We start from the raw sequence: 57671 nt of genomic DNA, 5'->3' as shown, positions 1-57671 counted from the left end.
AAGTATTGGAGCAGACAGAGCTTGCCGATCGCTTGGGCTACGACTCCGTCTGGTACGCTGAGCACCATTTCAGCGAGTACGGCATCTTGACCTCGCCGCATATGCTGATCACCGCAGCCGCGCAGCGCACAAATCGGATACGTCTCGGCGTATCCATCGTCTCACTGCCTTTTCACAATCCCTTGCGCGTCGCAGAGGACTATGCGTTGGCGGACGTGTTCAGCAATGGCCGGCTGAATCTCGGTCTCGGTAGCGGATATTTGCCGCATGAGTTCGCCGGGTTCAACCTAGATGGAAAAGACAAAGCGTTTCGTTTTAATGACGCATTGGCTGTAATCGAAAAAGCGTGGAAGGGAGAGGGGTTTAGCCATCAAGGCGAGTTTTATCAGTTTTCGGATGTTCAGTTGAAGCTTTTGCCCAAGCAAAAAGAAGTGCCGCTCTGGATTGGCGCGCTTCGTCCTCAGGGGGTCAAATATGTAGGGGCGATGGGGTACAACATCATGGGTGTTCCGTATGTGGCAGCCAACTCGATTCAGGAACTTGCAGGGATCATTCAGGATTTCAAGGTTGCGTATCGGGGTGCCGGCCATGATGAGAGCAGGATCAATATCCCGCTGGCTTTGCATACGTACGTCGCGGAAACGCGTGAAGAAGCGATCGAGACAGCGAGGGAGCATTTGAATCTCTATCTGGCAACCCGGCAATATGGGAAAGGAGCGGCCTTCGAGGATCTGCAAGCGAGAGAACAGCTCCTGATCGGTTCTCCCGAGGATGTGATCCAAATGATTCGCAGATACCAGGAGATCGGGATGGATCATGTGATGATGCTGATGAACTTTGGCGCTCTGCCGCATGAGAAAGTGATGAAATCGATGGAGCTCGTCGCCCGGGAGGTCATGCCTGCCTTTCAGCAGCAAGCGAAGGACCCCGGTTATGTCAGATAGGATATAGAGTTCTTTGATTCGAGGATAAAGTGTTCATTTCAGAGCATTTTATCCTCTCTTTTTGTTCAATTTGAACTCGTGTGTCCAATCATACATTGAAGATTTGATTAAATAGGCTAAAATGAAGCTGACACGACGCAATACATGCGAAATGGCTCTGTGCTGGAGAATACTCAGCCAAGACGATTGAATTTGCGCAATATTGATTTTCATAACCAAATGCGTTTGAAAAGAGTGGGGGAATCAAAATGAACAAAGCAGCCAAAATCCTGATCTATACACCGTCAGATGCCAGTACATACGCAGACATGCTAAAAGAGAAAGGATTTACGAACGTCCATGCTGCAACGACGTCGGAAGAGGCAGAGGCGAACCTTCCCGAAACAGAGATCCTAATGCAATGGAAGTTTCCGCTGCATCTGCTCGAACGTCCTGAGGCAAGCTCCGTCAAGTGGGTTCAGTCCCTGGGAGCAGGTGTGGATGACCTGATGCGCTCTACCTCCATTCGCGAGGATATCGTGATCACGCGTGTCGTGGATCAATTCGGCGGCCCGATGTCTGAATATGTATTTGCCCAGCTGCTCTATGTCTATCAAGATATTGCGAGAAGCCAGGCAGCTCAAAAAGAGAGAAGCTGGCAGCCGTTCTTAACACAGCTTTTGCAAGGGCAGACCATCGGCATCGCCGGTCTCGGTTCCATAGGGAAAGAAGTGATCCGAAAAGCGCGTGCTTTTGATATGCAGGTATACGGCCTAAGCTACAGCGGGAAGGAAGCGCATTTGGTAGATCGCCACTTCGGTCCGAATGAATGGCATGATTTTGTCAAAGACTTGGATGTTCTGGTCCTGATCTTGCCGTTGACGGAACAAACCAGGCATGCAGTCAACCGCGATGTTTTGCTGGCAATGAAGCCCTCCGCCTGTTTGGTCAATATCGGGCGAGGCTCGCTGATTGCCGAAGAAGAGCTAATCGATGTATTGCGATCGGGGCATCTGAGGGCGGCCATTCTGGATGTATTTGAGCAAGAGCCGCTTCCGGCGGACAATCCGCTTTGGACATTGCCGCAAGCGTACATAACCCCGCATATGTCAGGGCCCAGCACCCAAGAGCGGCTGGGACAGTACTTGCTTGCCAACCTCAGACGGTATGGAAAAGGCGAGCCGTTGACAGGCGTCGTGGACCGAAAAGCAGGATATTAGGAAATGACAGGCTTTGCTTATAACTCATGGTATGCCCCCATTGAATAGAAAGGGCCGGTATCCTCTCATCGAAGGATACCGGCCGCTTATTACTTATCTGACCTCATCAGCCGTGACTTATGATTACTTCTGTGGTGTTTCATTTTTGTGATCAAGGATTGGCAATAGTTTTGGTTCAATATCTTTTAACAATTGTTCTTTTGAGCGATTGCTTTTAGGAACCACTCCATTTTGTTCAGCTTTCAGCTGTATTTCAACCTGTGTATTTGCAATCACCTCGAGCACTTGTTGTTTGGTGATATTTTTAGACGCTGCAATATCCGCAACAGAGAGGCCTTTTGCCAGTTCTTCTTTTAATTCTGTCGGGCTGATTTGTAGCAAAGCAAACAGTTTATCATCGTTTAAAATGGAATCATACGTATAATCAGGCTTGCCATCCCTTGTGAACAAACCTTCTACTTTGATGTGCGAAGGTGCAGGCTCGCCTCCTACCCGAGTAAGATTAATGGCGTTGTCGTGAACAAATACTTGGTAGAACGGGGTATCTGCTCCTTTTATGATGTAATTCAACATCAATACTTTTTGATTCGGGTTCTCCATTTGTTCCATAGCAAACTCGTATGCATTTACGTTACCATACATGTTATCAATGAGAGTATCTACCTTCGCCTTGATTTCCTGATCGGTTAACGTAATGAGCGGCTTCTCCTTAGGCTCCCAATTCTCTTGATCCACGTGTTCAATCTCACCTGTACCACCATTTATATGAAGGGTAATCTTTTTACCGGTTCCGCCTTTTTCCTGCAGGATGATGCTTGTTTGGTTCACATTTACTTTGGATAACTCAGTGGAGTCTTTCGGGTTGATTGCATCACCTTGAACGTTGCTTGCCTCGATGATCTCAAACGATTTTGTTTCGGGAAATGCGCTATACAGCTTCTCAAGTGTTGCTTTGCTAACCTCATCTACCTTGACTTGTTCAGCAGTCAATGGTGTTCTAGTAAGCATTTCAAGCAGGGGAGGGGCAGCAAATGCAGCGGTTGGAATCAAAATCGCAGCAGCAACAATTCCACCAATTACTCTTTTTTTCATCGTCATTTCTCTCCTTTTTGGTTGAAAATAGCGAGTATAGGATTGTTCGATTCGTTTCGAAATTTCCGGAGGACACTCCATCGATTCTGCCTCGTTGAGTAGATGTTCACGGATTTTGCGTTCGATAGTCATTGATCGTTTCCATCCTTTCTGGGAGGAGAGTCCCTAAGTCTTTTCGAAGCGCCTGGAGGCCAGCATGATATCTGGACTTGACTGTACCCAGCGGAATCTCGAGCATAGTCGCAATTTCCTCAAGCGTATAGTCGTGAAAAAAGCGGAGGATAATCACTGCCCGCTGTTTGTCGGTCAGCTTTCGTATGGACTGCGATATCATTTGATGCGTTCCATCCATCAACGCAGTAGGTTGATCCCAATAAGATTCTTCCCGAGAGAAGGCAAGGATGCGTTCAAAAATTCGGAATCTCCTCCAGTTCTTGACCCGAAATCTCTGCACTTGACGGATTACCAAGCCGTGCAGCCAGAAGTGGAAAGGACGGTTCGTATCGTAGTTGTCAAGTGAGATCCACATTTGCATATAGATCTCGTTCATGACATCTTCCCGATCCTGTTGGTGATCCACCAGAAAGGAGACTGTGCGGTAGACGTCCTGAAAGGTGGCATCATACATCTCATGAAACGCTTGTTGATCACCTTCCTTCATTTTTTTGAGTAGCTGGTACATATGTTCACCTTGCATGAAGAGGGCCCTCCTGAGTAAGCTGCTTACACCCTATATTGTCTCTCTATCAGAAAAAGGTTCGGTTCTCTTCTTCGATTTTTTACAAACGGTTGAGCGCAAGAAGCTCTCGGTCCGAAAAAACAATCAGAGATGCCACGACCCATCATAGGTAAATTAGGACCGTATTCAAGCCAAAAAGCAGCGACTGAGAGATGGGACGAATGGAAGCCTTGCTTCGTTGCATCATGTGTTCTCTAAATAGAGGAGAAGCAATGAATTCCATTGCCAGAGCATTCAATTAGTGTCTGGAATACGAAAAATGATGAATGAAGGGGGATTTGATCTTGAATACCGTTGCGGACAAAAGATTCGACACAATAGCGGCGGGTTATCGACATACCGTCGGGCTTACATCGGACGGCACGGTGGTTGCTGTGGGCGATCATACATATGGACAATGCGATGTGTACGGCTGGCGTGGCATCCAAAATAGCAGGTAATCAGGCTCTCGGATCAGATATCTCATTATGAAAGCCATGCGTCGATCTCCCACGTATGGCTTATAATGTGTGTTGTGCTGGGCGAAAAAAACTCTACTTCGCTCCTTTCTGATTTGGTATGATACAGAATGAACGTTCAGTATAAAATGCATGCGAGTCATCCGTTATATCGAAACGGGAGGTGGAGTCACCTTGAATAAAAAGCAAATGCAAAGCGAACAAACAAAGAAGCGGGTTGCCGAAGCCGCTCGCTCCCTTTTTGCCTTAAAGGGCTACAAAGCAACCTCGATTGAGGATATCGTAGCGGCTACGGGAAGCAGCAAAGGGAATATTTATTATCATTTCAAAAGTAAAGAAGGGCTATTTCTCTATCTGTTTGATGAATGGGATCGTGAGTGGGAAGAGAATTGGGAGAAAAAACAATGGCAGTATCAAACAATGAAAGAAAAGCTTTTCGGGATGGCTGAACAATTAGCTCTTGAGGATCTGAACCATCCTCTTAACCGGGCAGCAGAAGAGTTTTTTCACATGGAAGAGAAATCAAATGACGTGGAAGAGCGGATCAAAGCTATCTATCAAAACCACTTCCAGTTCTTCGAGACATTTATTCAGCGCGGAATCGATCAGGGAGAATTCAAGCATGTGAATGCCAAACACTTGGCTATTGGATTGGAAAGCATGTTTGTCGGTCTGAGTCAGATGTCGCGAGCAGCCTCATCCGAGGATGTAGGGAAGCTTTATCAGTCAGCTGTGCAGGCCTTTCTTTTTGGAATTGCTATAGATTCTGACTAAGTCTAGTTAATTCGCAAGATGTTAGCTCTCCCGTATAAGGGAATGGAGGTTATGTATGTCGTTATTATTGAAAAATCGAGGAGCGATGTTGCTCCTCATGCTCAATATTTTTCTGATTTTCACAGGAGTGGGTCTGGTCATCCCCATCATGCCCACCTATATGAACATCCTTCATATCAATGGGAGCATTTTGGGACTGCTGGTAGCGGCGTTTTCCCTGACACAGCTTCTTTTTTCACCATTGGCAGGAAAATTGTCCGACTCGTGGGGAAGAAAAAAGATCATTATCGCCGGGATGCTCGTCTTTGCATTTTCGGAATGGTTGTTTGGCTTCGCCAGCAGTCCCTTTTTGTTATTTGCTTCCCGAATGATCGGCGGGATTGGTGCAGCACTGACCATGCCAGCTGTCATGGCTTATACCGCAGATGTCACCACCGATGAAGAACGTGCCGGAGGGATGGGATTCATTAACGCCGCGATAACCACCGGTTTTATCATTGGCCCGGGGATCGGGGGATTTTTAGCGGAGTACGGGGTTCGCGTTCCTTTTTACGCGGCGGCGGCGGCTGCAGCTGTAGCAGCGCTAATCACCTTGCTGATCCTGCCAGAATCCGCTCGGCCGAAAACCAGAACATCTGCTGAATCCGTGCCAAAGAACAAACAAAACCTGCTCACGCAGCTGATGTCTTCGTATCGCGAGCCGTATTTTTTGAGTTTGATCATCGTATTTGTCATGTCATTCGGTCTGGCGAACTATGAGACGATTTTTGGCTTGTTCGTGGACCACAAGTTTGGTTTTACACCGAAAGACATCGCTTTTATCATTACGTTTGGATCGATTTCAGGGGCAGTCGTGCAGGTCACGATCTTTGGCTGGATTCTGAACCGTTTTGGGGAAGAACGAGTCATCACGACCTGTTTGATTATAGCCAGCTTATTCATCGTGCTGACCCTTTTCGTACAGCAATTCTGGGCTATCACCCTGGTTACTTTCATCCTGTTTTTGTCGATCGATATTCTGCGACCAGCGATTGGCACGCAGATGTCCAAAATGGCGCATGACCAGCAAGGGTATGTCGCGGGCCTGAATTCCGCCTTTACGAGTTTGGGAAACATCGCTGGTCCTGTCATAGCTGGTCTGCTCTTCGATATTCATATTGATTACCCGTATTTAGCAGCAGCACTGGTGCTGTTTGCTTGTTTTCTTCTGTCCTTGCGTGCGGCCAGAAAGAGCAGAATGGTGGCATAACATATTCAATATCTTGCTGTTTTATTGCACAATCTCTTCGTCATTCCTCTTACTTGCGATATAGTGGAAACAGCAAAGACATGAAGAGATCAGGAGGCTTGTGAAAGTGGGACCTGTTCGGACCAAGTTTTTTGAGTTCACCCAAGATGAGGTGGATTACCTCACAAAAGCCGATCCCCAGCTTGGGTCCGCCATGGCACGCTTGGGAAAAATCGAGCGTGTGATCATCCCTGATTTGTTCGCTGCACTCATCCATGCCATCGTCGGTCAACTCATTTCAGCAAAAGCAGCTGCGACAGTATGGGAACGAATGCAGAATCGTCTTGGCGAAATCTCGGCGCACAACCTGGCGAGGCAGACAATAGATGAAATACAAGCATGCGGGTTGACGATGAAAAAGGCGAACTGCATTCATGCGATTTCTTCGAGCATTGCGGAAGGAGCTTTTCTGCTGGAAGAAGTCAGGGATTTATCCGATCGGGAAGTGATTCAAAAACTGACTCAATTGCACGGCGTGGGAACATGGACGGCAGAAATGCTGCTGATCAATTGCCTGGAGCGCAGAGACGTTGTCAGCTGGGGAGATATCGCGATTCGACGCGGGATGATGAAGCTGTACGGTCTCGATTCGATTACGAAGGAGCAATTTGAAAAGTACCGTCACCGCTATTCACCACTTGGCTCAATTGCTTCCATCTACCTGTGGGAAATCTCATTTGCGTGAGGATGTCAAACCGAGAGAGGAATGATGAAGTGGACAAGACGGTAAAAGAGCAGCTCTTGGAATTGGCGGAGGAAAACTACCAGCGATTTGCCTCCTCGTTGCTCCCGACAATCGATAATGTGCTGGGCGTGCGATTGCCCTTGCTGCGCAAAATGGCAAAAACCATCGCAAAAGGGGACTGGCGTACATACCTGAAGCAAGCGGAAAACGACTATTTTGAAGAAATCATGCTGCAGGGGATGGTCATTGGCTGTGTCCGTTGTGACCTGGAGGAAAAGCTTCTCTACGTATCTGACTTTGTGCCCAAGATCGACAACTGGTCTGTATGCGACAGCTTTTGCGTCGGACTGACCTTCACAAAATCCAATCAGGAACGCGTGTGGGACTTTCTACAGCCATATCTCCAATCAAACAAAGAATACGAGCTTCGTTTTGGCGTTGTCATGCTCCTTAACTTCTATGTCGACCCTGTTTATATCCAGCGCGTATTCGAGAAGCTGGATATGATCAAGCATGAAGGTTACTATGTCAAAATGGCCGTTGCGTGGGCATTGTCGGTCTGCTATGTCAAGGACGCGCATGCCACACTGGCATACCTGCAGCAATGCTCCCTCGATGATTTTACCTACAACAAAACCCTGCAAAAAATCACGGAGTCTCATCGGGTGGATGCGGATACGAAAAAAAGGATACGTGCAATGAAACGAAAATGAACTATATTTTTGCCACCCATTTGAATTGGTTTTTGAGAATCGAAGGGGAGGCGGTTTAGTGGGAAAGTCAATAAATTCTTGGTAGAATAGGAAGACAGAATGTAGACTCTAGAGATTGGAGCCACTTGATCATGTACAGCAATTTGGAAGAGTGCATTATTGATTTGGAAAAAAATGGGCATTTAGTTCGCATAAAAGAAGAAGTAGACCCGTATCTTGAAATGGCGGCTATTCATTTGAAAGTATATGAAGCGCAGGGGCCTGCGCTGTTGTTTGAAAATGTAAAAGGCTCGAAATTCCGCGCAGTATCGAATCTTTTCGGCACGATCGAGCGCAGCCGTTTCATCTTTCGCGATACGTGGCAAGCCGCGGAGAACATCATCGCTCTTCGCAACGATCCCATGAAAGCCTTAAAAAATCCATTCAAGCATGTGGGCAGTGGCCTAGCAGCATGGAAAGCCCTGCCAATGCAAAAAACATCGAGCGAGCCCGTCACTGCTCAAGAGATCAAGATCACAGATCTGCCGCTGATCCAAAGCTGGCCGATGGACGGCGGTGCTTTTGTCACCTTGCCGCAAATCTACAGTGAGGATCCAGAGAAGCCAGGGATCATGAATTCCAATCTGGGGATGTATCGCGTCCAATTGACCGGAAACGAGTACGAGGTGAATCGAGAGGTCGGATTGCATTACCAGATTCACCGTGGCATTGGCATCCACCAGGCCAAGGCAAACAAACTGGGCAAGCCGCTCAAGGTTAGCTGCTTTGTGGGGGGGCCGCCTTCCCACACCATATCGGCTGTTATGCCTCTGCCAGAGGGCATGAGCGAGCTGACCTTTGCCGGCTTGCTTGCGGGACGACGTTTTCAATACAGCTATATCGACGGCTATTGCATCAGCAATGACGCTGATTTCGTAATTACGGGAGAAATTTATCCGAACGAGACCAAACCGGAAGGGCCTTTCGGCGACCATCTGGGGTACTACAGCCTGACGCATCCATTTCCCGTTATGCGGGTCCATAAGGTGTATGCGAAGCCAAATGCCATCTGGCCGTTTACCGTCGTAGGCCGTCCGCCTCAGGAGGACACTTCCTTCGGTCAATTGATTCATGAATTGACAGGCGATGCGGTGAAGCAGGAGATCCCAGGCGTGAAGGAAGTGCATGCAGTCGACGCGGCTGGCGTTCATCCGCTGCTGTTTGCCATCGGCAGCGAACGGTATACGCCATACCAACCGGTCAAACAGCCTTCCGAAATTCTCACGATTGCCAATCGCATTCTGGGAACCGGACAGCTTAGTCTGGCAAAATACCTGTTTATTGCGGCGGAGGAGGATCGTCCGCTGGATACGCATGATGAAGTAGGATTTCTGAGCTATATTCTGGAGCGAATCGATCTGCACCGGGACATTCACTTCCAGACCAATACGACGATTGATACCTTGGATTATTCGGGTACAGGGCTGAATACTGGAAGCAAAGTGGTATTTGCAGCATGCGGTGACAAGAAGCGGGATCTGAGTACAGAGGTTCCTGAGGCATTGAAGGAAATCCGGGGTTATGGCAATGCACAGCTGGTGATGCCTGGAGTAGTCGCCTTGCAAGGGCCATCCTTTACCGACTACAAAATCGAGCAGACGGAAATGGAACAGCTCAGTAGCGCGCTTGGGGAAAAGGGGGGCATCGATACGTGTCCGTTGATCATTTTGTGCGATGACAGCTCGTTTTTGAGTGCAGATCTTAAAAACTTCCTCTGGGCCACCTTTACGAGAAGCAATCCATCACACGATATATACGGGGTCAACAGCTATTATTCCTACAAGCACTGGGGCTGCGACAACGTGATCATCGATGCACGGATCAAGCCGCATCACGCGCCTCCTCTTATTCCCGATCCCGCTGTGGAGAAGAGAATCGAGCGATTTTTTGTGAAGGGCGCTGTTCTTGGCGGATTGTTGTAAATACGATGCAAGCTAGCTGGACTGGCAGCTAGCTTGTTTTTTTTAAAGTCATTCTGATTGCTCCGGTCTGTGCATTGATATTCCGTAGCGCATTAGAGCCTTTTGGGCAGATTCGTACATCCGCAGCTGCAATTTCTTTCCCTTTATGACACGAATGCGAGTACCGAGGAAGCGAATTTTGGAAAGGATGTATTCCCGATCATCCTCCAGGTAAAAAAGCTTGATTCGATACGTATCTGCCTGATCCAGATACTCCACCTCTTTTTCAAAGCAAGAAAAGGCGTATAGGATTCGTGTCAGTTCCTGGTTGTAGGCGGGGAGTACCTCGATGACTGCCTGTTCTTTTCTCATTTCGAGAGATGCCTCAATGATTGCGATCGTTTCTTCCGCTACTTGGCTCGATACAGGGTGTTCCCTCACAGAAAAAACATGCTGCAATCGCGTCGACATGAAGGATTTGATGCGAAAATGGTACCATAGCAAATACCACTCGCGTTTTACCATGGAGTATTCGAGTTTGTAGGGAAATCCGCGTTGCTCAAGATGTGTTTTGCCATTTCTGTTTTGATAAGTAATGTGCATTCCCTGTTTTCGTACAAGTATTCCTCGAAATTTGCGGAGGAGCGGGTGATAGATTTGTTTCTCTTGCGATTTGGCCTTCTCCACGAAGCTGCCCGTCAGGTCGTAGGGCTCCACCTGCTCGAGTATGCCGTTTAATTTCGTGAGCGTCTCATCTGAAAAGGCATGCTTGGCTTCGGGATGGGCCAGCACGGTTTTTAACCAGGTCCGTTCATGAGATGTGATGGCAATCGTACCCGATTCTTCCAATCTGCTGATAATTTGATAGTTAAAGATTTTCTCGAACGGATTCATAATAGGACAAAATCTCCTTCCATTCCTTGATCATGTCCCTGCGCAGAAAAGCGGGCTCTAGAACTTCGCAGCTCGAACCAAAACTGCGAAGCCAGGGCTTGATCTCCGTTATGCCGTTGACCATGATTTCATAAATAAAGGAATCATCAGACTCTTCCGTGATGACTCCCCACTGTCCTTGAAGAGATACTCTTTCTTTGACAAAGTTGGGCTGGTAGCCGTCAGGATTGAAAAAACGTACTTTGACTTTTAGAGGACGCCCCGTATCTATCAACCAGCTATAACGGATGCTTTCTGCCAACTGCTGCTGTTGCTGCATAAATACATCAACCGAAACGACATCTTCCTCTGTAATTTGGGTGATTCCCTCCAGCCGATATTTCACCATTCCTTTGCCATGTTTGTGAGCAAGTAAATACCATCTGCCATATTGATGGTCGTAAATCACTTTCAGCGGTAGGACAAGCTCTTTTCTTCCTGCAGATTTTTTTTCGAATAAAGGGTTGGTGTTTTGTGCTGCGTATTTTGTCCCTGATCTTGGTGTGAAGTAGTCAAAGCTGATTTTCCGCTTCTGGTGGATGGCTTGGAACAATGTGTAAAGATGCGCCTCATCCAAGATGCGTGAATGAAAATGGTATTTATAGAGAAATCTCTCCGTAAAAACAGGCGCAGGGTGGGTCTGCTTGACCACTTTTTTTAAATTATCCCGAAGCATGTATCCCTGTACGGAAGGCACCTGAGTGTTTGCCATGACATCAACAAAATCATACAAGTCCAGTAATTCTTCTTCCGTCAACTGCGTAACCATTTCGTTATGTAGTCGATAGCGAGTAGGGCGTCCACCTGGCTCCCGAGTTATGACGGCTACTTCCTCCAGATACTTCAGATCAGAACGGATGGTTTTTTCGTCAGGCAAGACGATTTCAGCGGGAAAAAGTCTGTTGCATACCTCCAGCAGTTCTGTGGCTGAGAGGGCTTGTTCCTGCATTGCAGCGAGCAACACGGATAGACGATAGCTTTCCGATTCTTTCAGTGATTTGGCTCGGAATAAAAATAAGAGAAGCGGCTCTGATGTTTCATAATAATTGAACCTGGTGAACTGATTCAGCTCCAAGTTGTCTTGCTGGGCTTGTTCTTTCTTAATCGAAAGGAGTATGTCTTTCAAACGTCTTGCTGTTTTGTCGAACGTATGTACGGAAATCCCCAAGCGCTCTGCAAACTGTTTTCTGCTGAAAGCTCCGCTGGTGAGCAGCAGCATGCGCAAGAACTGGATTTCTTTGTCAAAGCTTTCTTTTGCCATTCAATTACTCCGCTCCCATATCGATGGTCTTTTTCTCATTATACTCCAATGTCGTAATACTTTTGCCATGTTCGATAAACCTGTGATGCGTGATGATAGGGTTACAAACCACGGCTGCACAATATGTAGTGGAGGAGATGGGTAACATGGCAATTCTTCAATTGCAATCTGCCAATCCTCAGTTCTCATTTCTGATCAAGAAGAATCCCGACTCAGGAATGATTCTGCGAACGATCAGGAAAGGAACTGCTTTTGGCTGGTATTCTGACAATCATACGTTCAACATCTATTTCAAGGATGCGGAGAATGAAGTTTCTTATAAACAGTCAGAAGATGATAACTTTGAATATTTAAATGTATCAAGGTATAACACACCTTTGTTTCCCTTGAATGCCTTAAATGAATTTTTTTCAGCGACTCTTCGTGCGCAAGATGAGCGAGACGAGGAAGGGTACGAACATTCTTTGTTTATCAACATGATCCATATCGAGCGGAGTCATTATATCCAGTTCTTTTCGAATCACTTGCATGACTTTTCGTTTGAAATCCAACAACTAGCGCATAAAAGCTACTCTCTGACAGTAAAGACACAAAAGAGTTTGTATCAACTGCTTCATGTCACTAGTGTGCTCTGTGTATTTTTGGCCATCATCGGAAATGAACGTTTTCACATATCCGACAGTCTTTTGGAGAAATACATCAAGAGCCTGCAAGTGATGGAAGCGCCTTTCTATATCCGAAGCCTTTTCTCCAGGAACTTCTTACTGACGAGGGAGCTCTATCACAGATACAAAAGAAGCTTGGAACAATCGACACGCGAAGTCATTCGCTTCGAATTTGGAAGTACAGCGCAGCAAAGAAGGGCCTTTATCGAGAATATTCTTCCGTTTGATAAATCAATTCTGGACGTTGGCTGCGGGGAAGGCTTCTATGCGATCCCGTTTGCTGGAAAGCTGGAAGCCAGTTATTACGCAATTGATATTAATGAGGAAGTAGTGCAAGCGGTGAAGAGGAAAGCAGAGAAAAAAGAACTGGAAAACGTAATACCCATGCTCTCGATTGATCAGTTTTTAAAGGAGTATAACGGTGAACTGGTAGATGTCATTCTCACCGAAGTGATCGAACACATGAGTCTGGAGGAAGCGGCAAAGCTGATTAGGCAGATATGCCAAGAGGTTCGATTCGAATATTTTGTCATTACGACACCCAACGCAGACTTTAATCGCTTTTATGCGCTAAACACCTATCGTCATGATGATCACAAATGGGAGATGGGGGAAGCAGCGTTTCGGCAATGGCTGAATGATGTGACTTCGGATATACAAGTGCACTGTGAGTTTATTGGAATTGGGGACTGCGTCAACGACATACAAACTACGCAAGGTGCCATTCTCAAGAAGAGGGGTGAGTAAACATGGAGATACAAACGAATGTTCATACTGTCTTTTTAATGGTAGGGCCGACCGAATGCGGAAAAACAACCTTCGCTAAAAAGGTTCTGATTCCTGCGCTTCAATTTTCTGATGAAAATATTCAAATGAAGGCAAATGTTCAATATCTGTCCTCCGATGCCATCCGACAAGAACTGCTTGGTCATGAACATGACAAATACGACCAAGTCATGCTGGAGACTAGTGAGCAAGCATTTCATCTGCTGTTTGAAAAGCTGAGAATGGTAACAAGCTTTCCTATCAATGCAGAGTTTGTTGTGGTGGACACTACGGGATTGGCAGAAGATTTTCGCACCAAGGTACGTGAGATCGCGAGAGAGAACAACTACAGAGTGGAAGTAATCCTCTTTGATTACCGTAATCGAGAAGATTATTACGCTTCGGAGCGTTCTAAAAAACTGATCACTTCGCATATCAATCGCTTGAAAAAAGAAGTCATCCGTTCACTTGCGGGCGAAAGATATGCAAGAATCCACCGCATTCGCAGCAAGGATTTTTACTCACCGGCAACACTCGAGGTAAATCCTGTGTATTCGGTCGTCATATCCGACAAGGATGAGTATGTATCAACCCTTCTGCCGCCTGACCAAAGCTACTTGATCATCGGTGATATTCATGAATGTGTGAAAGAGTTAAAAGGTCTTTTGGTCCGACATGGTTTTGAATTGAACGAAAACAAGCTGATGGCTCAAGGAAAAGGAAAACAAACGAAGATCATCCTGGCTGGGGACTGGATTGACAAAGGGAAGCAAACCAAGGAGACAATCGAGTTTTTGTATGAAAACCGTGAATGGTTCTATTTTGTTACTGGGAATCACGAGAACTTTGTCTATAAATATCTTCATGGAGAAATCAACGAAGTCGATGAAGAGCTTCTTTACTTTGATTCCATACAGATTCTGTCAGCTGATGAATCGTTAAGAGAGAAGTTTATTGATTTGTACCGCTTGTCCAAACCATTTTACAAACGTCACGGCATTACGGGGCCATCTTTTTATGTCACTCACGCACCTTGCAAGAATAAATACATTGGAAAGCTGGACAGCAATTCGGTACGACACCAACGCAATTTCAGGATCATTCGCACAGAGCCATATGAAGATCAATTAGCTTTTTTGAAAACAGAGGCCGTAAAAAATCATCCGTATCACTTGTTTGGTCATATCGCTGCCAAGCAATCTTTTCGAATCAAAAACAAGATTCATCTCGATACTGGATGCGTACACGGCAACGCATTGACGTCTGCGACAGTCTCTCATAAGCTATTTACCCATACGTATCCCTCAGCACACGGTGTGATTCAGGAAGATTTGCCCATTCTTTTTCAAGATGATGATAAAATAAGATCGATTCAAGAGATGAACGACGAACAAAAGCGAACATTGCTCTCGTACACGCAAAATCAGATCAATTTTATATCAGGGACCATGCCACCAGCAGATAAGGATGAAGCGGCAAATCAACTCGAGTCCTTGGAAAAGGCATTGCAGTACTTTAAAGATCAAGGAGTGCAGCATGTTGTTTTGCAGCCGAAGTATATGGGCTCGCGATGTAATGTATACCTGTTCAAGGATGTCAGCAAATGTTTTGCTGTCAGTCGTAATGGTCATCCAATCAAGAACATCGACCTCTCTAACATCTATCAGAATCTTTTGCAACGTTTTCATGGTTTCATGGAACAGCATCAGGTTCAAATGATGATTCTAGATGGCGAATTAATGCCGTGGAAGGCGCTGGGCGAAGGGCTGATTGAAAAACAATAAAAGCCGATCCAAAAAGCGCTGGAGAGTGAACTGGCATTTTTAAAACAAAATGATTTTGATCAAGCCTATCAAAAGCTGCTTCAGGCCTACAAGGAAAGCGGGTTTGAAAAAGATCAATATCATCATTCCAAGCAGGCATTGATCGAAAAATACGGCGGGAATACTTATCAAAATTTCAAGAATCTCTGCCAATTTGCTGAAACGTATGTGCCTGTAGAGGAACACGTACAAGCCAGTCAGATCTATCAGAAGCAGCTTGAGATATATGCCGCCGACCAAGAACTCGAATTCAAACCATTTGGGCTATTAAAGCTGGTATATGAAAGCGGAGAAGAGCAGATTCCAAACTGGAAAACTTCTGACATGTACAGGTTTGTAACGGATGATGAATATCGATGTCTAGATTTAGATGCGCCCGATTGGTACGATCTAGCTCATGGCTACTATTCTTTGCTGACGATGGAAAAGCAGATGGAAGGCGTGGTCATCAAGCCAGAAATCATAGATGATAAAGCCGTTCCTTACATGAAGGTTCGCAACCCTGAGTATTTATCTATCATCTACGGCTACGATTACCGCTTCCCTCACAAGTATCGAAAGCTGATCAAACAAAAAGAAAATCGGTCAAAAGCTGCGAACCTCCGTGAAGGAATATCAGCTTGGAAGGCAGATGCTGGCCATTCCGTTTTCCGGCATTTCGGAAGACAATACGCAGTATCAGAGTGTGGTATCCCAGTTGTTATGGGAAGTGTCGAATGAAAAAGAAATAGACCCTCGACTGTAAAGAGGGCGATTTTAAAGGAGTGCAAACCCATGTATCAAATCATCGAAAACGTCAGAGTTTGGGGTACACCATTGGATAATGCAGTATCCCAGGCCGTAACCTGCTCCAAGTACGGCAATGTGGTACAGGTCTTGCTTATGGCCGACCATCATAAAGGATATTCGCAGCCGGTAGGCGGAGTTGTGGTTTACGATGGGCAGATTTCCCCATCCGGTGTCGGCTATGACATTGCCTGCGGAAACAAGGCTGTCCGCACCAATTTGAAATACGATGAAATCAAAGACAGATTGCCTGCGATCATGGATGAGATTTCCCGCAGAATATCGTTCGGGATCGGGCGGTCGAACAATGAAAAGGTCGACCATGAGCTGTTTGACGATGCGGACTGGAGCGTCTATCAGAACATTGGTAAGCACGAGCATGATTCACTCAAAGCGTTGGCCCGCAATCAATTGGGTACCGTTGGGAGCGGCAATCATTTTGTGGATCTGTTCGTGGAGCAAGTGTCCGGGGATGTATGGATTGCCAACCATTTTGGAAGCCGAGGATTTGGGCACAAGACGGCAAGCGGCTTCTTAAACCTGGCGCAAGGCAAAAAATTCTCCGACAAGGCAGCGGGAGAGAGTATGGATCAGCCCCCGACGCTGCTGGATTTGCATAGCGAGGTCGGAGACATGTATTTCCGCGCGATGACGTTGGCAGGCAAGTATGCCTACGCGGGTCGTGATTATGTCATCCATCAAGTGCTGGATATCTTGGATGCGCATGCTACCTTTGAAGTGCATAACCACCATAATTTTGCCTGGAAAGAAGTGCATGACGGCAAGGAGTATGTGGTGGTTCGAAAAGGGGCAACGCCTTCTGCACCCGGTCAGCTGGGTTTTATCGGCGGCAGCATGGGGGATATCTCCGTCATTGTAAAAGGGAAGGATTCGCAGGAGAACAAGGATGCCTATTACAGTACTGTTCATGGAGCGGGCCGCATCATGAGCCGTACGGAGGCAGCCGGAAAAATGAACTGGAAGACGAAGAAACGCAGCGGCGGAAAAATATCCGTGGAGCAAATGCAGGAAGCGATTCGTGATTATGGTGTCATTCTGCGCGGAGCAGGCACGGATGAAAGTCCTTTTGTCTACAAAAAACTGGAGCAGGTTCTCGAAGCGCACAAAGAAACACTCGATGTCATGCATGTGTTAAAGCCGATTGGCGTCTGCATGGCCGGGGCAGACGAATTCGATCCTTATAAAGACTAGAGATGATAGGCGTGTGAAAAGAGAATCAGCACAGAGGCAGACCAGGATAGTTGAAACCGAATTGAGGTTTCAGCCACCAGGTTTGCCTCTTTTTATTTGAAAGATCACGGAAAAGAAACAAGCTCTGATCACTAAATTTTATTTATTCAGAATATTTTAACCTATCTTTTCTTATACTTTTCCATAAAGTGAAACGCCCTCGATCACAAGTCATTTTCTCATATAATCCAAGCTTCTTGGTTTATATAAATCATTAATACTCAAGGGGAGGAATCACTTTCGCTATGACTTTACATGTGCAGGGTGAGCGCTGGTTTCCGTCGGAGAAGGTTTTTTCAGAGGACATGCCTGACTGCTGGGGCAACTGGTACTGTGACTCGGAAGTAGGCAAGCTTCGCTCCGTCTTGATGAGAAGACCAGGCAGCGAGATCGAAATCGTGTCGGAGGAGAACGTTTCCCGCTATCGCTGGAAGGCACCGATGAATCCAGATCAGGCGCGCGCGCAGCAGGATGCTCTGGTTCAGATTTACCAGGAGCATGGAATTGAAGTTCATTATGTCGAGAACATGCGGGGGGACAAACCAAACGCCCTCTATTTGCGGGATCTGGTCGCCATGACACCGGAAGGAGCGATTGTTTGCCGCCCAGCGATTGAAGCGCGTCGCGGAGAGGAGCGTTATGTTGCCGAACAATTGGCCAAGCTGGGGGTTCCCATCATCAAGACGATTAACGGAGATGGATTTTTTGATGGCGCCTGCCTGATGTGGGTAGATCGACAGACGGTGATCATCGGGACAGGAGCACGTGCCAATGAAGCAGGTGCGGCACAAGTCGAAGCTGAATTGCGCAATATCGGGGTTACTGACTTTATTCGCTTCCCGATTCCATATGGTCATGCTCATATCGATGGCTTGCTGAATATTGCGGACAAGCGGACAGTCGTTCTGTTTCCCTGGCAAGTGCCCTACGATGTTGTAAACCCATTGCTGGACAAAGACTTTACCGTGATCGAAGCTACCGATCCCTATGAGGTAAAGGAAACCTTCTGCACCAACTTTGTCGCGTTGGAGCCGGGAAAAATCGTCCTGCCTGCCGGCAATCCCCAGACGAAGGAGAAGATGGAGCAGGCAGGCATCACTGTAATCGAGACGCCCGTGGATGAAATCATGAAAGGGTGGGGCGCGCTGCACTGTATGACTGTGTTTCTGCGCAGGGATCCAATTGGGAGCTAATCTGTTTTGTTTACTAAGGGGGGGATCGGAATGAAAAGGTTGTCGTTTTTGTTCCTGACGTTTTTACTCATGCTGATAACAGGCTGTTCCCAAGATGTTGGAGACGGGGGAACTGGCGGTCCGTCTACGATTCAGAAGATTATCGACCGAAATAAGCTGATCATCGGCACCTCGCCGGGTTATTTCCCTTTTGAGATGAAAGATAAGCAGGGCGTGAATGTCGGCTACGACATGGATTTAGGAAAAGCAATCGCCGATGCGCTGAAAGTAGAAGTCGAGTTCAAGGATTTTGAATTTAGCGGACTCATCCCGGCACTGCAAACCGGCGATATTGACATGGTCATCTCTGGTATGACCATCCGTGGTGATCGTGCCTTGGCTGTAAGCTTCTCCGACCCGTATTACTCCTCGGGACAAGTCGTCATGGTCCCCAAGTCTGATACCACCACAAAAAACTGGCAAGACCTGGACCAGACTGGAAAGAAAATTGCTGTATCCCAAGGTACGACAGGTGCTTTGTTGGCCAAGCAATTGTTCAAGAATGCGCAAATCATGGATTTTGACGGCTTTGCCAATGCGGCATTGGCAGTCAAGCAAAACCAGGCGGATGCCGTCGTCTTTGATGAGCCAGGGATTGCCGTATACGAAATCATGAACGGAGATTCGGTCAGGGGGATTTATGATATTTTGTCCAGCGAGAACCTGGGGATCGCCCTGCCGCTCAATGACCACGCCACGATCCAGTGGGTCAACTCATTCCTGGCTTCTTACCGCAATGGCCCTGCCGATCAGGCTTCCATTCAAAAATGGTTCAAGTCGAATGAATGGATCAACAATGTTCAACAGGACAATTACTAAGCGCCAACGCGAAGCACGAGACAGTCTTGAGGAGGTTGGATGGCAATGGGCTCATGGCGTGTAATTCCTGAACATATGCCGATTCTGCTGGACGGTCTGTGGATGACGCTGCAAATATCAGCATGTGCCTTGCTCGTAAGTATTCCAGTCGGGATTATTCTGGGACTGTGTCGGATCTCCCGCAACCGTTTTGTATCTTTCATCGCGGTCTGTTATGTAGAGTTTGTCCGGGGCGTTCCGCTGCTCGTTCTGCTGTTTTGGATCTATTTTGTTCTCGGCAAAATTTTGAAGATGGGGCCATTTTTATCCGGAGTTGTCGGGCTGGGGTTATTTTCCGCCGCATTTATTGCCGAGATCGTCCGTGCTGGCATACAAGCCGTTCCCCGAGGACAGATGGAGGCCGCGCGTTCGTCTGGGATGACCTACTTTCAGGCGATGCGTTTTATCATTCTGCCTCAGGCGTTTCGCAAGGTAGTGCCGCCCATGGCGTCGCAATTTATCACATTGATTAAAGACTCCTCGCTGGTATCTGTGATCTCGGTAGTGGATTTGACCTTGATTGCCAAGAACGTGGTCGCGACTTCGTTTCGAGCCATGGAAGTATGGACCTTCGTCGCGATCATGTACTTCTGCGTCACGTTCTTTCTTTCCCAGCTCATCAATGTAATTGAACGACGCTATCGAGTATCCGAGTGATGAAGCGATCAGATTAGTGGGGGGAGGAGAGTCTGTGATCCAGATCAAACAGGTGAGCAAAAGCTTTGGACATGTGAACGTGCTGAAAGATATTCATCTCGAAGTGCCGGAATCCCATATTTATGCCCTGATCGGTCCAAGCGGCGCCGGGAAAAGCACCCTGATTCGCAGTATCAATGCGCTGGAGTCCATCCAGGCTGGAGAAATCCTGGTAGATGGCATATCCGTGCATGACAGCAAGACGGATATCAACAAGGTTCGCTCGAACATCGGCTTTGTCTTCCAGTCCTTTAACCTATATCCGCATTTGACTGCCGTGGAAAACGTCGCCATCGCTCCGATTCAGGTGAAAAAGGTGGCGAAGGAGGAAGCAGAAGAAAAGGCAAAGAAACTGTTGACTTCACTTGGGTTGGGCGATAAGTTCGCATCCTATCCCGGCCAGCTTTCAGGAGGGCAGCAGCAGCGTGTCGCCATTGCCCGTGCGTTGGCGATGGACCCCAAAGTGATGCTGTTCGATGAGCCGACCTCCGCGCTCGATCCGGAAATGATCAAGGAAGTGCTCGATGCTATTCGCCATCTTGCTTCTACGGGAATGACAATGGTCGTGGTTACGCATGAGATGGGATTTGCGCGGGAGATTTGCAATCAGATCGTCTTCATGGCGGATGGGCGCATTGTAGAGGTCGCGCCGCCAGAACAGTTTTTTACCAATCCGCAGACCGATCGGGCGAAGGATTTCCTCTCGAAGGTGCTGAACCATTAATCTTTTGTCCTATGAGGAACGGGGGAAACGGATGTGAAAGCAGATTGGATCATCAGCCATGCCTTTGTTTTGACGATGGAAGGCAAGGGCGTCGGCATGATCGAAAACGGGGCGATCGCAGTGAAAGGAGATACGATCCTCGCTGTCGGACCGACCGAAGAGATAGGGAAAGCGTATCAGGCTGAGCGAATGATAGATGGGACTGGAAAGCTGGTTATGCCGGGACTCATCGATGCCCATATGCATACGGGCCTGGCGATCTTCAGAGGTATGGCCCAGGACATGTCTCACTGGATGCAAAAAGGGTTGTGGCCACTTATGCAGAATACGAAGAAGCATGAAGCCTTGGCGGGTTCGCTCATGGCGATCATCGAGGGGGTGAAGGCCGGAACCACCACTTTTTGCGATTATGACCATTCGATGAACGAGATTGTGGAGCATTATGTGAAGGTTGGTGTTCGCGCAAGAGTCGCGGAGACGGTAAACGAGCTCCCGGATGACATGGGATTGGTGCCAGTAGGGGAACTGTATCCCTTGGATCCTGCGATTGGACAAAGAAAGCTGTCTGCCAACATGCAGCTGTATGAAAAATGGCATGGTCAGGCAAACGGGCGAATTACCTGCCTCTTTGGACCACAGGGGCCCGACATGATGAGAACCGAGCTGATGCTGGAGGTCAAGGCATTGGCAGAAAAGTACGATACCCGCATTCATATGCATGTCGCCCAAGGGGACCGGGAGATCGATCAAATGCTGAAACGCTACGGCAAGCGCTCGATCCCGTTCCTGGAGGAGATCGGTTATCTGGATTCCCGTCTGATGGCTGTCCATCTCACCGAAGCGACGAAAGAAGAGGCGCAGCTTGTGGCCAAACGGGGAGCCTCCATGATTTTTTGCGCCGGAAGCATCGGCATCATCGACGGCTTGGTGCCGCCCATCCTCGATTTCCTGGAAGCAGGGGGGCAGGCGGCGCTCGGCTCGGATCAGGCGCCAGGCAACAATTGCCACAATATGTTTAACGAAATGAAGTTTGCCGCCATTCTAAACAAAGTGAAACGCTCCGACCCGACTGTGTTTCCTGCGTGGCTTTCCCTTCGGCTGGCTACGATTGAGTCTGCCAAAGCGATTGGCCTGGAGAAGGAGATCGGCAGCCTGCGAGCAGGGAAGAAAGCTGACATGATCATCCTCACGATGCAAGATCCCGGCTTGGCTCCCATCTATACGAATCCAGTCCGCAATATCGTTCCCAATCTCGTATATGCGGCTAGAGGCCACGAAGTGGAGACTGTGATTGTAGACGGACGGTTCATCATGGAAAACCGTCAGTTGATGACTGTGGATGAGAAAGAGGCCTTGAAAAAAGCACAAGAGGCTGCGGAAGAAATCAGCCGTCGCTCCCAACGAGATATCGCAGCAAGCAATAGCGACATCTATCACATGATGAGTGAGGGGTATTTATGACAACGATTTATACCAATGGCAAGTTTTATACATTCGATCCATCCCACCCCGTCGTGGAAGCCGTAGTCGTTCAAGAAGGGAAAATCATTGATTTGGGCAGTCATCAGGAAATGCTCCTGCAATGGGGAAGCCCCGACGCGATTGTACGAGATTTGGAAGGAAAAATGGTGACACCGGGTTTGATTGACAGTCACCTGCATCTGTCTTCTATCGCCACGAATTTGATGAACCTCGATCTGACGGGGATCACCTCCAGGCAGGAGCTTTTGCAAGCGATTCAGTCACGGGCTGAGCAGACGGCTCCAAATGAGTGGCTGCAAGGCAGGGGATGGGATGAAAACCGCTTTGCCGACGGTGGGTTGCCTACGATCGAGGAATTGGATCAAGTGGCACCCCATTGCCCTGTATTTTTATCGCGCGTTTGCGGCCATGTCACATTGGTGAACAGCAAGGCCTTGGAGTTGGCAGGCTATACGGAAGAGATGGAAATTCCATCTGGAGGAACGGTTGTTCTGGATCCGGAAACAAGAAAACCGACAGGCCTTCTGTTAGAAACGGCAGCAGACATTGTAACCAAGCATATCCCGGAACCAACCTACCAACAGTTTAAGGATCTGTTGAGACAAGCGATCCAGCTGGCGATGAAAGGCGGGTTAACCAGTGTCCATACTGAGGATCTGCGGACCTTCGGAGGACTGGATCAGACCTGGCAGTTGTACGACGAGCTGCTGAACGGGGAAAAGCTGGGCTTGCGTTGCAATCTGCTCATTTACTATCCGCATGTCAAACGTTTGGTGGAACGGGGCATGTATGCAGGATTCGGGAATGAAACGCTGCAGATTGGTGCCGTAAAAATCTTTGCAGACGGCAGCTTTGGCGGTCGGACAGCCTATTTATCCGCGCCATACACCGATGATCCGGATAACGTCGGCAGTTACATTCATGATGCGCAAACCCTCTACGAGCTGTTCAAAGAAGCACGGGATGCCCAGATGCCGATTGCGGTGCATACCATTGGCGACGAGGCTTTGGAGATGGTGCTGGACACCTTGGAGCAGTTCCCGCCAGTCGCGTATCGGGATCGCATGATTCACACGTCATTGCTTCGCCCTGATTTGCTGGAGCGCCTGAAGAGTCCATCGATTGTGGCCGATATTCAGCCGCGATTTGTCGTCGGCGATTTCCCCTGGGTAGCCGATCGGATCGGTGCCGAGCGGGCGTCGCAAACCTACGTCTGGAAAAACATGCTGGAGGCTGGCATTATGTGTGCTGGCGGTTCCGATGCTCCCGTGGAACCATTGGCACCTTTGCTGGGGATTCACGCTGCGGTGACGAGAAAGGCGCCGGCAGACGCTCATGAGGGATACAACCCCGCACAAAATCTGACGGTAGAGGAGGCTCTTCGCTTGTTTACCTATGGCGGAGCGCTGGCAACCAACGAAGAAGCGGTCAAAGGAACCATCAGCCGCGGAAAGTATGCGGATATGACCGTGTATTCCAAAAACCTCCTGGAGATCGAGCCGGATGAAATCTTGTCTACCGATATCGAGATGACGATCATCGGGGGAGAGATTCGTTACGAGCGCAATAGCGCGAGCAGTTTCAGTACACAATAAAAAAAGAAGTGTCGTCTGTGCCACGTGTTCTGCGAAAATAACGATTTAGACTAATCCGACCAAATAATAACAGCGGCAGTCAAGGAAAAAAATCCAAGACTGTCGCTGTTTCTGTCAGCTTCTCTATTAATTTATACGCTTACGGTTTCTTCCTGGGGTTTCTCGTTACGAATGACTAATAGTACCCCAATAAATATTAATATTGTACCCATCCAGAAAGACAAACCAATCTGTTCACCTAGCAATAACCATCCTAAAAAAGTACCAACTATCGGCTGGAAAAAGAAAAATAATCCTCCACTAGAAGCATTAAGCTTCTGTAAGCCTCGATTCCACAGCAAAAAGCCACACGCAGTAGAAATGACCCCCAAGTACAGCAGACCTCCCCAGATAGAAGGCTGCATGATCGCTTGAAGATCAAGCTTCGTTAATCTCCCAAGTGAAAAAGGCGATAGAAAGGCAATGGCTACAAGGATGCTGTAACTTGTTAAGACAATTTGCGAATATTGGCCTGGTACACGTTTTACAAGGACAGACATTAGTGACCAAGTTAGTGCTGCGACAATCAGGGATATACCACCAAGCTGATTAGAGGTATCAATTTGAGCAGTTCCGACAATAACACACACACCAGTTGTTGCTAAAACGATAGAAATGGCTTTCTTTGCAGTAATTTTTTCTTTAAGGATCAATCGTGCAAACAGGACCATAAAAGCAGGTGTTGTGGATGTAATAATGGCTCCCATTTGCGCAGATGAAAGCATCGTTCCGACCTCTTGGGTTACGATTGAAATCGTATTCCCAATAAATCCAATCAAAATGATGAGTAGCCAGTCACGTTTCGCGACACGCCATGATTGTTTTGTTAGTGCTCCGATAATTAGTAATGCTAAAAGAGCAATTACATACCGAAGCCATACTAACTCAAGTGGTGGTACAATATCGACTACAACTTTAACAACAACATACATTCCGCCCCAGATACTAGCGGCGAGTGATAAATATAAAGAACCAAGTAAGGTATTTTTCATTGCTGCCCTCCGTTTTATAGACATTCGTGTATGTCCTTAACGGAGACGTAATCATTCTTCCGTTAAGGGAGAATAATTACAGGTACATCATTTTCAAAAAGTGGTGAATACATCATTAGCTTTCTTCTCCTTTCAAATCTGTATTTTATTTTACTACAAACCGATTTGAAAAAGTATCTACATACTGAACTTTCCCGCCTTTTCGTATCTGAAAAGGCGGGTTTTTCATTCCAAGACCACCTCTTCCAGAGTATCAAAATGAAGGATTTACTACATTTTCTGATGTGTATTGAAGTGAAATGTGTCAAAAGATATAATATTCACAAAATTACGTTTTCCGTTTAACAAAGGAGCTACTGAAATGGAGCAGGTAAAGGAACGAATCAGAAAGCAATTTGGCAATCTTACCGCCAGTCAGAAAATCATCTCCAAGGTCGCTGTCGACAAGCCTAGTCTGATCGCCATCCATACAGCCAAAAAAATCGGAGAGCTGACGAACACGAGCGAAGCGACGGTGATTCGTTTTTGCCACTCCTTGGGGTATTCCGGCTATTCGGAGCTGCAAGATGAGATTAAAAAGGCCCTGTTGATGGTGGATCAACGAAAAGGTCCGATCCAAAAATACCGCGCCACCGAGGATGCAGTTACGAGGGATAACTATGCCCACCAAGTCATCGAGACGGATATCGCCTTTTTGCAGCATGGCTTGGAGCAGTTCGATTACGAACTTTACCAGCAGGCGATTGACAGCATTATCCGTGCGAACAGAATTGTCGTAGTTGGTCTTCGATGGTGTCACATCCCGGCAAAATGGCTATTCTCCACCTTGAATGCGATCAAGGGAAACACGCATTTGTACACCGGGGCCGTCGACAATGCCGATTACTTTTTGACCGAGCGGGATCAGGAGTGGTTGGTGATCGCGATCTCCTTTCCGCGCCATCCGGCTGAGACGATTGGGCTTGTCCAGTCTGCAAAATCACTGGGAGCAAAAGTTCTGGCCATTACAGAAGGGGAGCTGTCACCGATCAGCCAGGCTGCCGACTATCTACTGAAGGTAACGACTCCTCAGCCGGTTGCCACCAGTGGTATGCCTACTCTCTTTTCCTTGCTGAATGTGCTGATCAAGGGGGTGATGGTACATGATGCTGCCAATGTGCAAAAGCGGCTGCAGCATTATGATGAGATCAGTTCGAAGCTTTACTCGTTCGTCGGGGAAGAGGACGATTTTCCATTCTATTAGTCCCGCCTATCATCTCGTAGAGAGGAAGGAATCAGGATCATGACAAAACCTCTGCTTTTTGCAGCAACAGGAGACAGCTTCATTACTCGCGTCCTTCCTTACAAGGACCAGGCTTTTCAGGAGGTATCGCAGCTGCTTCACCAGGCAGATGTCCGCATCGCCAATCTGGAGACGACGGTGCACGAACAGGAAGGATATCCAAGCGCGCAAAGCGGCGGCACATGGGCGATGTCGCCACCCGCAGTCTTGCAAGTAATGAAAGAGTATGGGTTCAACATGATCGGCTGGGCCAACAATCATACCTTGGATTATCTCTACGGCGGCCTGGAGGCAACAGAGCGGTATCTGAACCAATACGGCTTTGTTCATGCCGGAGCAGGTAAAAACCTGGCTGAAGCAGGAGCTCCTCGCTATCTGGAATGTGAACAAGCCCGCGTCGCATTGATTGCTGCTACCTCTACGTTTCATCCCTGGTGGGCGGCTGGCGACCAAAGACCGGATTGCGCGGGAAGGCCAGGAATCAACCCGATGCGCTACATCATGACGCATCATGTAACAAAAGAGAAGTTGGAGGCTCTCAAAAAGATAGCCGACAGCATCGACATCAATGCCTTTAGCAAGGTCTTGATTGAAGAAGGATTTATGAATTCGCCAGGCGACGATATTTTTCTCTTCGGCACCTCTCGTTTTCGGGAAGCGGATAGAGATTATACGACTACTGAGCCGCATCCCCGGGACCTGCACCGGATCATCCAGACGATTGAAGAGGCAAAGCGCCGGGCTGATTACGTCATCATCAGCATCCATGCACACGAAATGAAGGGGGAAGACAAGGAGGATCCCGCAGATTTTCTGAAGGTATTTGCAAAAGCGTGTATCGATGCCGGAGCGCATGCTGTGGTGGGCCATGGACCTCATCTGTTGCGGGGAATCGAAATCTATAAAAACCGTCCCATTTTTTACAGCCTGGGAGATTTTATTTTCCAGACGGAGGCCGTGACGAGCCAACCGGCAGATTTTTATGAACACTATGGTCTGGATCATCGCCATAATGTCGCAGATGCATTAGAGGCGATGAGTGCGAATTATACCCGGGGACTCTGTGTGCATCGGGAGGTCTGGGAGGCGGTCATCCCGATCTGGAAGATGCAGGATGGAGAACTGTTGGAAATCGAACTCCATCCGATTGAACTGGGGTATGAATTGCCCGTTCACCGCATGGGATGGCCGAAGCTGAGCAAGGAGCCTCACATACTAGAGAAGCTCCAAACCTTAAGCGAGCCATTCGGCACACGAATGGAGATTGAAGGGGGGATCGGGAAAATACGGATTCCTTGCAATCAAAAATAGCGAGGTGGAAGAGGTGTCAATAGGGTTAACCACAAATCGCTTAAGAGATCTGACGCAACATGCAGATCGAATACGGGAAGAATGGGGCTTTCCTGGAAGTGCGGTTGGCATCGTATACGATGACAAAGTCCTTTTCTCGGCTGGCTTTGGCCACCACCGCATAGGGGAGAATTCAGAGGTTACGCCACATACCCTGTTCCCCATCGCATCAGCTACCAAATCATTCACAGCCATGAGTCTTGCTCTGCTTGTGGAGGAGGGAAAGCTGGATTGGGATGTTCCCTTGCAGCAATACTGGCCAGCATTTCGTCTATTCGACCCGATTGCGAGCGTACAAATCACGGTTCGCGATATCCTCTGTCATCGATCCGGTCTGCCGAGGCATGATCTGGTCTGGTACAATACGAGACTTACACGTGAGCAATTGGTAAAACGTGTTCGCTATTTAGAGCCTACTGTGGATTTTCGCCACTCCTATCAATACCAAAATCTGTTGTATACGGCTGCGGGTCATCTTGTTGAACGCTTGAGTGGCTTGAGTTGGGAGGATTTTGTAAAAGAACGCATCCTGACTAAGCTGGGGATGGATCACAGCTATTTCACCGTGGAGAATGCTCGGCACGCCGGACCGATTGCGTTGCCGTATATGTGGAAAGCGGGCAGTGTGACGGAAGTTCCTTTTTTGAACAACGAAGCGATTGGTCCTGCGGGTTCAATGATCTCATGCGTAGAGGATATGATCAAATGGCTTACCTTCCAGCTTCGTGGCGTGCTGCCAGATGGTCAGCCTCTCGTCGGACAGCAGCTTTTGTTGGAAATGCATCAACCTCAAATGGTCTCATCGACGCAAACTCTGTATCCAGAGATCCCGTTTGTTTGCTCCGCATTGGGATGGTTTGTTCAAAGCTATCGCGGACATAACATGATTTTTCATCCTGGCAATCTTCAGGGCTTTACTTCTTTCGTCAGTTTTTTGCCCGAACAGAAGCTCGGAATTGTCGTCCTGAGCCAAGTGGATCAGTCTCGCCTCCCAGTGGCATTGACCTATGAAATTTACGATCGGCTGCTGGATCTGGCGCCACTCGATTGGCATGGCAGATTGAAGCAGGAGGTCCAAGAGGAAGCCAAAAAGATGGAAGAACAGCTGCAAAACTTCAAAAAGAGCATCGACAGCATGGATGACCATGATCATCCGCTATCCTCCCGACAATATGGCCGTTATGAGGGGAATTACCATCACCCCGGTTACGGAATCGTTTCTATTGCCCACACGGAGAACAGCCTGCAGATGAAGATGCTCGACAATAGACTCACCTTTAGAAGGCGGCATCGTCGGTTTTGCAGCAAAGCTGGAGCCTGCCGAGAAAGCAAAGGAGATTCGTTTTACACGCATGTAAAATCATATTTTCCCATAGGAGTGGTTGGGTATGATGGCCAGAATTACGATGGTAATGCTGTTTGTGTTGTACATGATCAACTATGCTGACAAGACGATCGCAGGCTATTCCGCCGTCCCGATCATAAAGGAATTTTCCTTGACGCAGGAGGAGTGGGGGCTTGTCGGCAGCAGCTTCTTCTGGTTTTTCGCGATAGCGGGTATCTTGGGTGCTGCCCTGTCGGATAAGATCGGGACGAAAAAAATGCTGGCGATCATGGCGATATCGTGGACCGTGGTGCAGTTTGGTGCCTATGCGATCGCCGGTCTGCCGATGCTGGTCGTAGCCAGGGTTCTTCTTGGTATCGGGGAAGGTCCGTTTTGGGCAACGGTCGTCAGTCACTTGAACAAATGGTTTCCCGAAGAAAAACGCGGACTAGTCTATTCGACTGTCAACTTTGGCGCATTCGTCGGCGCGGTTGCGTCAGCTCCGCTCCTGGTCTATTTGATTGATACCTATGGCTGGCGCTTTTCTTGGGGATTCATGGGGGCATTGAGCCTGATTTGGTTTTTGATTTGGCTGTGGGTGGGAAAAGAAAGACCAGCCCAAAGCGTGGAAGCTAGCAAGTCTGCTGCTGCCACACCCCTGCCAAAAGTTACGTGGTCCGAGATTTCTGGTGTTTTCCTATCCTTGACCTTTGTTCTGTGTTTCCTTGTCTATTTCGCGCAAATCTGGGGCACTACGTTTGCTTCGGTGTGGGAACCAGCCTATCTGGTTCAAGTCATTCAATTAACCAATCAAGAGATGGCGTATTCGATCGCGGGTACGGGTCTGGTAGCGGGCTTGATGACGATCCTGATATCCTGGGGAGGGGATCGGCTGTATAAAAAACATCGCAGCTATCGCAAATCTTATGTGCGAATTGGCGGCATATCGATTATTCTCGGCGGAATTTTCTTCTATTCTGTTACATGGTTCCAATCTACTGTGTTCGTCTTGATCGCGTTATGTCTGGCAAAAGGATTTGCATTTTCGGTAGGGACTGCAGCGTCCGTCATCGTCAGCAGCATGATGCCACTTCGGACGGGGTTGCTCGTCGGAGTGTTGTCGAGCCTGGTCACACTCGCGGGTATCATATCTCCGCTGGTCACTGGTTCCATCGTCCAAAATGCGCCTAATCTGGCTACGGGCTTTAACAATGCCATGATTCTGAACGGATTGATTTGCCTGGTTTTTGGCATCCTGTTCCTGCTCTTCGCAAAAAAGAAGGAGGAGAGAATCGATGCGTCATCTCCACTGATACAAGCGTCCTAAAGGCGTCGGAAGATTCGGTATTTGGTGCAAAGAAATGGAGGGAAGTTTCATGTACCATTTGGACAGAAATTTGAAAATAAGCGCAGAAAAATTCCCGCAGCAGCCTGCTTATGTGTTTCTTGATGTGAGTATCACCTACGCTGAATTGGATCGAAAGGTAGACTTGATCGCTGCCGGACTGGCTGAACGGGGGATAGGCAAGGAAGATGCTGTAGCCCTCCTGATGGATAACAGACCGGAATTCATCCAGGCTTACTATGCAATTTTGCGTGTCGGTGCCGCAGTTGTTCCGATGAATCCGAGTTATACACCCAGAGAAATCGAATTCCTATTATCCAACAGCAAAGCGAAAGCGGTCATTGCCCTATCAGCATTGGAGCCTGTTTTGAGCCCCATGAAGGAGCGGCTGGATCATGTGAAATTGGCTGTCTACACCGAACCGGTAAACAACGAGCTTTCGCTGAAACAACTGGAGAGTGGATACCGCTATGAACAGCCGGAGAAGGATGAGAACGATCTGGCTGTCATCCTCTACACGTCCGGGACCACTGGACAGCCAAAAGGCGCGATGCTGTCCCATCGGAATATGGCTTCCAATGCGGAGGCGTTGGGGATCCTGTTGGAGCTGGAGGCCAGGGATCGGATGGTCGCGGTCCTGCCCATGTTTCATGTCTTTTGCATGTCGGTTTGCGTAAATGGACCCATTCGGTACGGGTCAACCATCTTGATTGCTCCAAGGTTTCATCCTGCAGAGATACTAGATCTCATTCGTACTCAAAAGGCAACCTGTTTTGCCGGGGTGCCGACGATGTACAACTACATGCTTCAGCTTCAGGCAGCGACAAGAGAAGATATGGCCAGCATTCGTGTCTGCTGTTCCGGTGGGGCATCCATGCCTGTCGAATTGTTGCACAGGTTCGAGGAAAAATTCGATGTAAAGATCATGGAAGGATACGGCCTGTCAGAAGCGGCCCCGGCTACGGCCTTCAATCCGATCCGAGGGGTCCGCAAGCCAGGTTCTGTCGGTGTCGATATTCCGGGAGTCATCAACAAGGTGGTCGATCCGGAAGGGAATGAACTGCCCCGTGGCGAAGTCGGGGAGCTCGTGGTCCATGGTCCCAATGTGATGATGGGGTATCTCGGTCTGCCGGAAGATACGAAGGCCGTATTGCAGGACGGCTGGCTTTATACCGGTGATCTGGCGCGGATGGACGAAGACGGGTATGTGTATATCGTAGACCGGAAGAAAGACATGATTCTCGTAGATGGCTACAATGTCTATCCGCGCGAGGTAGAGGAGGTGCTGTATCAGCATCCTGCCATCATCGAGGCGGCGGTGATCGGAATCCCTGACGAAATGCACGGAGAGGCTGTCAAAGCGTATATAGCATGCAGAGAAGCAGTATCGGAAGAAGAGATTCTCTCTTTTTGCAGCGACAAGCTGGTAAAATACAAAGTGCCGCGGCAGGTGGAAATCGTCAATGAGCTACCTAAGAACAGTACGGGGAAGATCTTGAGACGATCTTTACGGACATCATAATCAGCAAATAGACTGGAAGGCAACGTTTTCCGTTTGCAGTCCGGTCTATTTTTTTGCTTTCTCTCCATATTGAAGGACTTCAAGTAGGCGGATGTCGGCCTGTTATGGTCTCGCTGGTTCATTCAAATAATCGCTTACTCTGCCTAACCAGTCATGTACAAGCTCTGTAAACAAATGTGGTTGCTCGATTTGCAGATTATGACCGGCACAGTCAAGAACAACAAAAGAGGAACGAGGATAGTTATCGATCAGATGCCATGCATCTTTAAACCCTACAGATGAGTCTTGTCTGCCAACGACAAATAAACTGGGATATGGAAAACAGACTGTATCCAATTCAAAAGAAAATCCGTAGGCTGTTTTTATTTTTTCCAAAAAGGGATAGTCCGCCAATTCACAGCCGGCAAGAATTTCGTTTTTATAGCGGCTCCACGTATACTCGTTTGCGACCACCGCCATGGCTGTAAAGTCCTCTTGTTTCTGCAGTGTCAGTTTGTCCCATAGGTGTTTGTCCTCCATTAACAAGGTTCTGGGGGGCAAATCACGTTTTTCCTTATCAGGGACGACCATCGGACATAAAAATAGAGCGCCTTTTACTTGGCTTCGGCGTTTTTCAATCACACCTCTTGCCAGATATCCTCCAAATGATTCTCCAGCGATTAAAAAAGGTTTTTCGGGAAGGACCTGGTCGATAAAGTGGAGGATAACCTCTAGCATTTCATCCGAATTTGCGATGTGGTGATAGTGTGTTGAAAGTCCCATGCCTGGCAGATCGACATACAGTCTGCGAAATCCGTGAAGATTAGTAAAAACAGGTTCCATGCAGCCTTTCATCATTTGATGATCCAGCGAAAAACCATGCAGCATGACAACAGGAAGTCCAGTACCAATATCTTCATAAAAAACCTGAACACCGTAGGAAAGACAGCGCATATGGGACACCTCGCCATTGAAATAATCACAAATCCTGTGGAGACATTCTAACTCCGATTATAGAACAAATGTTCGTGAAGTCGACCCGTTTTTAACCTTTACAAAGCTTTATTGCCTTATACGCCACTCGAAGGATGAGGGGTAATGCAGCGAAACGATACGGGCGAAGACAATACGAGCGACGTATTTACATTTCCGTAGGGCAGGAGGGAATCGATCAATTGACTGAGATGCTCCATGCCAGTCACGGCCGCTTTGAGCAGGTAACTGACTTCTCCGGTCAGCCGGTGGCATTCGATAATATCGGGATTTTCCTGGATGGACTTTTCAAAATCGGAATAAGAATGAATGCGCAGTTGGCTCAATTGAATAAAGACAAGCACGTCCCTGCCGATAGCCTTCGGCGAAACTCTAGCCGAGAAGCCTTCGATGACCCCTTTTTCCTCAAGCCGATTGAGCCGCTCCGAGATGCTTGGGCGACTGAGAGAAAGCTTTTTGGATAAATCGCTGATAGAGATTCGACCTTCAAGTTGAAGAAGCTCCAAAAGGCGGATGTCGGTTTGATCCATCATGAATAAGCCCCGCTTTCTATCTGGGTTTTTTGAGTGTGATTGGAACTTTTCAGCCCCATTTCACACGATTCGCGTTTGTTGCAAAGTGAAGGAAAAGAATCGTGTAATGATTCATATTGTAATGAGAAACGCTCGTATTCTATTCATTTTATCATGTCATTCCCACCTTGTCTTGTTTTATCATGAAAGCGTATACAGAAAAATTGGAACACTCACTCTAATCCTACATTTTGATAAGGGGTGACTGACATGATGGTTTATTCTGAGAACCAGAGAAAATCCTTCGACGAAACCACAATCAGTGCGGACATGTACCAGGTGTTGTCAGAGCAGGGTGATCTGCTTTCATCCCTGGATGGAAAGATCGATGATTCCTTGATGCTTCACATGTACGAAAAGATGCTTTTGGTCCGGCTGTTTGACCGCAAATCCGTAAACCTGCAACGCCAGGGAAGAATGGGTACGTACGCGCCTTTTGAAGGTCAGGAAGCATCCCAGGTAGGCAGCGCTTTGGCGCTCTCGCCAGGGGACTGGATGTTCCCGACCTACCGCGATCATGCAGCGGCTATCGTCCATGGACAGGATTTGTATCGCATCTTCCTGTACTGGATGGGCCATGTTGAAGGCTCGATCTGCCCTGAAGGCAAGCGAATCATGCCGCCATGTGTTCCCATCGCAACGCAAATGGTCCACGCAGTCGGCACCGCATGGGCAAGCAAGCGAAAAGGTGAAAAAACGGCCAGCATCGCCTATTTCGGGGACGGAGCGACATCGGAAGGCGATTTTCATGAGGCTTTGAACTTTGCAGGTGTCTTTAAAACGCCGACCATCTTCTTTTGCCAGAATAACGGCTACGCGATCAGCGTTCCTTTTGAAAAGCAGTCCGCTTCCAAAACGATTGCCCAGCGCGCCGCAGCATATGATATTCCGGGTATTCGCGTGGACGGAAACGATATTTTTGCAGTCTATTTGATGGTGAAGGAAGCTGTCGAGAGGGGCCTGCGCGGGGAAGGACCAACCTTGATCGAAGCGATCACCTTCCGCTACGGCGCCCACACCACAGCAGATGATCCGAAGAAATACCGCGATCAGGAGACACTTTCCCAGGAGTGGCGGGAAAAACGCGATCCGCTGGCACGCCTGCAAAAGCTGCTGCAAAAAAGGGGCATCTGGAATGAGAAGCTGGAGGAGCAATGGCTTGCGCAGATGAACGAGCAAATCGATTTGCATCTGGAAAAGGCAGAACGTTATCCAAAGGCAGATCCGGTTGGCATGTTTGAGCACGTATACGCCGAAATGCCATGGAACATCCGCGAGCAGCAGGAAGAGTGCCGTTCATTCTTCAAGAAGGACGTGAAGATCTCATGAGCAGAAAATTGACAATGATTCAAGCCATTACGGAAGCCATGGATCAGATGCTTGCCCAAGATCCCCGCGTCATGCTTCTGGGAGAAGATATTGGCATCAATGGCGGGGTCTTTCGGGCAACAGAAGGCTTGGTGGAAAAGTATGGGCCTGAACGAGTAGTGGATACCCCGCTGGCAGAGGCCGGAATCATTGGTTCTGCCATCGGACTGGCAATGAATGGGATGATTCCGGTAGTGGAGATTCAGTTTCTCGCCTTTATCTATCCGGGTTTTGAGCAGATCGTCTCCCATGCAGCGAGGATGCGCTATCGTACACGCGGGCAGTTTGAGGTGCCAATGGTGATTCGCACGCCTTATGGTGCCGGCATACGCGGTCCCGAGCTTCACTCAGAAAGCGTGGAAACCTATTTTGCGCATACCCCTGGACTGAAGGTCGTTGCTCCGAGCAATCCTTATGACGCCAAAGGTCTGTTGATCGCCGCCATGGAAGACCGTGATCCGGTCCTTTTCCTGGAGCCGACCAAGCTGTATCGCGCCTTTAAAGAAGATGTCCCGGAAGAAATATACCGCGTGCCTCTCGGGAAAGCCAAGGTCGTTTCGGAGGGAGACGATGTGACGATTTTTGCTTGGGGCGCCATGCTGCGTGAAGCCATGCAGGCAGCCAAAAAAATAGAAGAAGAACAGGGCTGGAAATGTGAAGTCGTCGATCTTCGCACGCTTTATCCGCTGGATCGGGATACGATCCTTTCATCTGTGAAAAAAACGGGCCGTGCCATCATTGTTCATGAGGCTCATCGGACAGCCGGCTTGGGTGCAGAGATCGTGTCTTTGATCAACGACGAGGCATTGATCTATCTGAAGGCACCGGTGAAGCGAGTGACCGGCTTTGACATACCCGTACCGCAGTTTTCTGTAGAAGATGCCTATTTGCCGACAGTGGAGCGCGTTCAACGCGGAATTGTGGAAACGCTTTCTTTTTAATCGACTCAAGGACCAAAAGGAGGGAGTAGCATGGTGGAATTCAAGCTCCCTGATGTAGGCGAAGGCATGCATGAAGGGGAAATTACCAGATGGCTGGTAAAAGAAGGAGACTTCGTCACGCGGGATCAGCCCGTCGTGGAGGTACAAACGGACAAAGTAAATGCTGAATTGACGTCACCCGCTACAGGAGTTGTAAACAAGATGTTCTTCGCGGTAGGGGACACGGTGGAAGTGGGGGCTACCCTCTACGTGATCCAACCAGAAGGAGAGGAAGAGAAGAAGCCCGCAGCAGTACCTCCTGCTGCTCCGAGACAAGCACGGGCACTTGCAACACCGTATGTCCGTCAAATGGCGAGGGAAATGTCGATCGATCTGGATGATGTGGCCGGTACAGGACCCGCGGGAAGAGTAGTGGAGTCCGATCTGATTCAGTACGCGGAGCGAAAGAAAGCGGGTCCGACTCCAGATAATCGTCCAAAAGAGCAGGAGGCAAAAACAGAGGCGGCATCTGTGAAACCGTTGCTTTTGGGAGAATCAGAAGAGCGAATTCCTTTGAAGGGGATCCGCAAAAAAATAGCCGAACATTTGACCAAATCAGCTACAATCATCCCGCATGTAACCCATGTGGATGAACTGGAAATGGACGCTGTAAAGGAATGGAGAGACCGGATCAAGGAATATGCCGATCGAAAGAATATCAAGCTGACGTTCCTTCCCTTCTTTATCAAAGCGATTGTCATAGCCCTGAAAGAATTCCCAACGCTGAATGCTTCGATCGATGACGAGACGAATGAAATCGTCCTCAAGCATTACTATCACATTGGGATCGCGACAGATACCGAAGATGGACTCATCGTACCCGTCATCAAGCATGCCGATCAAAAAACAATTCTGGAGCTCGCGGCCGAAATCAGCCAACTGTCATTTCTGGCGAGGGAAGGCAAATTGACTCTTGATCAAATCAGCGGCGGCACCTTTACGATCAGCAACGTAGGTCCAATAGGCGGGTTGCAGGCCACACCGATCATCAACCATCCAGAAGTGGCGATTCTGGCTCTGCACAAGATGGAGCCTCGCATGGTTGTTCGGAATTGGGAAGGTGTGATACGTCTGATGATGAACATGTCTTTAAGCTTCGACCATCGCCTGATCGATGGCGTCACTGCCGTCCGTTTTACGAACCGGATCAAGGAATTGCTGGAGAATCCCAATCTATTATTCGCGGAGTTGAGATAGATGGTAGTAGGCGAAGTAGCAGTAGAGACAGATGTGGTCGTAATCGGAGGTGGCCCTGGCGGATATGCCGCTGCGATTCGCCTGGGGCAATTGGGCAAGTCGGTTGTGTTGATCGAAAAGGATCAGTTGGGCGGAGTATGTCTCAACCGGGGATGTATTCCGTCCAAGGCTTTGATTCATACAGCGGAGCAATTTCACGGATTTACTCACTTCAGAAAAATGGGAATCCATCTCCCGGAGAAAGAGGCAACGGTCGACCTCGGAACATGGCAAATGTGGAAAGAAAGTATTGTCTCGCAACTAAACCAGGGGATCGCACATCTATGCAAAGAGAACGGTGTGACAGTGGTGACAGGCCACGCTGCTTTTCTATCGGAGGATCGCATCGGGGTGGAGACCGGCGGTGATTTCGAGACCTATAAGTTCAAGGAAGCCATAATTGCAACGGGATCGAGACCCTTTATCCCGCCTTTTTTAGAGGTGGACGGGGAATACATTCTGGATTCCACCTCTGCTCTTGCGTTGGTTCAGATCCCCGAGAGATTGGCGATTATCGGAGGCGGCTATATTGGTGTAGAATTGGGAATGGCCTATGCCAAAATGGGCTCGCAGGTCACGATCATCGAATTGGCAGACCGTATATTGCCGCAGGTGGCTGGCCATCTGGTACGAGAAGTGGAGCGCAAGGCAAAAAAGCTGCGAATCACGATCAAAACCTCTACTCGCGTGGAAAAGGCCAGCATCGAAGAAAGAGAAGTCCATCTTCATCTGTCCTCGGAATTGCAGGTAGGAGAAATCCTTTTTAGCGACAAAGCACTGGTCACCATCGGCAGAGTGCCGAATACACAGGGTATCGGTCTAGATCGAGCGGGCATCACGACAGATGAGAAGGGGTATATCGCCGTAGACAGCAAGTGTCGCACACAAGTCCCCCATATCTACGCCATTGGCGATGTGACCCCGGGACCAGCTCTCGCCCACCGTGCTTCCAAGCAAGGGATTGTGGCCGCAGAAGTGATTGGCGGTTTGCCCAGCGCGATCGATTCCCCACATGTTCCGTATGTGATTTTTTCTGATCCGCAGATTGCAGGAGTCGGGTACACCCGCGAGGAAGCGCAGCTGCAGGGGCATGAGGTAAAAGTCGGGACGTTCCCATTCCGCGCAAACGGACGTGCGCTGGCGACAAATGAAACAGAAGGGTTTGCCGAAGTGATTGTGGATGCACAGACACATGTTTTGCTAGGGCTGCACGTCGTAGGCGCGGACGCTTCCAATCTCATAGGCGAAGGAGTTCTCGCCCTGGAAATGGCAGCACGTGTGGAGGATATAGCGCTGACCATGCATCCGCACCCCACCTTGACAGAAGGGTGGCTGGAAGCGGCGGAGGCTGCATTGGGACATGCGATTTATATCGTTAATAAAGGAAAAGCAAGCACGACCGACTGAACATACCTCAGCACCCATGGAGGAGTACGAATGTTGCCAAATTTTGAGACACAACGCCTATCCCTTAGGCCTCGTGTCATGGCTGATTTTGATGCTTGCTATGAGATGGATCGAGACCCCGAGGTGACCAAGTATATCCGGGGGCCGTGGCATGATCCAGCTATGCATAGACAATTTCTATCAGAGAGGCTCCAAAAATCCTGGGGCGATGGATTGGGTTATTGGTCAATCTTTGAAAAGGACGAGCCAACTCGGTTCGTCGGCTGGATTCTGTTGATTCCCACCGAGGAGATGGAGCCTCAGATCGAAATCGGTTGGCGGCTAAACCGTCTTGCGTGGGGCAAGGGCTACGCGACCGAGGCCGCCTGTGTAATACTTGAGCACGCCTTTCAAACAGTGAAAGTAGCTCGGATTGTCGCAGATATCGATTCCCGCAATAGACCATCCGTGCGGGTAGCTGAGAAAATCGGACTCAAGTATGTTTGTAAAAGGGAACACGACGGTGTAAGCAGCAAGTACTTTGCACTGACAGCAGAAGAATACTACAAACTATTTCCGTGAAAACGTACTCTTATGTTTGGTGAGCCACAGTCTACAACCCATGCTTTTTCATTTTTTGCAATACCGCCGTATGGCTGATACCCAGATAGGCTGCCGTTTGCCGAATGGATGAGTGCTTCTCCAATGCACGGCGTAAAAGGGCTTTTTCATAGGAATCCATCTGCTCGCGGAGAAGATGGGAGGACGTCGGGATATGATCGTGATGTTCAAATGTTTCTTGCTGAAGATCAAGAAATAGATGCTCCGCCAAAATTTCATTTCCAGGGCAAAGGTAGACTGCGCGCTCCAGTACATTTTGCAGCTCTCGCACGTTTCCCGGCCAATGATGGGCTTGCAACGCACGAATGGCAGAGTGGGACAACAGCATGTTGGGCCGATTGGAGATCCGTGATATTTTTTGCATGAAAAACTGCGCGAGCATCGGGATGTCATGAATCCGTTCTCGGAGTGGCGGAATATGAATGGGGATGACATGCAAACGATAGTACAGGTCTTCGCGAAAATGTCCCTTGCTCGTCATCTCGGCTAAATTCCGATTGGTCGCTGTGATGATTCGCACATCAATCGGATTCGCTTGGCTCGCGCCCACCCGGCGCACTTTGCGTTCCTCCAAAACCCGCAAAAGCTTTGCTTGCAGATGCAGGGGGAGATCCCCGATTTCATCGAGAAAGAGCGTTCCTCCTTGGGCGATTTCAAATAATCCGCGCTTGCCGCTTTTCAGGGCGCCTGTAAATGCCCCTTGCTCATATCCGAAAAGCTCGCTTTCCAATAAAGTATCCGGAATGGCAGCACAGTTGATCGGAACAAATGGGCCTGCAGCGCGATGGCTTTCAAAATGAATGGCTTTGGCAAACAGCTCTTTTCCAGTACCGCTTTCTCCTTGCAAAAAGACCGTTGCATCACTCTTGGCTACACGTTTTGCCGTCTCGATGCAAGATCTCATGTTCGCACTCTGCTGTATGATATCCTCAAACGTAAACAACTCGCTTTTTTGTACAGAAGAGAGTAGTTCCTGCATCTGTTTTCTGTCCCGCAGCACGATGACGACGCCTTGTTGCTGTCCTTTTTCAGCTGGAATGATAGGGTGATAGCTGCAAACGAAGGTCATCGGGCTTTTTTGAGCTGCCGACAAATGTACTTGAACACTCGGAAGATCAATCGCTTCCTGCATGCATCGCCTTATTTCCGATGCAGCCTCGCCCCACAGCTGCTCGATGGAGTTGTGCAGCAACTGACTGGGTTCCATTTGCAGCATGATCTGAGCTGCACGGTTAACCGCAGTGACGCGCAGGTGTTCGTCCAGCAGCAGAATTCCTTCCGAAACAGTAGTCAGAATCGTATGAATTCGATTTTCGCGTTCCTCGGCAGGGAGGCATGGGACGATCTTCGCCTGTTCGACGCCTGCCACCTGTGCAATCATCTCGATCATTGCTGCGATCGCTTCCGCTGGCACCGAAGGAATTTTGACATAAATATAATGAGGCCGAACTTCCATGCCGATGATGTCTATCTGGTTGACGGCTAAGCACGCAATGACTTCATGAGTAATGCCAACTCGATTTACGCCCTTGATCTCTAAAGTAATCCCCCGCAGAGCAATCCCACCTAACCCATGATTCTCCTTGTACCTGTATCTTCATCATAGCAAAGAAAAGCCCGATACGATATGTACCGGGCGCCTAAACTCAGGCCTGGGAGAGGGCCATGTCCAAATCGTCGATTATATCCTCCACATCCTCGATGCCGACCGACAAACGAATCAGTCCATCTGTAATGCCCATTTCAGCTCTTTCCTCCGGGGGGATGACAGAGTGAGTCATCGAAGCAGGATGCTGGATCAGAGAGTCCACATCACCGAGGCTCACGGCTCTTTTGCATAGTTGAACGTGGTTCATCATGCGAATACCCGATTCCAGGCCGCCCTTTAACTCGAAGGAAAGAATTCCCCCAAAGCCGTCCATTTGCCTGCAGGCGAGATTGTGCTGGGAAAAATGGCGCAATCCCGGGTAGTACACGGCTGCTACCTTGGGATGGTGATGCAGAAATTCCGCTACTCTCATTCCGTTTTCACAATGGCGCTCCATCCGTACACCCAAGGTTTTCAGTCCTCGGATCAGCAGATAGGCGTCAAAGGGTGCCAGAATACCGCCCATATCTTTTAGCGTAGTCATGCGTATCGTGTCCAAAATAGGTTTGGGGCCAACCGCGATGCCAGCGATGACATCACCGTGTCCGCCAATATACTTCGTGGCGCTGTGTATCACGAGATCGCAGCCATGCTCGATGGGGCGCTGTAAATAAGGCGACAGGAAGGTGTTGTCAACGACGACATATGCGCCTGCTTCTTTGGCAACTTTCGCGACAAGCTGCAAGTCAACCAGCTTCATGGTCGGATTGATCGGCGTTTCCACATAGATAACCCTAGTGGTCGGCCGAAGTTTTGCGCGGATTGCGTCCTCATCCGTCATGTCACATAGCGTATAGTCCACATGAAAACGGTCTTTCATCAGATTCAGCAAGCCATACGTACAGCCGTAAAGACCTTTGGTTCCGAGTATATGATCGCCTGTTTGAACCAGAGCCATGAGGACCGAGGATACCGCTGCCATTCCTGAGGCAAAGGCCAGACCTGCTTCTGCTTTTTCCAAGGCAGCCACTTTTTCTTCCAATACCTGTACCGTGGGGTTGCCAAGTCTAGAATAGACGTAACCAGCCTCTACACCAGCAAAGCGTCTGGCTCCTTCTTCGACAGAGGAAAAAACAAAGGTAGAAGTTTGATAAATGGGAGTAGTCAATGAGCCGGTTTGTACATCGCTCTTATGGCCAGCGTGAATCGCTGTTGTGGAAAGGCCGTGCTTTTTCTTGGTTTGACGGTTGTTCATTCGGGAATCACCTCGTGAAATGATGTTGTAAGCGCATACATGCATCATGCATGCCAACAGGGAAAAAGCCGCTATCACGAGATGTTTTGCGATATTGCCATCTATTTTGGAAAGAAAATATTCCAAATGGAAAGAAAACGTACCAGCGAATTCGATGAGAATTGTCGTGAAATGTCAGGAAATGATAGAAGGAACCCCATGAGGAAAGGGTATAATGGATGAGCAGTAGTACAAACTTTACCATAAGTCAAAAGAACAAGGTGATCCCATGACAGAAAATAAAGCGATACATGAGGCAGGCTGGAACTTTGACAATAGTTACGCCCGTCTACCGGAGACTTTTTTTACAAAACAGAACCCTACACCGGTAAGCGAGCCGGATTTGGTCATTCTGAATGCTTCGCTTGCAGCATCCTTGGGGTTGAACATTCAGGCTCTGCAAAGCGAGGAGGGCGTAGAAGTATTTGCGGGCAATAAGATACCCGACCAGGCTATGCCCTTGGCTCAAGCGTATGCGGGTCATCAATTCGGGCATTTTACCATGCTGGGGGACGGACGGGCCATTTTGCTGGGCGAACAAATCGCACCGAGCGGGCAACGATTTGACATCCAGCTGAAAGGCTCAGGCAGGACACCGTACTCCCGCCGTGGGGACGGACGGGCGGCACTGGGACCGATGCTTCGGGAATACATCATCAGCGAAGCCATGCATGAGCTGGGGATTCCGACCACCCGCAGCCTTGCCGTAGCGCTGACCGGTGAGTCTATCATTCGCGAGACAGAGCTGCCCGGTGCCATCCTGACTCGTGTGGCAGCCAGCCATTTGCGTGTCGGCACCTTTCAGTACGCGGCCAGATGGGGGACACCCGAGGAACTCCGTGCGCTTGCGGACTATGCCTTGCATCGGCATTTTCCGGAGCTGGAGGAGGAAGAGAACCGATATCTCAAACTGCTTCAGGAGGTAATCAAACGGCAGGCGATGCTGATCTCCAAGTGGCAGCTCGTCGGCTTTATACACGGGGTGATGAACACCGACAACATGACGATCAGCGGCGAGACCATCGACTACGGTCCGTGCGCCTTCATGGATGTCTATGATCCGGCCACGGTATTCAGTTCCATCGACACGCAGGGCCGTTATGCCTATGGCAATCAGCCGTATATCGGGGTGTGGAATCTCGCCAGATTTGCGGAAACCCTTTTGCCATTGCTTCATGAAAACGAAAAGAAAGCAATCGAGCTGGCAGAAGAAGAGCTCTCCCGTTTTTCCGATCTCTATAAGCAGTATTCGCTAGCTGGAATGAGAGCAAAGCTGGGGCTTTTTCACGAGGAAGAACAGGATCAATCCCTTGTAGAAGACCTGCTCAGCATGATGCACAAGTATCAGGCGGATTATACCAATACGTTCCGCGCATTCACACTGGGTAAACCAGAGGATACGGTCATGTATGGAACGGCAGAATTTACCGAGTGGAATGAGAGATGGCAGGCGAGACTTGCCAGTCAGCAGGAATCAAAAGCTGCTGCACAGCAATTGATGCAAAGCAGTAATCCCGCGATCATTCCGCGCAACCATCGGGTAGAAGAAGCTTTGGAAGCTGCGGTGAATCAAGGGGACTACCGTGTGATGGAGCGGCTTTTGGATGTGCTGTCCGATCCCTTCGCGTATTCCCCCGAACAGGAAGAGTATGCTACCTTGCCAGCGGATTCGAATTGTGCGTATCGCACCTATTGCGGAACGTAAAAAACAATCCCTCCTCGAAGCTCTATTTGGCAAAATACGAGATATCATTGTAACAAAATCGATGAAAACGCATATAAGTGAACGTTGATATGTATATGTGAGGTTTCGTACAATGAACGTATAGAGCCAAAATGAAGAGGGGATAGACGATTGCTGACCATCAATTTGTTGCTGATCGCTTTTTTGATCGTTGCTACTGCTTTCTTCGTAGCTACGGAATTTGCTATTGTAAAGCTCCGTCCAAGTCGTGTCGACCAATTGGTCATGGAAGGACGGAAGAACGCGCTTGCCGTTCAGAAAGTAATCAGTAACCTGGATGGATATTTGTCCGCGTGTCAACTGGGGATTACACTGACTGCCATCGGATTGGGGGTTTTGGGGAAACCCACGGTTGAAACGATACTTGGCCCCGTTCTGCAGCCGTTTTTGCCTGAACAAGTCGTTGCGATCTTGTCGTTTGTGATCGCCTACTCCATCGTTACCTTTCTGCACGTGGTGGTGGGGGAATTAGCTCCCAAAACCGTAGCGATCCAAAAGGCAGAGGCTGTAAGCATGCTTTGTGCGAAACCGATCATTTGGTTTTACAAGCTCATGTATCCTGCCATCTGGCTGCTCAACGGATCAGCAGCGATCCTTGTCCGTTCATTCGGTATGAAGCCTACCAAGGAACATGAGGAAAGCCATTCAGAGGAAGAATTGCGGATCATTTTGGCTGAGAGCTACCAAAGCGGAAAGATCAATCAATCCGAGTATGGATATGTTCGCAACATCTTTGCGTTTGACGAATTGCTGGCCCGCGAGATCATGGTGCCGCGAACAGATATGAGCTGCCTGCACCTGGAATACCCGCTTGAACAAAATTTGCGAATCATAAAAGATGAGCAATATACTCGCTTTCCCGTTGTCTCGCAGAACAAGGATCATATCGTCGGGATGATTCACACCAAGGAATTTTTCCTCCAGTACGCAGACAATCCGAATTTGGACATCGCCACGCTCATTCGTCCGTTTCTCACAGTTTCCGAAGCCATGCCGGTAAAGGACCTGTTGAAGAAAATGCAAAAGCAAGGGACGCACATCGCGATTCTGGTGGATGAGTATGGCGGAACCTCGGGGATGGTGACCATTGAAGACATTCTTGAGGAAATCGTAGGTGAGATCCGGGATGAATTTGATAATGAAGAAAAAGCCGAGATCGAGATCATGGAGCAAAAAAATCATGTGATTGTAGACGGGAAGGTACTCCTTTCCGAGGTGAACGATCTGCTGGATGTTCATATCGATGAAGACAAACTGGATACCATCGGTGGCTGGCTATACAGTCAGAATCCGACGCTCAAGGAAGGGGTCCAGTGGCAGTACGATAAGCTGGTCTTTACGATCCGCAAGAAAGAAAAGCATCGCATACGAAAAATCGAGATTCGAAAAACGGATCATCAACTGGTTCATCAACCACTGGAAGCGTAAGAGTTTGCATCGATGAAGGCCTACTGTCTGGTAAAGAGACAGTAGGCCTTTTTTGCTTTCAGTATACTTTTCAATCAAAACAACAGCCGCACGACACGGCTGGGGCGACCTCTCTCGTGAATCACATGCCGGCCGACTTCTACGATATAGCCGCAATGTTCCAGCTTAACGATAATTCGGTTGGCCGTTCGTACGCTGACCCCGAGCTGCTCCGAGAGCTCAACGGAAGTAAAGTTGCGCTTGTTTTTTTGTTTTACTAAACAATCTATTTTAAATATTGTGTTAATACTAAGCCCAGAGGTCTCTGCAATCTGCACCAGATGCATGTCAAAGATCGTGGGGTTGACGTCATTCGTTTCATTTGGCTCGATCGGTCCCAGTATTTCGTCTGGGCTGTATACGACGTACGCTCTGTTGCCACCCTCCATTTTCGCGTTATGCATGCCTATGACTGCATTAGCCTTTGCCATCTTAACAGTCTCGCCGTAGCCAATTCCGATACTGAGTACGTGTGCTGTATTTGTGTATACACTCGTCAGTATATCGATCCGAGCGAAATTGTCTGTTGCAAATTCGAGATTGGAGCTGTTGCACATCAAGACGTATTCGACATTGCTGACGGTGATGAGAGCACCGTCGATCTTTTGCGCGAAGATCGCGATTTTCTCAGCAATTTTGTTAAGCTCCAGCACTTCTTGCAGAACGGTATTATGAAACACGTAAAAGTCGTCACGGGGACTGACAGAGATGCAGACGCAGGCAATGTTGTTTTCGTTCAGTTTTTTCAGTTTATGGCTCAGGAGAATGCGGCGAATTTCATAGATGTACGTATCTGTGCTGGGAGCGATCAAGACACAGGGGACCTTTTTTTCGGTCAGGTAGTCGCTGACCTGGCGCATGTTGGTTGTGCAAAACTCACTGAGCCCGCTTTCGTAGTTTTTCAGGTGTTCTTCTTTGGCTCGCTGTACGAAATGACTGGAATTGGTATCGATCTGTACGATTTGCGGGCTTACCCCCTCTGCTGGTATGCCAAGAGATTTATAGGCGCTCATGATGGAAGCATAGTCAAGCGTGTCTACACTGGCTCGTCTGATGTCAACTCCGAAATGGTAGGACGCCCGCAGCAGGCTGTGAATGAAGTTGGAAGTATCGATATCCACATATCGGACGGTATTATGATGTTCGATTCTGCTCGAGAGAAGCTTATAGGGCTCTTTTCTGGTGTAAAGGATTCCATTGCAGATATGGATGATTTTCTTCAATTCGGCGAGGGCCCTGTCTACATCCTCGTCATTATTGAATTCGATTTTGTACACATCAATATTGGTGAACTTGTGTGTGACGATTTCCTCTATTTCCTCTACAGAGGAAGCATGTCCAATGACTGCCAGCTTGAAATTCATCCGAGTTCCCCCTAAGGAGTAGTTACTTACATCTTTATATAGGGACAATTTAAAGTCAATATACGGTCATGGGGAAAAGGTTTAGAATCGAGCTAACCTACCATTAGCCGATCATCAAAAGCTGTGGTTCTTCTTCTACATCCTGCAGAAAGCGAGTGTGAGAATATTTGATTTATATTTCAGGAAAACAGGTCAAGGAACTGCTGGATATGCAAACCTGCATTCGGCTAATGAGCGAGACCCTTTCCGCTTTGTCTCGGGGAGAGGCCATCCAGGTGCTTCGAACGGCCATGAAGCTGGAAGGAAGAAATGTTCTGGGGGTGATGCCGTCTGCCTTGCTCTCTCAAAACATTGCCGGAACCAAAATCATTACCGTCTTGCCCGAGAATTTATACAAAGGATTGCCTTCCCATCAGGGGGTCGTCGTTGTTTTTGAAGCTGAGACGGGATCCTTGAAAGCGGTTGTGGAGGGAAATGAGATTACGGCCATCCGTACGGCCGCTGTTAGCGCTGTAGCGACGGACGTACTTGCCTGCCAGGACGCGAAGTCGCTTGCCGTGCTGGGGACAGGCGTTCAGGCCAGGATGCACCTGGAGGCGATCAGACTTGTCAGAGATATTGAACAAGTCTATGTGTGGGATCGAAACATGGCTTCCGCACTGAAGTATTCGGTAGAGATGAGCGAAAAATTCGGCATCGCCATCACAGCTTGTCCGACATCCGAAGAAGCCGTAAAAGATGCCGATATCATCTGCACCGTTACAGCCGCTAAAGAACCGATCCTTTTTGGAAAGCATGTCAAAAAGGGGGCACATATCAATGCTGTCGGTGCCTGCACCCCTGATTGCCGAGAACTGGATACTGAACTTGTAAAAAACAGCAAATTCTACACCGACCGCATCGAGTCAGCTATCCATGAAGCTGGAGATTTCTTAATCCCATTCCAAGAAGGGGTGATTGGCAAGGACCACATCCTGGGTGAAATCGGCGAGCTTCTTCTCGGAAAAATCAAAGGGAGGGAAATGAAAGAAGATATCACAGTTTTTGAAGCACTTGGACTGGCAGTGGAAGATTTGGCAGCCGCTGATTTTGTCATCAATCGGGCTGCACAAAATCAGTGAACAGTCATGAATCGGTGATCGCAAGGGGGATAAAAACATGATTGAAGAGCTGTACAACTTCGGTTTGACAGAGGAACAAGAGAGACGGGCAAAGGAGCTTCACTTTGGCAATATCGTGATCGACATGCTGTTTCAGGGCCCGATCGGCACATACTCCCTGGGCGAGGAGATGGAGCGTGAAACTGAGCAGCTGGCTCTCGACAAATATCCGGACAGCATGGTGCAGCGCGTCCAATTTGCTCAAAAACAGATCAAGAGATGGTATGTCGACGGCAAGCTTCAGGACTTGTACAAAGAATGCTGGTACGAAAGCGGACTGACTGCCGGAAACAGACAGCTCAGTGTGGCGAATAAAAACACTTTGTATTCTTCTGCGATCGACCTGCAGGAAGAATTCGACAAGAAGCCATGGCTGATCAAGGTGAGAAGTGCAGAAGATATCGAGTACGCCCACCAGCATAATCTCAAAGCCGGCATTGTCACCTGCCAGGAAACAGACGGTTTTGAAAAGGATCTCAATCTGTTGGAACAGATGTACCATTTTGGACTTCGGGTCGTTCAGCTTACCTACAACAATCACAATCAGATCGGCGCAGGTTGCATGGAGGAAAACAACGCAGGACTGTCCACATTCGGCAAATCATTCGTAGCAAAGCTCAATGAGCTTGGAATCGTCGTAGACACGGGGCACTGCGGCCAACAAACAACGCTGGATGCCTGCAAATATTCCACCAAGCCAGTCATTGCCTCTCATACGGGAGCTGAAAATGTCTATTTCCATTCCAGGTCCAAATCTGACGAGGAAATCCTAGCCATCGCAAACACTGGTGGTGTGGTGGGCATTTTCGCGATGCCTTGGTTTATCGCCGAGGATCCGGAACATACCACAATCGAACATTTCCTCGATCATATCGACTATGTGGTCAAGCTCGCAGGGGTAGATCATGTGGGAATCGGAACAGACTGGCCGATGCCGCAGACCAAGTGGATGGCAGTCGCGTTCAAGCAGCTGTTTGCGCCAAGCATCGGCTTCAAGCCAGGAGATGGTCCTTCAACCGAATATGTCAAAGGACTGAAAGACTACCGGTCCTTTCTCAATATCACGAGAGGACTCTTGGCAAGAGGCTATCAGGATGAAGAAATCATCAAAATCATCGGCGGCAACTGGATGAGAGTCTTCAAAGAAGTATGGAAATAATCGTACAACATATAAAAATGGGGGAAAGGCTATGAAAAGAACATGTTCACTGGTCTTGTCGGTGGCCATCAGCATGGTCCTCTTGATCAGCGGCTGCTCGCAAAGCACTACATCACAAGGAAGTGCATCCAATGGCAACGCAGCTGGTCCAAAATCAGATATTTCTGTCGTATTGACCAAAATTGGCAATAACCTCGACCCGGCGGAAGCCAATTCCTTGGACACATCCACCATCATGTACCATGTCTACGATACCTTTATCAAGTTTGACAATGACTTCAACATCATTCCGGGTGTGGCCAAAGAATGGAGCCAGCCGGACAATAGGACGATCGAGTTTACAATCGGAGAAGGCTATAAATTTCACAATGGAGATCCCATGACAATCGAAGATGTTGTCTTCTCTGTTGAAAGACTTGCCAAAGTTCCGAAAAAAGCTGCCTTTATGAGTATGATCAAAAGTGTGGAAGGCTCCGGCAACAAAGTAACCGTGAAGCTCACGGAGCCTAACAGCGGGGCGATCCGAAACTTCGGGGATGTCTTCATTGTAAGCAAGAAATACCTGCAGGAAGCAGGAGAGAAATACGCCAATGCACCGATCGGTACAGGCCCCTACACGGTAACCGAATACGTACCGGGCAGCAAGGTTGTCTTGAAGGCTTGGGCGGATTATCCGTTCGATAAGGCAAAAATCGAAACGATTACCTTCAAAGCCATTGAGGAAGCATCTGCAAAATACATAGCCGTTGAGACCGGAGATGCGGATTTTGCAGGAATTGGCGCGAGAGACAAGAGCAGAGCGAAAAATAACGAGAAGCTTGCTTATTTTGAGGGACCAAGCACCTTCACCGGCTTTGTCGCCATGAATACGACGAAAGCGCCATTTGACAATGTCAATATCCGCAGAGCGATGGCTTACGCTTACAATAATGAAGGCATTAGCGCCATTACACCTGGCAAAACCATTATCGACAGCATGGTGCCCAAGATGTTCAGCACGTATCATTCATCGCCCAACCTCCCGAAATATGACCTGCAAAAGGCGAAGGAGCTGCTCGAGAAGGAAGGATTCCATGCAGGGAACCCGTTGCATTTCACCGCATGGACATACCAAGGGAACGATCCCGAGCTGGAGGCTTTCCAGGCGGAACTGAAAACAATCAGTGTGGAAATGGACATCCAGAATCTGGAATTCGGTGTTTTCCTGGAGAAAATGGCGAACAAAGAGTATCAGCTTCTGGTAGGCGGCTGGAGCGACACGACCGGAAATACGCTCAGCTCCTTGGAAAGCTACTGGTCCGGCAGCTTTGGGCAGATGAATATTACCTTTTATACCAATCCAAAAGTTGAGGAGCTCTATGCCAAAGTCAAGGCAGCGACTTCGGAAGCAGAAATGAAAGAAGCCGCCAAAGAAATTCAGGATATCGCGGCACAGGATGTACCGATGATTCCTACTGCTACCAAAATGAGCTACTATGCCATGAACAAAAATCTCGAAAACGTCCACATCCACACGAGCGGACTCGTTTCCTTTCGAAACGCATCCATAAAATAAGATTCGTCATGCATCATGGAGGCAATACGACATCGTTTGTCTCCTTGATGTCGGAATCTTTACGCAATACATCGCAGAGGGAGGAGTAACCGTGGGTAGATATATTTTGAAAAGACTTGCTCAGATGATCCCGATTGTGATCGGTGTATCTATTATCGTGTTTTTGCTTCTTTCTCTCAGTCCGGGCGACCCTGCCAAAATGATTCTCGGCTTAAATGCCAAGGAACAGGAATTGCAGATGATGAGAGAGCAGCTAGGATTGAATGATCCGATCCCGGTACAGTACTTCAATTACATGAAAAAAGTTGTCGTGGGCGATTTCGGCACCTCTTATTCGACAAAGCAGAGTGTCATTGAGATGATCGGGGTCAGACTTCCCCCCACACTGATTCTTGCCTTTGGGTCATTATTTACGATTCTCATCGTCGCGATTCCTCTTGGGATCGCATTGGCAGTGAAGCAGAATTCACCCTTCGATAACATCATGAGGGTTGTCAGCCTGTTTTTCGCAGCCATGCCTGGATTTTGGAGCGGCATACTCATGATTATCCTGTTTTCCGTACACCTCGGCTGGCTTCCGGCCAATGGCTTCGATACCCCGTCAGCCATGATCATGCCGATCATTTGTTCCTCGATTGCTGGCTGGGCTGTCAATTCCCGGATTACCCGAGCGTCCATGCTGGATGTCATCAGGCAGGATTACATTCGGACAGCACGGGCCAAGGGATTGAAAGAGAGTATTGTGATCCGCAAGCATGCTTTGAAAAATGCCCTTCTTCCAACCATTACCTCTGTTGGTATGGCTGTGGGTGGGTGCTTTGGCGGTTCAGTCATAATGGAAATGCTGTTTGGGATCAATGGAATGGGGAAAATGATGATCGATGCGTTACGACAAAAGGATATTCCTACGATTATGGCTGGAGTGATTATTACTTCCGTCATCATCGCCGTTGCCAATCTTCTGACAGATCTTGCCTATTCCTTCGTTGACCCGAGAATCAGGTCGATGTACGCACGCAGGAAGCAAAGAAAAGAGGTGGCGGGCCATGGCGCAAATTGATTTGACCCTTGCTCCGGCAGGAAAGAAGAAAAGCAAAAAGAGAAGCTTATGGGCGGATGCCTGGTTGCGGCTGAGAAAAAACAAATCAGCAGTTGCGGGAATGATCATGCTGGCGACGATCCTGATTGTCATCTATTCTTCGCCGCTTTATCTCGACTATGACAACGATGTCATCAAGCCGGATCTGACGCAGACCTTGCAATTCCCGGCTGAAGGCAAGCTGTTGGGTACAGATGAATTGGGCAGGGATGTGCTGGCGCGCATTCTTTGGGGCGGCAGAATCTCGATCGGAATCGGTGTGCTGGCCATGATGCTGAGCAGTATTATCGGCTGTACACTGGGAGCGATATCGGGCTACTATGGCGGAAAAACGGACGGCATAATCATGCGATCCCTGGATGTCTTCATGGCCATCCCCAGCTTGCTGCTCATGATCACGCTGGTCAGCATCATGAAGCCCACGATCACCAATCTGATCATTGCTTTGGCGATCGGAAGCGTTCCATCGGTTTCCCGCATGGTTAGAGCGCAGGTCCTGTATATCAAGGGGCAGGAATTTGTGGAAGCGATCCGAGCCCAAGGCGCAAGCGATTTCAGAATCATTGTCATGCATATCCTGCCCAATGCCATCAGTCCGCTGATCTCCCAGTTTGTGATGGAGATTGCAGGGTTGATCCTGGCGATCAGCGGGCTTAGCTTTATTGGCCTTGGGGTGCAGCCGCCGGACCCGGAATGGGGCGCCATGCTGTCCAGCGGCAGAGAGCATATCCGTGATGTATGGCATGTCACGGCATTCCCGGGAATTGCCCTTGTTTTGACAGTGGTTGCGCTGACGCTTGTGGGAGATGGGTTGCGAGACGCTCTCGACCCGCGCATGAAAAGGTAGGAGGCCCTTATGCAAAAAAAATTACTCGAGATAAAGGATCTTACAATCAAATTCCATACGGATGATGGCGTGGTAGAGGCGGTAAACAAAGTAAGCTTGACTGTCCATGAAGGAGAGACACTCGGAATCGTGGGCGAAACAGGTGCGGGTAAAACTACCACGGCGCTTGGCATCATGGGACTGGTAGATTGTCCGCCAGGCAGAATCGAGGGCGGCAAGATCATGCTGAACGATCAGGATATTTTGCAGCTCGATGAAGACGAATTCCGCAAGCTGCGAGGCAAAGAAATATCCATGATCTTCCAGGACCCGATGACTGCCTTGAATCCGGTATTTACGGTCGTCGACCAGATTGCCGAGGTTATCGCCAACCACCAACAGCTCGGAGAGAAGGAAGCGGAACAGAAGGCCATCGAGATGCTGGAACTGGTGCGGATCCCGGCAGAACGAGCCTACGAGTACCCGCACCAATTTTCCGGGGGAATGAAGCAAAGAGTCGTCATTGCGATTGCCCTGGCCTGCAATCCCAGACTGTTAATCGCAGATGAGCCTACGACCGCTCTGGACGTAACCATTCAGGCACAAGTGCTGGAATTAATGAAGGATTTAAAAACGAGATCCAAAACCTCCATGATGCTCATCACCCATGACCTGGGCGTCGTTTCGGAAATTTGCGATCAGGTCGCCATCATGTATGCTGGAGAAATCGTTGAGAGCGGATCCTTGGAAGATATCTTTGAAAACCCTCTACATCCGTATACGAATGGTTTGTTTGGCTCCATTCCCGATATCGATAAGGAAGTAGAATTCCTTTCTCCAATCGAAGGACTTGTCCCTGATCCATCTGATTTGCCCAAAGGATGCAAATTTCACCCCAGATGCAAGTATGCCCAGCATCTGTGCAGCGTCGAAGAGCCGGCTTTTCAGGAATACAGCCCTGGCCATTACGCGAAATGCTTTGTGTATGAAGGGAAGCTCCCGGCAAAAGAGGTGAAAAAGTATGAGTAACCACTACATAGAGGTGAAAAATCTGAAAAAGTACTTTCAGACACCGGGCGGTAATCTTCATGCCGTAGATGGCGTGAATTTCACCATTGATAAAGGGAAAACCATCGGCATCGTAGGGGAAAGCGGCTGCGGCAAAAGTACGACGGGCAGACTCATGACTATGCTGCTTGAACCGACGGAAGGCGAAATCTTTTTTGACGGCAAAGATATTACCAAACTCACCCCAAAGGAAATGGTGGAGTATCGCAAAAAGATCCAAATCATTTTTCAGGACCCCTTTTCCTCGCTGAATCCGAGAAAAACCGTCTTTCACTCCATCGCGGAACCATTGGAAATACACAAGGTGTATGCAACCAAAGCGGAGAAGGAAAACAGGGTATATGAATTGATGGAGCTTGTGGGTCTCTCGGACAGGTTTGTGAACTCGTATCCTCATGAGCTGGACGGAGGAAGGAGGCAAAGGATCGGCATCGCCCGAGCACTTGCTTTGAGCCCTGAGTTCATTGTTTGCGATGAGCCTGTCTCAGCACTCGATGTCTCCATTCAGGCGCAAATCCTCAATCTCTTAAAAAAGCTGCAGCTTCAGTTCGGCTATACGTATATGTTCATTACGCATGATTTGTCCGTGGTGAAGCATTTCTCAGAGGAAATCATGGTGATGTACCTGGGGCAAATGGTGGAGAAGGCACCGGTGAAGGAGCTTTTTGCAAATCCGAGACATCCTTACACGCAGGCATTGCTTTCCGCCATTCCCGTTCCGAATTTGAAAAAGAAAAAGGAAAGAATTTTATTGCAGGGCGAGATTACTTCTCCGATCAATCCCAGACAGGAATGCCGTTTTGCGGCCAGATGCAGCTTTGCCACCGAGCAATGCCGCCAGGAAGTGCCGGGCATTACCGATCTGGGAGGCGGTCATTCCGTTCGCTGCTTGAGAATTCATGAGATCTAGGAGTGATTTAGAATGAGCCATTACTTGTTTGACCGAACATTCGATATTTATTTTCCAGGCGTATACAACGGAAACATTACGTTTAAGGAAACATTCGTAGAAATCTGCGATGTCGATAGAAGAACCAGAGCCCAGCTAAAAAGAGAGCCTTTTAACAAAAACAAGAAAAATACGATGATCGATTTTCTCAAGCTGCACAGTGAGCTTGCCGCCTATGCGGAAGCCAAGTGGGAAGGGGAAAGAGTGACCCTTTCGAATGAAAGTGTGTACAGCCGCTACCTTACCTTTACGGACCGAATCGACGGCAAAGAGGTGACATCTCAGCTTTGGGCGCAGCGAAAAACCAATGGCGTATTGGACATTATCACAGTGGATGGAAAAATCGTCGCCTTTTCCAATCCGGGACGTGTCTCCTCTGAGATCGCGGTCGTGAAAGGTTACGAGAAGCTGACACCTCTCGTCAAATACGACGATCCCTTGCTATCCAAAGTACAGTATGGAATCAATCACCTCGGAACCGTTTTCGTTCCGACACGGGACGGCGTGAATCTGGCCACAGAGGTCTTTTTGCCAGACGGATTGCAACCAGGAGAAAAGGTGCCGGCGATCGTAGTCAGAACCTGCTATGGAAAGGAAAGAGACGTTCACCGCTGCTGGCACTGGACTGCGAGAGGCTATGCCTTTGTCATCCAGGATGTCCGTGGTCGATCTGACTCAGACGGAATCCTGGAGCCTTTCCAGAATGAACGAGAAGATGCGGATGACTTGTTCAACTGGATCGTGGCACAGGAATGGAGTGACGGCAATATCGGCATGTGGGGAGCCAGCTACCTGGGCTATACGACCACCGCTGCAGCCACCAGCGGGAATCCTCACCTGAAAACAGCCATAAGTGAAGTGAATGTAGGTTCGCCTTTTACGGATACCGCGAGACGGGGAGGAACCATCTGCTCCTGGCCGCTGCTTTGCTGGACTCTTGCCCAGTCGATGAGCAACAGGACAGATTTTGCCGTCTTTGCCGGTGAATCCATCAGTGTGGAAGAGGCGGTTACGCACAGGCCCATTACGGAAATTCCGGAAAAGATCATAGGGAAAAAATCAGGTCCCTGGGATTTGTGGAGAGAGCATTATCACTATGACGATTTCTGGAAGCATTCGGACAATACCCAGCACAGCCACAAGATCAAGATACCCATGCTGATCGTGTCAGGCTGGTACGACGGGGATGCGCTGGGGGTGCAGGAGACATGGCGATTCCTGACCAAGCATGATGTCCCGGGCAGAAGGATCATCCTCGGACCATGGCCGCATAATCTGAATGCATTCCGCGACTGCGAGGATCTGGAGTTCGGCGACAATGCCGTGGACTATGACTTCGACACGCGAATCATCCGCTGGTTTGACCGCTATCTGAAAGGGATTCAAAACGGCGAGGATAAAAAGCCGAGAGCCATGTACTATGTGGTAGGAGAAAACCAGTGGAGAGAATCCGAGGACTGGAATCCGTTGGAGAGCAAGCTGGTGAACCTGTATCTGGCAAGCAATGGCAGTGCCAATTCGATGTTTGGCGATGGAAGAATTGTCTGGCAGCCCGATTCAGAGCCAGGCTTTGATTCTTACATCTATGATCCCCTGCAGCCCATCGGTGAGCGCGGGCATGTGAAGCCTTACCACTGCAACCATATCCAGCTTCGCAGCGATTGTCTGGTCTATGATACGGAGCCTCTTTCTACCGATGTGGCCATGGCGGGGAATGTCTATGCGGAGTTCTACGCCTCCTCCAGTGCAGTGGATACAGACTTTATCGTCCGTGTATCCGATGTCGACGAGAAGGGGATCGCCAGAAAAATTTCCGATAATGTCATTCGTGCCGAGTTCCGCAAAGGGTTTGACAAACCGGAGCTGCTGGAACCCGGAAAAGTAGAGAAATATGAGATGGAGATGTACTTCAACGGGTATGTCTTCAAAAAAGGACATAAAATCAGAATCGACATCACGTCCAGCAACTATTACGAGTTTTTCCCCAACACCAATACCGGCATCAATCCGTATGAAGATCCGAAGCCGGTCGTGGCCGAGAATCGCCTCTATCATGGCAAAGAATATCCGTCGCATGTAAAACTCCCCATTTTGTACGGACTGTAAGCAGTTGGTGCCTACTATTCTTGAGGATGTCCTCGTCTAAGAGGCATCCCTTTTTTTCTCAAAATCTCATTGTTTTCCCACAAATCCGTCCTATAGTGAAGGAGGTAAACAACCTACCCAAAGATTGAGAGGAGAATTGCATCATGAAAAAAATGGTATCCTCTGTCCTTGCTCTGAGTTTGCTGCTCGGAGGAGTGAGTGTAGCAGGCGCGGAAGCGAAACAGGATAAATCGGCAGCACAAGAAGTTCGCAAGCAAAATAAAGAAGCGAAGCAACAGGAAAAGTGGACAAAGGCAGTCGAAGAAGCGACAAAATTGGGACTGGGTACAGATGGAAAAACACTGGAACAGCTTAAATTGGAGATTAAAGCCAAGCATGAGGAACAACAGCAGGCACGTCTGGCGAAATTCACCGCAAAAGCAGACAAGCTGGGCATCGAGACAGCAGGCAAAACGGGTAAAGAAATCAAAGCGGCTATCAAGGCTTTTCATGCAGAGCGCAAAGAGACTCTTTTGCAAAAGGTTAGTGAAAAAGCGGACAAACTCGGCATTGAAACCTCTGGTAAATCTATCAAGCAAATCAAAGCAGATGTAAAAGCAAAGCAAGCGGAGCAAAAACAGGAAAAGATCGCTAAACTCACAGAAAAAGCATCGGAGCTGCAAATTGAAACTACTGGTTTGACTGTTAAAGAAGTGAAGGCAGCTATCAAAGAAACGAAGGCAGCTCAGAAGGAAGCAAACAAAGCCGCTAAGAAAGAGGCTAAGAAAGAAGCCAAAAAAGAAGCCAAGAAAGCGTAAAGTCGAATAAAAAATCCTCCCGCCTATATCGATTGGGGAATCTCAAGTCACCTTGCAGGGTGACTTTTCTTTGTGAGAATATGCAGCCTTGTTATACAATTGTTGAGGGAATCATGGATAGGGGAGAGATGGCATTGAATCACTATCGAATCGCGATTGTCGACGATGACCCTAACATTCGTCAGATCGTTGAAGCGTATCTTCAAAAGGAAGGATACGCCACCATCGCTTTAGAAACGGCCGAACAGGCAATGACCTTATGGAAGACAACACCTCCACATCTGTGGATTTTGGATATTATGCTGCCGGGCATGAATGGGTACGAGTTTTGCCGAAGTATTCGTGAAAAGACAGAGACACCGATCATCATGATTTCAGCCAAAGACGAGGAAGTGGACAAGATTCTCGGCCTCGAACTGGGGAGTGATGATTATTTAACCAAGCCCTTCAGTCCACGTGAACTGGTCGCCAGAGTGAATCGGGCCATACGCCGCGCGGAACAAATGGCGCAGTATGACAAGACAGAACGTCCTGCCAAAACAGAACTTACCTTACAAAATCTTGACCTGCAACTGGATGCGGAGAATCGTTTTGTTTTCTGGA

At 48.6% G+C, this 57671-nt stretch carries 47 protein-coding genes and 2 pseudogenes (2 of these 49 running past the window's edge); 39 read left to right on the top strand and 10 right to left on the bottom strand.

Annotated features, from left to right (window positions below):
- Together T458_RS30310 and T458_RS30305 are read left to right on the top strand one after the other, a co-directional pair.
- Positions 1–944, top strand: the 3' portion of a protein-coding gene (locus T458_RS30310; protein ID WP_023554229.1) for an LLM class flavin-dependent oxidoreductase. It extends 76 nt beyond the left edge of the window; only the last 944 of its 1020 coding nucleotides appear in the window; its start codon lies off the left edge, out of view; the stop codon is at positions 942–944.
- Positions 945–1192: 248 nt separating this feature from the next.
- Positions 1193–2143 (top strand): D-2-hydroxyacid dehydrogenase, encoded by a 951-nt coding sequence (locus tag T458_RS30305; protein ID WP_023554228.1) that lies wholly within the window; start codon positions 1193–1195, stop codon positions 2141–2143.
- 123 nt (positions 2144–2266) lie between these two features.
- Here the strand turns inward: T458_RS30305 and T458_RS30300 are convergent, their stop codons facing one another.
- Together T458_RS30300 and T458_RS30295 are read right to left on the bottom strand one after the other, a co-directional pair.
- Entirely contained in the window at positions 2267–3367 is a 1101-nt protein-coding gene (locus T458_RS30300; RefSeq protein WP_023554227.1) for a hypothetical protein, read from the bottom strand.
- Positions 3342–3932, bottom strand: coding sequence for a sigma-70 family RNA polymerase sigma factor (locus T458_RS30295; protein ID WP_023554226.1), 591 nt, complete (start codon positions 3930–3932; stop codon positions 3342–3344). Before T458_RS30295 ends, T458_RS30300 begins: the two co-directional genes overlap by 26 nt.
- A 359-nt stretch (positions 3933–4291) precedes the next feature.
- On the opposite strand from T458_RS30295, the pseudogene T458_RS57740 reads away from it, so the two are divergent.
- The 6 genes and pseudogenes from T458_RS57740 to T458_RS30270 form a co-directional block, all read left to right on the top strand.
- Positions 4292–4414 (top strand): annotated as a pseudogene (locus tag T458_RS57740) (RCC1-like domain-containing protein); the annotation flags it as partial.
- A gap of 192 nt (positions 4415–4606) precedes the next feature.
- Positions 4607–5206 carry a TetR/AcrR family transcriptional regulator gene (locus T458_RS30290; RefSeq protein WP_023554225.1) on the top strand — a complete coding sequence of 200 codons (600 nt, stop codon included), beginning with the start codon at positions 4607–4609 and terminating at the stop codon, positions 5204–5206.
- 55 nt (positions 5207–5261) lie between these two features.
- Positions 5262–6455, top strand: coding sequence for an MFS transporter (locus T458_RS30285; protein ID WP_023554224.1), 1194 nt, complete (start codon positions 5262–5264; stop codon positions 6453–6455).
- A 106-nt stretch (positions 6456–6561) separates the two neighbouring features.
- On the top strand, positions 6562–7179 hold the full coding sequence (locus T458_RS30280; protein ID WP_023554223.1) for a DNA-3-methyladenine glycosylase family protein: 618 nt from the start codon (positions 6562–6564) through the stop codon (positions 7177–7179).
- Positions 7180–7208: 29 nt separating this feature from the next.
- A complete protein-coding gene (locus T458_RS30275; protein WP_023554222.1) occupies positions 7209–7892 on the top strand; it encodes a DNA alkylation repair protein in 684 nt (227 codons plus the stop codon).
- A 131-nt stretch (positions 7893–8023) separates the two neighbouring features.
- Entirely contained in the window at positions 8024–9853 is a 1830-nt protein-coding gene (locus T458_RS30270) for a UbiD family decarboxylase (protein ID WP_023554221.1), read from the top strand.
- Between the two features lie 48 nt (positions 9854–9901).
- Here the strand turns inward: T458_RS30270 and T458_RS30265 are convergent, their stop codons facing one another.
- Positions 9902–10726, bottom strand: coding sequence for a WYL domain-containing protein (locus tag T458_RS30265; protein WP_023554220.1), 825 nt, complete (start codon positions 10724–10726; stop codon positions 9902–9904).
- Complete coding sequence (locus T458_RS30260) at positions 10701–12026, bottom strand: helix-turn-helix transcriptional regulator (RefSeq protein WP_023554219.1); 1326 nt, start codon at positions 12024–12026, stop codon at positions 10701–10703. Before T458_RS30260 ends, T458_RS30265 begins: the two co-directional genes overlap by 26 nt.
- 146 nt (positions 12027–12172) lie before the next feature.
- On the opposite strand from T458_RS30260, the gene T458_RS30255 reads away from it, so the two are divergent.
- The 9 genes and pseudogenes from T458_RS30255 to T458_RS30215 all read left to right on the top strand — a co-directional run bounded on the left by T458_RS30255 (position 12173) and on the right by T458_RS30215 (position 23903).
- Positions 12173–13438, top strand: a complete 1266-nt coding sequence (locus T458_RS30255; protein ID WP_023554218.1) for a class I SAM-dependent methyltransferase — start codon at positions 12173–12175, stop codon at positions 13436–13438.
- A 2-nt stretch (positions 13439–13440) separates the two neighbouring features.
- Positions 13441–16024, top strand: a pseudogene (locus tag T458_RS30250) (AAA family ATPase).
- Positions 16025–16053: 29 nt separating this feature from the next.
- Positions 16054–17277 (top strand): RtcB family protein, encoded by a 1224-nt coding sequence (locus T458_RS30245; protein ID WP_023554217.1) that lies wholly within the window; start codon positions 16054–16056, stop codon positions 17275–17277.
- A 284-nt stretch (positions 17278–17561) separates the two neighbouring features.
- A complete protein-coding gene (locus T458_RS30240) occupies positions 17562–18509 on the top strand; it encodes a dimethylarginine dimethylaminohydrolase family protein (RefSeq protein ID WP_023554216.1) in 948 nt (315 codons plus the stop codon).
- A gap of 30 nt (positions 18510–18539) precedes the next feature.
- On the top strand, positions 18540–19367 hold the full coding sequence (locus T458_RS30235; protein ID WP_023554215.1) for a transporter substrate-binding domain-containing protein: 828 nt from the start codon (positions 18540–18542) through the stop codon (positions 19365–19367).
- 45 nt (positions 19368–19412) lie between these two features.
- Positions 19413–20063, top strand: a complete 651-nt coding sequence (locus tag T458_RS30230; protein WP_023554214.1) for an amino acid ABC transporter permease — start codon at positions 19413–19415, stop codon at positions 20061–20063.
- 34 nt (positions 20064–20097) lie between these two features.
- Entirely contained in the window at positions 20098–20826 is a 729-nt protein-coding gene (locus T458_RS30225; RefSeq protein ID WP_023554213.1) for an amino acid ABC transporter ATP-binding protein, read from the top strand.
- Positions 20827–20859: 33 nt separating this feature from the next.
- Positions 20860–22287 (top strand): amidohydrolase family protein, encoded by a 1428-nt coding sequence (locus tag T458_RS30220; protein ID WP_023554212.1) that lies wholly within the window; start codon positions 20860–20862, stop codon positions 22285–22287.
- Complete coding sequence (locus tag T458_RS30215; protein WP_023554211.1) at positions 22284–23903, top strand: amidohydrolase; 1620 nt, start codon at positions 22284–22286, stop codon at positions 23901–23903. Before T458_RS30220 ends, T458_RS30215 begins: the two co-directional genes overlap by 4 nt.
- A gap of 131 nt (positions 23904–24034) precedes the next feature.
- On the opposite strand, the gene T458_RS30210 is transcribed toward T458_RS30215, so the two are convergent.
- The gene (locus T458_RS30210; RefSeq protein WP_023554210.1) at positions 24035–24934 is read right to left on the bottom strand and encodes a DMT family transporter; all 900 of its coding nucleotides are present in this window, start codon (positions 24932–24934) and stop codon (positions 24035–24037) included.
- 361 nt (positions 24935–25295) lie between these two features.
- Here T458_RS30210 and T458_RS30205 point away from each other — a divergent pair, with 361 nt between their 5' ends.
- From T458_RS30205 to T458_RS30185, 5 genes are read left to right on the top strand one after another with little or no spacing between them, the layout of a single operon-like run.
- Positions 25296–26177, top strand: a complete 882-nt coding sequence (locus T458_RS30205; RefSeq protein ID WP_023554209.1) for a MurR/RpiR family transcriptional regulator — start codon at positions 25296–25298, stop codon at positions 26175–26177.
- Positions 26178–26216: 39 nt separating this feature from the next.
- On the top strand, positions 26217–27527 hold the full coding sequence (locus T458_RS30200) for a CapA family protein (protein ID WP_023554208.1): 1311 nt from the start codon (positions 26217–26219) through the stop codon (positions 27525–27527).
- A gap of 13 nt (positions 27528–27540) precedes the next feature.
- The gene (locus T458_RS30195; RefSeq protein ID WP_023554207.1) at positions 27541–29013 is read left to right on the top strand and encodes a serine hydrolase domain-containing protein; all 1473 of its coding nucleotides are present in this window, start codon (positions 27541–27543) and stop codon (positions 29011–29013) included.
- Positions 28955–30217: an MFS transporter gene (locus tag T458_RS30190; RefSeq protein ID WP_023554206.1), complete on the top strand. Its 1263-nt coding sequence runs from the start codon at positions 28955–28957 to the stop codon at positions 30215–30217. Before T458_RS30195 ends, T458_RS30190 begins: the two co-directional genes overlap by 59 nt.
- Before the next feature lie 49 nt (positions 30218–30266).
- Complete coding sequence (locus T458_RS30185) at positions 30267–31757, top strand: long-chain-fatty-acid--CoA ligase (protein WP_023554205.1); 1491 nt, start codon at positions 30267–30269, stop codon at positions 31755–31757.
- A 102-nt stretch (positions 31758–31859) separates the two neighbouring features.
- On the opposite strand, the gene T458_RS30180 is transcribed toward T458_RS30185, so the two are convergent.
- Positions 31860–32690: an alpha/beta fold hydrolase gene (locus T458_RS30180; RefSeq protein WP_023554204.1), complete on the bottom strand. Its 831-nt coding sequence runs from the start codon at positions 32688–32690 to the stop codon at positions 31860–31862.
- A 116-nt stretch (positions 32691–32806) separates the two neighbouring features.
- The gene (locus T458_RS30175) at positions 32807–33259 is read right to left on the bottom strand and encodes an Lrp/AsnC family transcriptional regulator (RefSeq protein WP_031305291.1); all 453 of its coding nucleotides are present in this window, start codon (positions 33257–33259) and stop codon (positions 32807–32809) included.
- Between the two features lie 255 nt (positions 33260–33514).
- Between T458_RS30175 and pdhA the strand changes: the two genes are divergently transcribed.
- The 5 genes from pdhA to T458_RS30150 are packed head-to-tail and all read left to right on the top strand — an operon-like array spanning position 33515 to position 38853.
- A complete protein-coding gene (pdhA, locus tag T458_RS30170; RefSeq protein ID WP_144083833.1) occupies positions 33515–34630 on the top strand; it encodes a pyruvate dehydrogenase (acetyl-transferring) E1 component subunit alpha in 1116 nt (371 codons plus the stop codon).
- Complete coding sequence (locus tag T458_RS30165; RefSeq protein WP_023554201.1) at positions 34627–35610, top strand: alpha-ketoacid dehydrogenase subunit beta; 984 nt, start codon at positions 34627–34629, stop codon at positions 35608–35610. The genes pdhA and T458_RS30165 overlap by 4 nt, the downstream gene beginning before the upstream one ends.
- A gap of 30 nt (positions 35611–35640) precedes the next feature.
- Positions 35641–36846, top strand: a complete 1206-nt coding sequence (locus T458_RS30160) for a dihydrolipoamide acetyltransferase family protein (protein WP_023554200.1) — start codon at positions 35641–35643, stop codon at positions 36844–36846.
- On the top strand, positions 36847–38292 hold the full coding sequence (gene lpdA, locus T458_RS30155) for a dihydrolipoyl dehydrogenase (protein ID WP_023554199.1): 1446 nt from the start codon (positions 36847–36849) through the stop codon (positions 38290–38292).
- A gap of 30 nt (positions 38293–38322) precedes the next feature.
- Positions 38323–38853 carry a GNAT family N-acetyltransferase gene (locus T458_RS30150; protein ID WP_023554198.1) on the top strand — a complete coding sequence of 177 codons (531 nt, stop codon included), beginning with the start codon at positions 38323–38325 and terminating at the stop codon, positions 38851–38853.
- A gap of 31 nt (positions 38854–38884) precedes the next feature.
- Here the strand turns inward: T458_RS30150 and T458_RS30145 are convergent, their stop codons facing one another.
- Together T458_RS30145 and megL are read right to left on the bottom strand one after the other, a co-directional pair.
- The gene (locus T458_RS30145; protein WP_023554197.1) at positions 38885–40348 is read right to left on the bottom strand and encodes a sigma-54 interaction domain-containing protein; all 1464 of its coding nucleotides are present in this window, start codon (positions 40346–40348) and stop codon (positions 38885–38887) included.
- Positions 40349–40538: 190 nt separating this feature from the next.
- Entirely contained in the window at positions 40539–41735 is a 1197-nt protein-coding gene (gene megL / locus T458_RS30140) for a methionine gamma-lyase (protein ID WP_023554196.1), read from the bottom strand.
- A 268-nt stretch (positions 41736–42003) separates the two neighbouring features.
- Between megL and T458_RS30135 the strand changes: the two genes are divergently transcribed.
- Positions 42004–43479 carry a protein adenylyltransferase SelO gene (locus tag T458_RS30135; RefSeq protein ID WP_023554195.1) on the top strand — a complete coding sequence of 492 codons (1476 nt, stop codon included), beginning with the start codon at positions 42004–42006 and terminating at the stop codon, positions 43477–43479.
- A 150-nt stretch (positions 43480–43629) separates the two neighbouring features.
- Entirely contained in the window at positions 43630–44946 is a 1317-nt protein-coding gene (locus T458_RS30130) for a hemolysin family protein (protein ID WP_023554194.1), read from the top strand.
- Between the two features lie 74 nt (positions 44947–45020).
- Here the strand turns inward: T458_RS30130 and T458_RS30125 are convergent, their stop codons facing one another.
- A complete protein-coding gene (locus T458_RS30125; protein ID WP_023554193.1) occupies positions 45021–46349 on the bottom strand; it encodes a helix-turn-helix domain-containing protein in 1329 nt (442 codons plus the stop codon).
- A gap of 167 nt (positions 46350–46516) precedes the next feature.
- Here T458_RS30125 and T458_RS30120 point away from each other — a divergent pair, with 167 nt between their 5' ends.
- The 10 genes from T458_RS30120 to T458_RS30075 form a co-directional block, all read left to right on the top strand.
- Positions 46517–47470, top strand: coding sequence for an ornithine cyclodeaminase family protein (locus T458_RS30120; protein ID WP_023554192.1), 954 nt, complete (start codon positions 46517–46519; stop codon positions 47468–47470).
- A gap of 37 nt (positions 47471–47507) precedes the next feature.
- Positions 47508–48668, top strand: a complete 1161-nt coding sequence (locus T458_RS30115) for a dipeptidase (protein WP_023554191.1) — start codon at positions 47508–47510, stop codon at positions 48666–48668.
- 31 nt (positions 48669–48699) lie between these two features.
- The gene (locus tag T458_RS30110) at positions 48700–50223 is read left to right on the top strand and encodes an ABC transporter substrate-binding protein (RefSeq protein ID WP_023554190.1); all 1524 of its coding nucleotides are present in this window, start codon (positions 48700–48702) and stop codon (positions 50221–50223) included.
- A 91-nt stretch (positions 50224–50314) separates the two neighbouring features.
- On the top strand, positions 50315–51283 hold the full coding sequence (locus tag T458_RS30105) for an ABC transporter permease (protein WP_023554189.1): 969 nt from the start codon (positions 50315–50317) through the stop codon (positions 51281–51283).
- Positions 51270–52169, top strand: a complete 900-nt coding sequence (locus tag T458_RS30100; protein ID WP_023554188.1) for an ABC transporter permease — start codon at positions 51270–51272, stop codon at positions 52167–52169. Before T458_RS30105 ends, T458_RS30100 begins: the two co-directional genes overlap by 14 nt.
- A 9-nt stretch (positions 52170–52178) precedes the next feature.
- Positions 52179–53177: an ABC transporter ATP-binding protein gene (locus tag T458_RS30095; protein ID WP_023554187.1), complete on the top strand. Its 999-nt coding sequence runs from the start codon at positions 52179–52181 to the stop codon at positions 53175–53177.
- The gene (locus T458_RS30090) at positions 53170–54126 is read left to right on the top strand and encodes an ABC transporter ATP-binding protein (RefSeq protein ID WP_023554186.1); all 957 of its coding nucleotides are present in this window, start codon (positions 53170–53172) and stop codon (positions 54124–54126) included. The genes T458_RS30095 and T458_RS30090 overlap by 8 nt, the downstream gene beginning before the upstream one ends.
- 12 nt (positions 54127–54138) lie before the next feature.
- Complete coding sequence (locus tag T458_RS30085) at positions 54139–56271, top strand: CocE/NonD family hydrolase (RefSeq protein ID WP_023554185.1); 2133 nt, start codon at positions 54139–54141, stop codon at positions 56269–56271.
- Between the two features lie 143 nt (positions 56272–56414).
- On the top strand, positions 56415–57068 hold the full coding sequence (locus T458_RS30080; protein ID WP_023554184.1) for a hypothetical protein: 654 nt from the start codon (positions 56415–56417) through the stop codon (positions 57066–57068).
- Between the two features lie 134 nt (positions 57069–57202).
- Positions 57203–57671, top strand: partial view of a response regulator transcription factor gene (locus tag T458_RS30075; protein WP_035316102.1) — the 5' portion only. 248 nt of this gene lie beyond the right edge of the window; the window shows 469 of its 717 coding nt (coding positions 1–469); the start codon lies at positions 57203–57205; the stop codon falls past the right edge of the window.

The organism is Brevibacillus panacihumi W25, assembly GCF_000503775.1.
In the GTDB taxonomy this organism is placed as follows: domain Bacteria; phylum Bacillota; class Bacilli; order Brevibacillales; family Brevibacillaceae; genus Brevibacillus; species Brevibacillus panacihumi_A.
The sequence above is the reverse complement of the archived record's forward strand: the minus strand, read 5'-3'. Positions and strand labels throughout refer to the sequence as shown.

Bases quoted from the DNA above. Each gene is read 5' to 3' on its own strand.
- T458_RS30305 (WP_023554228.1), top strand. From the start codon at position 1,193: ATGAACAAAGCAGCCAAAATCCTGATCTATACACCGTCAGATGCCAGT.
- T458_RS30300 (WP_023554227.1), bottom strand. From the start codon at position 3,367: ATGACTATCGAACGCAAAATCCGTGAACATCTACTCAACGAGGCAGAA.
- T458_RS30295 (WP_023554226.1), bottom strand. From the start codon at position 3,932: ATGCAAGGTGAACATATGTACCAGCTACTCAAAAAAATGAAGGAAGGT.
- T458_RS30285 (WP_023554224.1), top strand. From the start codon at position 5,262: ATGTCGTTATTATTGAAAAATCGAGGAGCGATGTTGCTCCTCATGCTC.
- T458_RS30270 (WP_023554221.1), top strand. From the start codon at position 8,024: ATGTACAGCAATTTGGAAGAGTGCATTATTGATTTGGAAAAAAATGGG.
- T458_RS30265 (WP_023554220.1), bottom strand. From the start codon at position 10,726: ATGAATCCGTTCGAGAAAATCTTTAACTATCAAATTATCAGCAGATTG.
- T458_RS30260 (WP_023554219.1), bottom strand. From the start codon at position 12,026: ATGGCAAAAGAAAGCTTTGACAAAGAAATCCAGTTCTTGCGCATGCTG.
- T458_RS30255 (WP_023554218.1), top strand. From the start codon at position 12,173: ATGGCAATTCTTCAATTGCAATCTGCCAATCCTCAGTTCTCATTTCTG.
- T458_RS30245 (WP_023554217.1), top strand. From the start codon at position 16,054: ATGTATCAAATCATCGAAAACGTCAGAGTTTGGGGTACACCATTGGAT.
- T458_RS30240 (WP_023554216.1), top strand. From the start codon at position 17,562: ATGACTTTACATGTGCAGGGTGAGCGCTGGTTTCCGTCGGAGAAGGTT.
- T458_RS30235 (WP_023554215.1), top strand. From the start codon at position 18,540: ATGAAAAGGTTGTCGTTTTTGTTCCTGACGTTTTTACTCATGCTGATA.
- T458_RS30230 (WP_023554214.1), top strand. From the start codon at position 19,413: ATGGGCTCATGGCGTGTAATTCCTGAACATATGCCGATTCTGCTGGAC.
- T458_RS30215 (WP_023554211.1), top strand. From the start codon at position 22,284: ATGACAACGATTTATACCAATGGCAAGTTTTATACATTCGATCCATCC.
- T458_RS30210 (WP_023554210.1), bottom strand. From the start codon at position 24,934: ATGAAAAATACCTTACTTGGTTCTTTATATTTATCACTCGCCGCTAGT.
- T458_RS30205 (WP_023554209.1), top strand. From the start codon at position 25,296: ATGGAGCAGGTAAAGGAACGAATCAGAAAGCAATTTGGCAATCTTACC.
- T458_RS30200 (WP_023554208.1), top strand. From the start codon at position 26,217: ATGACAAAACCTCTGCTTTTTGCAGCAACAGGAGACAGCTTCATTACT.
- T458_RS30190 (WP_023554206.1), top strand. From the start codon at position 28,955: ATGATGGCCAGAATTACGATGGTAATGCTGTTTGTGTTGTACATGATC.
- T458_RS30185 (WP_023554205.1), top strand. From the start codon at position 30,267: ATGTACCATTTGGACAGAAATTTGAAAATAAGCGCAGAAAAATTCCCG.
- T458_RS30180 (WP_023554204.1), bottom strand. From the start codon at position 32,690: ATGCGCTGTCTTTCCTACGGTGTTCAGGTTTTTTATGAAGATATTGGT.
- T458_RS30175 (WP_031305291.1), bottom strand. From the start codon at position 33,259: ATGGATCAAACCGACATCCGCCTTTTGGAGCTTCTTCAACTTGAAGGT.
- pdhA (WP_144083833.1), top strand. From the start codon at position 33,515: ATGGTTTATTCTGAGAACCAGAGAAAATCCTTCGACGAAACCACAATC.
- T458_RS30165 (WP_023554201.1), top strand. From the start codon at position 34,627: ATGAGCAGAAAATTGACAATGATTCAAGCCATTACGGAAGCCATGGAT.
- T458_RS30160 (WP_023554200.1), top strand. From the start codon at position 35,641: ATGGTGGAATTCAAGCTCCCTGATGTAGGCGAAGGCATGCATGAAGGG.
- lpdA (WP_023554199.1), top strand. From the start codon at position 36,847: ATGGTAGTAGGCGAAGTAGCAGTAGAGACAGATGTGGTCGTAATCGGA.
- T458_RS30150 (WP_023554198.1), top strand. From the start codon at position 38,323: ATGTTGCCAAATTTTGAGACACAACGCCTATCCCTTAGGCCTCGTGTC.
- T458_RS30145 (WP_023554197.1), bottom strand. From the start codon at position 40,348: ATGGAAGTTCGGCCTCATTATATTTATGTCAAAATTCCTTCGGTGCCA.
- megL (WP_023554196.1), bottom strand. From the start codon at position 41,735: ATGAACAACCGTCAAACCAAGAAAAAGCACGGCCTTTCCACAACAGCG.
- T458_RS30135 (WP_023554195.1), top strand. From the start codon at position 42,004: ATGACAGAAAATAAAGCGATACATGAGGCAGGCTGGAACTTTGACAAT.
- T458_RS30125 (WP_023554193.1), bottom strand. From the start codon at position 46,349: ATGAATTTCAAGCTGGCAGTCATTGGACATGCTTCCTCTGTAGAGGAA.
- T458_RS30115 (WP_023554191.1), top strand. From the start codon at position 47,508: ATGATTGAAGAGCTGTACAACTTCGGTTTGACAGAGGAACAAGAGAGA.
- T458_RS30110 (WP_023554190.1), top strand. From the start codon at position 48,700: ATGAAAAGAACATGTTCACTGGTCTTGTCGGTGGCCATCAGCATGGTC.
- T458_RS30100 (WP_023554188.1), top strand. From the start codon at position 51,270: ATGGCGCAAATTGATTTGACCCTTGCTCCGGCAGGAAAGAAGAAAAGC.
- T458_RS30095 (WP_023554187.1), top strand. From the start codon at position 52,179: ATGCAAAAAAAATTACTCGAGATAAAGGATCTTACAATCAAATTCCAT.
- T458_RS30090 (WP_023554186.1), top strand. From the start codon at position 53,170: ATGAGTAACCACTACATAGAGGTGAAAAATCTGAAAAAGTACTTTCAG.
- T458_RS30085 (WP_023554185.1), top strand. From the start codon at position 54,139: ATGAGCCATTACTTGTTTGACCGAACATTCGATATTTATTTTCCAGGC.
- T458_RS30080 (WP_023554184.1), top strand. From the start codon at position 56,415: ATGAAAAAAATGGTATCCTCTGTCCTTGCTCTGAGTTTGCTGCTCGGA.